56 protein-coding genes (2 of these 56 running past the window's edge) are annotated in these 57,671 nt (G+C 56.4%); 43 read left to right on the top strand and 13 right to left on the bottom strand.

The features are described from left to right. From viaA to OK409_RS14225, 23 genes are all read left to right on the top strand, one after another. Positions 1-198, top strand: the 3' end of a protein-coding gene (gene viaA / locus OK409_RS14335; RefSeq protein WP_033759308.1) for an ATPase RavA stimulator ViaA. It extends 1,263 nt beyond the left edge of the window; 198 of the gene's 1,461 nt are visible here — the last part of the coding sequence; the start codon falls outside the window, past its left edge; its stop codon occupies positions 196-198. A 71-nt stretch (positions 199-269) separates the two neighbouring features. Beyond that, positions 270-2,408, top strand: coding sequence for a 5-histidylcysteine sulfoxide synthase (gene ovoA / locus OK409_RS14330; RefSeq protein ID WP_264367175.1), 2,139 nt, complete (start codon positions 270-272; stop codon positions 2,406-2,408). Positions 2,409-2,511: 103 nt separating this feature from the next. Further along, positions 2,512-2,973, top strand: coding sequence for a transcriptional regulator AsnC (asnC, locus tag OK409_RS14325; RefSeq protein ID WP_003849496.1), 462 nt, complete (start codon positions 2,512-2,514; stop codon positions 2,971-2,973). A 155-nt stretch (positions 2,974-3,128) separates the two neighbouring features. Then, positions 3,129-3,569, top strand: coding sequence for an FMN-binding protein MioC (gene mioC / locus OK409_RS14320; RefSeq protein ID WP_010258855.1), 441 nt, complete (start codon positions 3,129-3,131; stop codon positions 3,567-3,569). Between the two features lie 432 nt (positions 3,570-4,001). Continuing rightward, the gene (mnmG, locus tag OK409_RS14315; RefSeq protein ID WP_010258857.1) at positions 4,002-5,891 is read left to right on the top strand and encodes a tRNA uridine-5-carboxymethylaminomethyl(34) synthesis enzyme MnmG; all 1,890 of its coding nucleotides are present in this window, start codon (positions 4,002-4,004) and stop codon (positions 5,889-5,891) included. A gap of 48 nt (positions 5,892-5,939) precedes the next feature. Continuing rightward, positions 5,940-6,557, top strand: coding sequence for a 16S rRNA (guanine(527)-N(7))-methyltransferase RsmG (rsmG, locus tag OK409_RS14310; protein WP_010258859.1), 618 nt, complete (start codon positions 5,940-5,942; stop codon positions 6,555-6,557). Positions 6,558-7,268: 711 nt separating this feature from the next. Beyond that, on the top strand, positions 7,269-7,649 hold the full coding sequence (gene atpI / locus OK409_RS14305; protein ID WP_010258861.1) for a F0F1 ATP synthase subunit I: 381 nt from the start codon (positions 7,269-7,271) through the stop codon (positions 7,647-7,649). A gap of 8 nt (positions 7,650-7,657) precedes the next feature. Continuing rightward, complete coding sequence (atpB, locus tag OK409_RS14300; RefSeq protein WP_010258863.1) at positions 7,658-8,476, top strand: F0F1 ATP synthase subunit A; 819 nt, start codon at positions 7,658-7,660, stop codon at positions 8,474-8,476. Positions 8,477-8,581: 105 nt separating this feature from the next. Continuing rightward, positions 8,582-8,821 (top strand): F0F1 ATP synthase subunit C, encoded by a 240-nt coding sequence (gene atpE, locus OK409_RS14295; protein WP_003849523.1) that lies wholly within the window; start codon positions 8,582-8,584, stop codon positions 8,819-8,821. 105 nt (positions 8,822-8,926) lie between these two features. Then, on the top strand, positions 8,927-9,397 hold the full coding sequence (atpF, locus tag OK409_RS14290) for a F0F1 ATP synthase subunit B (protein ID WP_003849528.1): 471 nt from the start codon (positions 8,927-8,929) through the stop codon (positions 9,395-9,397). Positions 9,398-9,411: 14 nt separating this feature from the next. Then, positions 9,412-9,945, top strand: coding sequence for a F0F1 ATP synthase subunit delta (gene atpH, locus OK409_RS14285; protein ID WP_264367174.1), 534 nt, complete (start codon positions 9,412-9,414; stop codon positions 9,943-9,945). A 14-nt stretch (positions 9,946-9,959) separates the two neighbouring features. Continuing rightward, entirely contained in the window at positions 9,960-11,501 is a 1,542-nt protein-coding gene (atpA, locus tag OK409_RS14280; protein ID WP_010258868.1) for a F0F1 ATP synthase subunit alpha, read from the top strand. Between the two features lie 52 nt (positions 11,502-11,553). Continuing rightward, positions 11,554-12,420: a F0F1 ATP synthase subunit gamma gene (atpG, locus tag OK409_RS14275; protein ID WP_031590993.1), complete on the top strand. Its 867-nt coding sequence runs from the start codon at positions 11,554-11,556 to the stop codon at positions 12,418-12,420. A 30-nt stretch (positions 12,421-12,450) separates the two neighbouring features. Then, positions 12,451-13,848, top strand: a complete 1,398-nt coding sequence (gene atpD, locus OK409_RS14270) for a F0F1 ATP synthase subunit beta (RefSeq protein ID WP_010258870.1) — start codon at positions 12,451-12,453, stop codon at positions 13,846-13,848. 24 nt (positions 13,849-13,872) lie between these two features. Beyond that, on the top strand, positions 13,873-14,292 hold the full coding sequence (locus OK409_RS14265; protein ID WP_010258871.1) for a F0F1 ATP synthase subunit epsilon: 420 nt from the start codon (positions 13,873-13,875) through the stop codon (positions 14,290-14,292). A gap of 160 nt (positions 14,293-14,452) precedes the next feature. Next, entirely contained in the window at positions 14,453-15,823 is a 1,371-nt protein-coding gene (gene glmU, locus OK409_RS14260; RefSeq protein ID WP_264367173.1) for a bifunctional UDP-N-acetylglucosamine diphosphorylase/glucosamine-1-phosphate N-acetyltransferase GlmU, read from the top strand. Positions 15,824-15,977: 154 nt separating this feature from the next. Further along, a complete protein-coding gene (gene glmS / locus OK409_RS14255; RefSeq protein WP_010672188.1) occupies positions 15,978-17,807 on the top strand; it encodes a glutamine--fructose-6-phosphate transaminase (isomerizing) in 1,830 nt (609 codons plus the stop codon). A 165-nt stretch (positions 17,808-17,972) separates the two neighbouring features. Then, positions 17,973-19,016, top strand: a complete 1,044-nt coding sequence (pstS, locus tag OK409_RS14250) for a phosphate ABC transporter substrate-binding protein PstS (RefSeq protein WP_010258875.1) — start codon at positions 17,973-17,975, stop codon at positions 19,014-19,016. 87 nt (positions 19,017-19,103) lie between these two features. After that, entirely contained in the window at positions 19,104-20,066 is a 963-nt protein-coding gene (pstC, locus tag OK409_RS14245; RefSeq protein WP_010258877.1) for a phosphate ABC transporter permease PstC, read from the top strand. Beyond that, the gene (gene pstA, locus OK409_RS14240) at positions 20,063-20,953 is read left to right on the top strand and encodes a phosphate ABC transporter permease PstA (protein WP_033785872.1); all 891 of its coding nucleotides are present in this window, start codon (positions 20,063-20,065) and stop codon (positions 20,951-20,953) included. The genes pstC and pstA overlap by 4 nt, the downstream gene beginning before the upstream one ends. A 44-nt stretch (positions 20,954-20,997) precedes the next feature. Beyond that, positions 20,998-21,771, top strand: a complete 774-nt coding sequence (gene pstB, locus OK409_RS14235; protein WP_010258879.1) for a phosphate ABC transporter ATP-binding protein PstB — start codon at positions 20,998-21,000, stop codon at positions 21,769-21,771. 17 nt (positions 21,772-21,788) lie between these two features. Further along, positions 21,789-22,523 (top strand): phosphate signaling complex protein PhoU, encoded by a 735-nt coding sequence (gene phoU / locus OK409_RS14230; RefSeq protein ID WP_010258881.1) that lies wholly within the window; start codon positions 21,789-21,791, stop codon positions 22,521-22,523. Positions 22,524-22,630: 107 nt separating this feature from the next. Then, complete coding sequence (locus OK409_RS14225) at positions 22,631-23,869, top strand: MFS transporter (protein ID WP_010258883.1); 1,239 nt, start codon at positions 22,631-22,633, stop codon at positions 23,867-23,869. Between the two features lie 166 nt (positions 23,870-24,035). Here the strand turns inward: OK409_RS14225 and xylB are convergent, their stop codons facing one another. Next, positions 24,036-25,478 (bottom strand): xylulokinase, encoded by a 1,443-nt coding sequence (gene xylB, locus OK409_RS14220; RefSeq protein WP_245115791.1) that lies wholly within the window; start codon positions 25,476-25,478, stop codon positions 24,036-24,038. A 17-nt stretch (positions 25,479-25,495) separates the two neighbouring features. After that, positions 25,496-26,818 (bottom strand): xylose isomerase, encoded by a 1,323-nt coding sequence (gene xylA / locus OK409_RS14215; protein ID WP_003849568.1) that lies wholly within the window; start codon positions 26,816-26,818, stop codon positions 25,496-25,498. A gap of 344 nt (positions 26,819-27,162) precedes the next feature. Here xylA and xylF point away from each other — a divergent pair, with 344 nt between their 5' ends. The 4 genes from xylF (at position 27,163) to xylR (ending at position 32,153) form a co-directional block, all read left to right on the top strand. After that, positions 27,163-28,155 (top strand): D-xylose ABC transporter substrate-binding protein, encoded by a 993-nt coding sequence (gene xylF / locus OK409_RS14210; RefSeq protein ID WP_010258888.1) that lies wholly within the window; start codon positions 27,163-27,165, stop codon positions 28,153-28,155. A gap of 28 nt (positions 28,156-28,183) precedes the next feature. After that, complete coding sequence (locus tag OK409_RS14205; RefSeq protein ID WP_264367172.1) at positions 28,184-29,704, top strand: xylose ABC transporter ATP-binding protein; 1,521 nt, start codon at positions 28,184-28,186, stop codon at positions 29,702-29,704. Continuing rightward, positions 29,697-30,881, top strand: coding sequence for a xylose ABC transporter permease XylH (gene xylH / locus OK409_RS14200; RefSeq protein ID WP_045139483.1), 1,185 nt, complete (start codon positions 29,697-29,699; stop codon positions 30,879-30,881). Before OK409_RS14205 ends, xylH begins: the two co-directional genes overlap by 8 nt. Before the next feature lie 93 nt (positions 30,882-30,974). After that, positions 30,975-32,153: a D-xylose utilization transcriptional activator XylR gene (gene xylR, locus OK409_RS14195; RefSeq protein ID WP_163638502.1), complete on the top strand. Its 1,179-nt coding sequence runs from the start codon at positions 30,975-30,977 to the stop codon at positions 32,151-32,153. Between the two features lie 58 nt (positions 32,154-32,211). On the opposite strand, the gene OK409_RS14190 is transcribed toward xylR, so the two are convergent. From OK409_RS14190 to OK409_RS14170, 5 genes are all read right to left on the bottom strand, one after another. Beyond that, a complete protein-coding gene (locus OK409_RS14190) occupies positions 32,212-33,345 on the bottom strand; it encodes an ROK family transcriptional regulator (RefSeq protein ID WP_022624794.1) in 1,134 nt (377 codons plus the stop codon). Positions 33,346-33,554: 209 nt separating this feature from the next. Next, positions 33,555-34,295, bottom strand: coding sequence for a DNA replication protein DnaC (gene dnaC, locus OK409_RS14185; RefSeq protein ID WP_010258898.1), 741 nt, complete (start codon positions 34,293-34,295; stop codon positions 33,555-33,557). Beyond that, complete coding sequence (gene dnaT, locus OK409_RS14180; protein ID WP_010258900.1) at positions 34,295-34,831, bottom strand: primosomal protein DnaT; 537 nt, start codon at positions 34,829-34,831, stop codon at positions 34,295-34,297. Before dnaT ends, dnaC begins: the two co-directional genes overlap by 1 nt. A 111-nt stretch (positions 34,832-34,942) precedes the next feature. Beyond that, positions 34,943-35,623 (bottom strand): hypothetical protein, encoded by a 681-nt coding sequence (locus OK409_RS14175; protein ID WP_033785865.1) that lies wholly within the window; start codon positions 35,621-35,623, stop codon positions 34,943-34,945. A 75-nt stretch (positions 35,624-35,698) separates the two neighbouring features. Further along, positions 35,699-36,385, bottom strand: a complete 687-nt coding sequence (locus OK409_RS14170; protein WP_010258902.1) for an autotransporter — start codon at positions 36,383-36,385, stop codon at positions 35,699-35,701. A gap of 153 nt (positions 36,386-36,538) precedes the next feature. Here OK409_RS14170 and OK409_RS14165 point away from each other — a divergent pair, with 153 nt between their 5' ends. From OK409_RS14165 to OK409_RS14125, 9 genes are all read left to right on the top strand, one after another. Beyond that, positions 36,539-37,105 carry a DNA-3-methyladenine glycosylase I gene (locus OK409_RS14165; RefSeq protein WP_264367171.1) on the top strand — a complete coding sequence of 189 codons (567 nt, stop codon included), beginning with the start codon at positions 36,539-36,541 and terminating at the stop codon, positions 37,103-37,105. Positions 37,106-37,215: 110 nt separating this feature from the next. Then, entirely contained in the window at positions 37,216-37,878 is a 663-nt protein-coding gene (locus OK409_RS14160) for an OmpA family lipoprotein (protein WP_010258904.1), read from the top strand. 135 nt (positions 37,879-38,013) lie between these two features. Next, positions 38,014-38,994 carry a LacI family DNA-binding transcriptional regulator gene (locus OK409_RS14155; RefSeq protein WP_061703506.1) on the top strand — a complete coding sequence of 327 codons (981 nt, stop codon included), beginning with the start codon at positions 38,014-38,016 and terminating at the stop codon, positions 38,992-38,994. 65 nt (positions 38,995-39,059) lie between these two features. After that, a complete protein-coding gene (locus tag OK409_RS14150; RefSeq protein ID WP_061703507.1) occupies positions 39,060-40,085 on the top strand; it encodes a LacI family DNA-binding transcriptional regulator in 1,026 nt (341 codons plus the stop codon). A gap of 139 nt (positions 40,086-40,224) precedes the next feature. Continuing rightward, a complete protein-coding gene (locus tag OK409_RS14145) occupies positions 40,225-40,974 on the top strand; it encodes a sugar phosphate isomerase/epimerase (protein WP_264367170.1) in 750 nt (249 codons plus the stop codon). 9 nt (positions 40,975-40,983) lie between these two features. Next, positions 40,984-41,949 carry a sugar kinase gene (locus tag OK409_RS14140; protein ID WP_010671602.1) on the top strand — a complete coding sequence of 322 codons (966 nt, stop codon included), beginning with the start codon at positions 40,984-40,986 and terminating at the stop codon, positions 41,947-41,949. Positions 41,950-41,981: 32 nt separating this feature from the next. Continuing rightward, positions 41,982-43,262, top strand: coding sequence for an MFS transporter (locus OK409_RS14135; RefSeq protein ID WP_022624800.1), 1,281 nt, complete (start codon positions 41,982-41,984; stop codon positions 43,260-43,262). A 74-nt stretch (positions 43,263-43,336) separates the two neighbouring features. Further along, positions 43,337-44,311 (top strand): glyoxylate/hydroxypyruvate reductase GhrB, encoded by a 975-nt coding sequence (gene ghrB / locus OK409_RS14130; protein ID WP_010258910.1) that lies wholly within the window; start codon positions 43,337-43,339, stop codon positions 44,309-44,311. A gap of 81 nt (positions 44,312-44,392) precedes the next feature. Continuing rightward, positions 44,393-45,643, top strand: coding sequence for a valine--pyruvate transaminase (locus OK409_RS14125; RefSeq protein ID WP_264367169.1), 1,251 nt, complete (start codon positions 44,393-44,395; stop codon positions 45,641-45,643). On the opposite strand, the gene OK409_RS14120 is transcribed toward OK409_RS14125, so the two are convergent. Beyond that, the gene (locus OK409_RS14120) at positions 45,640-47,091 is read right to left on the bottom strand and encodes a PLP-dependent aminotransferase family protein (RefSeq protein ID WP_010671605.1); all 1,452 of its coding nucleotides are present in this window, start codon (positions 47,089-47,091) and stop codon (positions 45,640-45,642) included. The two genes, OK409_RS14125 and OK409_RS14120, sit on opposite strands and share 4 nt — an antisense overlap. Positions 47,092-47,258: 167 nt before the next feature. Between OK409_RS14120 and OK409_RS14115 the strand changes: the two genes are divergently transcribed. From OK409_RS14115 to OK409_RS14090, 6 genes are read left to right on the top strand one after another with little or no spacing between them, the layout of a single operon-like run. Next, positions 47,259-48,725, top strand: coding sequence for a hypothetical protein (locus OK409_RS14115; RefSeq protein ID WP_033768423.1), 1,467 nt, complete (start codon positions 47,259-47,261; stop codon positions 48,723-48,725). A gap of 17 nt (positions 48,726-48,742) precedes the next feature. Continuing rightward, the gene (locus OK409_RS14110; protein WP_236352023.1) at positions 48,743-50,017 is read left to right on the top strand and encodes an ATP-grasp domain-containing protein; all 1,275 of its coding nucleotides are present in this window, start codon (positions 48,743-48,745) and stop codon (positions 50,015-50,017) included. Further along, on the top strand, positions 50,005-50,712 hold the full coding sequence (locus OK409_RS14105; protein ID WP_167430506.1) for a class II glutamine amidotransferase: 708 nt from the start codon (positions 50,005-50,007) through the stop codon (positions 50,710-50,712). The genes OK409_RS14110 and OK409_RS14105 overlap by 13 nt, the downstream gene beginning before the upstream one ends. 5 nt (positions 50,713-50,717) lie before the next feature. Beyond that, positions 50,718-51,518: a hypothetical protein gene (locus tag OK409_RS14100; RefSeq protein ID WP_022624803.1), complete on the top strand. Its 801-nt coding sequence runs from the start codon at positions 50,718-50,720 to the stop codon at positions 51,516-51,518. 29 nt (positions 51,519-51,547) lie between these two features. Then, complete coding sequence (locus tag OK409_RS14095; protein WP_010258916.1) at positions 51,548-52,048, top strand: YbaK/EbsC family protein; 501 nt, start codon at positions 51,548-51,550, stop codon at positions 52,046-52,048. 21 nt (positions 52,049-52,069) lie between these two features. Next, positions 52,070-52,981: an EamA family transporter gene (locus OK409_RS14090; RefSeq protein WP_033773205.1), complete on the top strand. Its 912-nt coding sequence runs from the start codon at positions 52,070-52,072 to the stop codon at positions 52,979-52,981. 81 nt (positions 52,982-53,062) lie between these two features. On the opposite strand, the gene ibpA is transcribed toward OK409_RS14090, so the two are convergent. Continuing rightward, complete coding sequence (gene ibpA, locus OK409_RS14085) at positions 53,063-53,479, bottom strand: small heat shock chaperone IbpA (protein ID WP_010258920.1); 417 nt, start codon at positions 53,477-53,479, stop codon at positions 53,063-53,065. A 290-nt stretch (positions 53,480-53,769) separates the two neighbouring features. Between ibpA and OK409_RS14080 the strand changes: the two genes are divergently transcribed. After that, complete coding sequence (locus OK409_RS14080; RefSeq protein WP_223564587.1) at positions 53,770-54,138, top strand: YceK/YidQ family lipoprotein; 369 nt, start codon at positions 53,770-53,772, stop codon at positions 54,136-54,138. On the opposite strand, the gene OK409_RS14075 is transcribed toward OK409_RS14080, so the two are convergent. The 4 genes from OK409_RS14075 to gyrB form a co-directional block, all read right to left on the bottom strand. Beyond that, the gene (locus tag OK409_RS14075; RefSeq protein ID WP_264367168.1) at positions 54,113-55,372 is read right to left on the bottom strand and encodes a DUF3748 domain-containing protein; all 1,260 of its coding nucleotides are present in this window, start codon (positions 55,370-55,372) and stop codon (positions 54,113-54,115) included. The genes OK409_RS14080 and OK409_RS14075 overlap by 26 nt on opposite strands. A 115-nt stretch (positions 55,373-55,487) precedes the next feature. Then, a complete protein-coding gene (gene yidA, locus OK409_RS14070; protein ID WP_010258924.1) occupies positions 55,488-56,297 on the bottom strand; it encodes a sugar-phosphatase in 810 nt (269 codons plus the stop codon). 99 nt (positions 56,298-56,396) lie between these two features. Beyond that, entirely contained in the window at positions 56,397-56,876 is a 480-nt protein-coding gene (locus OK409_RS14065; protein WP_010258925.1) for a YhcH/YjgK/YiaL family protein, read from the bottom strand. Positions 56,877-57,068: 192 nt separating this feature from the next. Then, positions 57,069-57,671 carry the final stretch of a DNA topoisomerase (ATP-hydrolyzing) subunit B gene (gene gyrB / locus OK409_RS14060; RefSeq protein ID WP_010258926.1) on the bottom strand. Its footprint extends 1,806 nt past the window's final position, so only the last 603 of its 2,409 coding nucleotides appear in the window; its start codon lies off the right edge, out of view; it ends in the stop codon at positions 57,069-57,071.

Raw genomic sequence — 57,671 nt, 5'->3', positions numbered from 1 at the left:
GTCTCCGATTTTATTGCCCAGCGTCTGCCGGAAGAGGTGATCGGGACCATTAAAACGCGTCAGCGAAATAATCAGCAACGTTTTCACGCCGTGGCTATGTCGGCCCACGGGAAACCAGGCATTCTGCGCATCTTCGACCATATCTGGCGTTTCGATACCGGCATGAAAAGCCGTCTGCTGCGTCACTGGCGGCGTTAAGTCATCGGGCAGAAATGCATATTTGCTATAGTAAATTACCGTTTCACTTACTCAGCAATCTGGAGCTTCCTGTGACGCTTGCTCAACCTCATCGCGATCTGCCTGCGCCGACGCGAACGCTACTGCTCTCCGGCCATAAAATTGAACAAAAACGTGCCGAATTGCTGGCCTATTTCCACCAGACCTGGGAACAGTATGAAAGTCTGTTTACCTGTCTGGCCGATTCCCAGGCCTGGTTTACCAAAGCCATTCCGCTGCGCCATCCTTTAATCTTCTATTTTGGCCACACCGCTACCTTCTACATTAATAAGCTGATGGCCGGACGCCTTATCGACGCGCGTCTGGACGATCGTATCGAAGCGATGATGGCGATTGGTGTGGATGAGATGAGCTGGGACGATCTCAACGACAGCCACTATGACTGGCCCACTGTCGAAGAAGTCCGCGAATACCGCGGGCGCGTTAAAGCGCTGGTCAGCGATCTGATCCAGACCCTGCCGCTGACTCTGCCGATCACCTGGGAGAGTCCGGCCTGGGTGATCCTGATGGGCATTGAGCATGAGCGTATTCATCTGGAAACGTCCAGCGTACTGATACGCCAGTTACCGGTCGGGTGGGTGAAACCCCAGCCCGCGTGGCCGGTCTGCCCGATGGCGCGCCACCAGCGCGAGGCTGTTCCGGCCAATACCCTGCTGCCGATGCCCGGCGGCACCGTCACGCTGGGTAAAACCGACGATACTTATGGCTGGGATGTCGAATATGGCCGCCAGCAGATCGCGCTGCAGCCGTTCAGGGCGAGCAAAATGCTGGTCAGCAACGCGGAATTCCTGGCGTTCGTTGAGGCGGGGGGTTATCAGGACGCTCGCTGGTGGGATGACGAAGGCTGGGGCTGGTGTCAGTTTGCAAAAGCGGAGATGCCCACCTTCTGGGTCGGCACGCCTGCGATGCCCGATCAGCTTAAACTGCGTCTGATGTGTGAAGAAGTCGCAATGCCGTGGGACTGGCCAGCCGAGGTTAACCAGCTGGAAGCGGCGGCCTTCTGCCGCTGGAAAGCGGATCAGACGGGAATGAGTGTTCAGCTCCCCTGTGAAGCGGAGTGGGCTCAGCTGCGCGAACAGGTCGCGGGCGATCAGCCGGATTGGGATCGGGCACCGGGCAACATTAACCTGGCGTACTGGGCTTCCTCTTCACCGGTCGATCTCTTCGCCCAGGGTGACTTCTTCGATATCGTCGGTAACGTCTGGCAGTGGACGACCACGCCGACCAACGGCTTTGAAAGTTTTAAAGTCCACCCGCTTTACGATGATTTCTCTACCCCGACCTTTGATGGTAAACATTCGCTGATCAAAGGCGGTAGCTGGATATCGACCGGCAACGAAGCGCTGAAATCGGCACGCTATGCGTTCCGCCGCCACTTCTTCCAGCATGCCGGTTTCCGCTACGTGGTTTCCAGCCATCAGGAAACCATGGCGCTGAACCCGTATGAATCTGACGCCATGGTGTCGCAATACCTCGACTTCCAGTATGGCCCGCGCTATTTCGGCGTGGATAACTATGCCGAAAGCCTGGTAAACCTGGCGCTGAACTACACCACGGCACGCGGCGAGGTACTGGATATCGGCTGTGCCACCGGACGCGCCAGTTTTGAACTGGCCCGCCACTTTGAACGTGTCACCGGCATGGACTACTCGGCGCGCTTCATCGATGTGGCGCTTCAGCTGGCCAGCGGCGAAGACTTCCGTTATCTCCTGCCACAGGAAGGCGATCTGGTGGAGTATCGCCAGGTTCGCCTGAAAGATTTCGCGCTGGAGAGCGAACTGGCGCAGCGGATTCAGTTTGTTCAGGGCGACGCCTGTAACCTTAAGCCGCAACCCGCCCGTTACGATCTGGTACTTGCATCCAACCTGATCGATCGCCTGCGTCAGCCCGCACGCTTCCTGCGGGATGTCACGCCGATGCTGCGTCAGGGCGGCATTCTGGTGCTCTCATCGCCCTATACCTGGCTGGAGGATTTCACGCCGAAGGAGAACTGGCTGGGCGGCGTGCGTGAAAACGGTGAGGCACTGACGACGCTGCAGGCACTGCAACGTCTGCTGGCGGCCGACTTCGACCTGGTCGATGAACCGCAGGATAAACCGTTTGTGATCCGCGAAACGGCCCGCAAGTTCCAGCACACGCTGGCGCAGGTCACCGTCTGGCGCAAACGCTAAGTGAACCGGCAGCGACGCCCGTCGCTGCCGGGAGTTGCCTGAACCACTATTTTGCTGCACATTCATCCTTGTTTACTTAAGCAGACCAATAACGAGGATGGCCATGGCCGAACATCTGCAGCTCGATAACCTGGATCGCGGCATTCTGAATGCCCTGCTCGACAATGCGCGCACTGCTTACGCCGAGCTGGCAAAACAGTTTAACGTCAGCCCCGGCACCATTCATGTCCGCGTGGAGAAGATGAAGCAGGCGGGCATTATCCTGGGCACCCGGGTTGATATCGATCCGCGCCAGCTGGGGTTTGATGTCTGCTGTTTTATCGGCATCATCCTTAAGAGCGCGCGTGACTATCCGGCGGCGCTGAGCAAACTGGATGCGCTGGATGAAGTGGTTGAAGCCTGGTACACCACCGGCCACTACAGCATCTTTATTAAGGTGATGTGCCGGTCCATTGATGCCCTGCAACAGGTGCTGATCAACAAGATCCAGACCATAGATGAAATTCAGTCGACGGAAACGCTGATCTCGCTGCAAAACCCGATCATGCGCACTATCAAGCCCTGATCCTTCTCCGCCTTGTGCATAATCTTATCCCTGACGAATGTGGCGGCTGCCAACGGCTGCGTTCGCTTCTCTTAATCTATTAACCCTGTTGTCCACAGGTGGATCACCGCTTGATCACAGCGTACAATGCTCGCCTTAATGTCCGGGAGAGCAAGATGGCCGATATTACCTTAATCAGTGGCAGTACTCTGGGTAGCGCAGAGTATGTGGCTGAACATCTGGAAGAAAAATTACAGGAAGCGGGCTTCTCAACGCAGATGCTGCATGGCCCGGAGCTGGATGAAGTGCCACATGAGGGTATCTGGCTGGTGGTCTGTTCAACTCACGGTGCAGGCGATATTCCCGATAACCTGCTGCCGCTGTTCGAAGCCATCACGGAAAGCCAGCCCGATCTCTCGCAGGTCCGGTTTGGTGCCATCGGACTCGGCAATCATGAATATGATCTCTTTTGTGGCGCGATCCGCCAGATTGAAGCCCTGTTAATTGCTCAGGGTGCCCGCCAGATCGGCGATCGTCTGGAGATTGATGTGCTGGAGCATGAGATCCCTGAAGATCCCGCAGAAGCCTGGCTGGAAAGCTGGAAAAAGGCGATCTGAAGGGGGCTTGGGATCGCGAAATAGTGACGATCCCCAGTGGAAGATGCTGATTTTATCCTTTTCCGCTCGTTTATTTTGTGGATAACTACCCTCTTTTACTGCGTATAACCGGTAGTTATCCAAAGAACAACCGTAGAATGAATTTTGAGCTGTGGATAACATGCCATTTTGATCCCAGCTTATACGGATCAGGATCACCGATCACTAACAGGTAGTGATCCTCTTCATCCTGTTGTTTCTGCTGTGCTTCTGGCACATATCCACAGAAAAGCGGGATCCTAATAAGAGATCTAACAGAAAGATCATATACAGATCTAAGATCCTTTCTTTTAAAACCGGACGATCCCGCGGCTTTCACCCCAGACGGAATTTGAGTAGAATCCACGCCCCAGGACGACGATCCTGCAAGTTCATCAACCGAGGTACCACTTCATGTTTTATCAGGATCCTTTTGACGTCATCGTAATTGGTGGTGGTCATGCGGGCACCGAAGCCGCAATGGCGGCAGCCCGAATGGGTCAGCAAACCCTGTTACTCACCCATAACATTGATACGCTTGGACAAATGTCCTGTAACCCGGCGATTGGTGGGATTGGCAAAGGACATTTGGTGAAGGAAGTGGATGCCCTGGGTGGTCTGATGGCCAGTGCGATTGACCAGGCGGGTATCCAGTTTAGGATACTAAACGCCAGCAAAGGTCCGGCAGTGCGGGCAACCCGTGCTCAGGCGGATCGCGTGCTCTATCGCCAGGCAGTGCGTACGGCCCTGGAGAACCAGCCCAATCTAATGATCTTCCAGCAGGCGGTCGACGATCTTATCGTGGAAAACGATCGTGTGGTGGGTGCAGTCACCCAGATGGGACTGAAGTTCCGCGCGAAAACAGTCGTCCTCACCGTCGGCACTTTCCTTGACGGCAAAATTCATATCGGTCTGGATAATTACAGTGGCGGTCGCGCAGGTGATCCCCCGTCCATTCCGCTGGCAAAACGACTGCGTGCGCTGCCGCTGCGGGTAGACCGCCTCAAGACTGGTACGCCACCGCGTATCGATGCGCGCACCATCGATTTTTCAGTGCTCAGCCCGCAGCACGGCGATAACCCGATGCCGGTGTTCTCGTTTATGGGCAATGCGTCTCAGCATCCGCAGCAGGTACCGTGCTGGATCACTCACACCAATGAGAAAACCCATGAGGTGATCCGCAATAATCTGGATCGCAGCCCGATGTATGCCGGGATCATTGAGGGGATCGGTCCACGCTACTGCCCGTCTATCGAAGACAAAGTGATGCGCTTTGCCGATCGTAACTCGCATCAGATCTTCCTGGAGCCGGAAGGGCTGACCAGCAATGAGATCTACCCGAATGGCATCTCAACCAGTCTGCCATTCGATGTGCAGATTCAGATCGTTCGTTCCATGCAGGGCATGGAGAATGCGAAGATCGTGCGTCCGGGCTATGCCATCGAGTATGACTTCTTCGATCCACGCGATCTCAAACTGACGCTGGAGAGCAAATTTATTCACGGCCTGTTCTTTGCCGGCCAGATCAACGGCACAACCGGCTACGAAGAAGCCGCTGCACAGGGGATGCTGGCGGGGCTGAACGCCGCCCGTCAGTCTGCGGACAAAGAGGGCTGGGCACCACGTCGTGACCAGGCTTATCTGGGCGTACTGGTTGATGACCTCTGCACGCTTGGTACCAAAGAGCCGTACCGGATGTTTACCTCCCGTGCTGAATATCGTCTGATGCTGCGCGAAGACAATGCCGATCTGCGTCTGACCGAAACCGGTCGTGAACTGGGTCTGGTGGATGATGCGCGCTGGGCGCGTTTCAATCAGAAGCTGGAAGCGATTGAACAGGAGCGTCAGCGCCTGCGCGATATCTGGGTCCATCCGAAGTCAGAGCACGTGACGGAAGTGAATACGGTACTCAGCGCGCCGCTGACCAAAGAAGCGAGCGGCGAAGATCTGCTGCGCCGTCCTGAGCTGACCTATCTGAAGCTGATGACGCTGGATGCCTTTGGTCCGGCACTGGCTGATGAGCAGGCCGCTGAGCAGGTTGAGATTCAGGTCAAATATGAAGGTTATATCGCGCGTCAGCAGGAAGAGATCGATCGCCAGCTGCGCAACGAGAACACGCTGTTACCGGTGGAGCTCGACTATCGCCAGGTGAACGGCCTCTCAAATGAGGTTATCGCCAAGCTGAACGATCACAAACCGAGTTCGATTGGTCAGGCGACGCGTATCTCCGGTATTACGCCGGCGGCCATCTCAATTCTGCTTATCTATCTGAAAAAACAGGGTCTGCTGCGTAAAAGCGCCTGATCTGAAAACGGGGCGAGGAGACTCGCCCCCGCTGAATGGACTTATGCTGTGATCAACACACTCACGTCGCTGCTACAGGCAGCCGGTATTTCCCTCTCCGATCAACAAAAACAGCAGCTGGTTGCCTATGTCGGCCTGCTGGATAAGTGGAACAAAGCCTACAATCTGACATCAGTGCGCGATCCGCAGCAGATGCTGGTACGCCATATCCTCGACAGCATCGTGGTGGCGCCGCATCTGCAAGGCTCACGTTTCATTGATGTGGGAACCGGACCAGGACTGCCTGGCATTCCGCTGGCTATCGTGATGCCTGATGCGCACTTTACGTTGCTCGACAGCCTGGGCAAGCGGGTGCGTTTCCTGCGTCAGGTTCAGCATGAGTTAGGACTCACTAACATTACTCCGGTGCAGAGCCGGGTTGAGGCGTTCCCGGCTGAGCCGCCCTTTGATGGCGTGATCAGTCGTGCATTTGCCTCGCTGACCGACATGGTGAACTGGTGTCATCATCTGCCGGGAAGAGAAGGGCGCTTCTTCGCGCTGAAAGGCGTGCGTCCGGACGATGAAATTGCGGAGTTACCGGCAGGCTACGTCTCTGATGCTGTGATTAAGTTGCAGGTACCGCAGCTAGAAGGTGATCGCCACCTGGTCATTCTTCGTCACCAATAGGCTTTCGACTGGCAGAGATTTAGCGTTTATCTGCCAGTGATTTTCGTCAGTTCCGGGATGAAAAAAGTGCAGATGATGCGCTATCAATAAAAGATTTTGATTAAGCCCTGGCTGACCGAAGGTTAAAACGCTGACGGAAATTATCCGAAAAGCTCTGTTACATTTAACGTTTAATTCACATTCAGTTATCAGAAATATCACTTGTATAGGCGGGTCGCTGAATAAAAGTAGTCACGGCAGAAAATATATCGCGGTAATAACTTTGCGTGCGTAATATCAATTACACGATTCTTAAGCACAGTTCGATGTCAATAGCGTGTTTTCTGTGAAAATAGTCTTGCAGATGCATTTTTATAATTTCAATGCTTTGATTTTATTGAGTTAATTTGTAATACAGATTGTTCTTAAATAGCGCGAAGATAAAACTCAGTGTAGTGAAAGTGCTTATTATGTGATCTAAAGCACGCTTTAAAAGCAAGTTGCGAGGGAATTTTCAGTCAGATTAGGGTGAATCTCTGCAGGGTAATCTTTGGAAAAATAGCCCTCCGGAAAGAAATTTAAATAATTGTTCACCTTTTCGCTACTTACCGATTGAAATCGCAGGTGCGGCCCGTATAATTTGCACGGCTTTTGCTGCTTGACTCAACTGCGCAAAGGCAGTCTTATACGACACGCGACATACCCCTAACGGGGCAGGAGAGTATCAGCGTCATGTCAGTGTCTCTTTACAGTGTAAAATACGCCCGAACGGTGCTGATGATTCAGCTGGTGACGATAGTCATCATCGGTGCACTCTTTGCTCTTAAAGATGTCATCTGGGGTCTCTCTGCTCTTGCTGGCGGTGCGGCAGCCTGGCTGCCAAACGTATTGTTTTTGTTTTTAGCCTGGCGCCTGCAGGGGCAAACCCCAGCTTCGGGGCGAGTCGCGTGGAGCTTCGCTTTGGGTGAAATAGCCAAAGTGTTTGCGACCATCATTTTGCTCATTGTGGCGTTGGGTCTATTCGGAGCGGTTTTCTGGCCGGTCGGAATAACCTGGTTATCGGTGCTGGTGGTACAAATGCTGGCACCGGCGGTAATTAACAACAAAGGGTAAGAGGCATCATGGCTGCAGGAGAAATCTCTACTCCGCAAGAGTACATTGGTCACCACCTGACTCATCTTCAGTTGGACCTGCGTACCTTCGAGATAGTGAATCCGCACGACGCTCCCGCGACGTTCTGGGTATTAAATATCGATTCCATGTTTTTCTCTATGGTGCTGGGAATCATCTTCCTGGTGTTGTTCCGTAGCGTGGCAAAATCTGCCACCAGCGGTGTGCCAGGGAAAATGCAGGCGGCTATCGAACTGGTTGTCGGTTTCGTCGATAGTAACGTGCGCGACATGTATCACGGTAAGAGCAAACTTATCGCCCCGCTGGCTCTGACAATCTTTGTCTGGGTCTTCCTGATGAACTTCATGGATCTGCTGCCAATCGACTTGCTGCCATATATTGGCGAGCACGTATTGGGGTTACCGGCGCTGCGCGTCGTACCGTCTGCAGACGTGAACATCACGCTATCTATGGCGTTGGGCGTATTTATTTTGATTCTGTTCTACAGCATCAAAATGAAAGGCATTGGCGGCTTCACTAAAGAGCTGACGCTGCAGCCTTTTAACCACCCGATCTTCATCCCGATCAACCTGATTCTGGAAGGTGTGAGCCTGCTGTCTAAGCCTGTATCACTGGGTTTACGACTGTTCGGCAACATGTATGCGGGTGAACTGATCTTTATCCTTATTGCCGGTCTGTTGCCGTGGTGGTCGCAGTGGGTGCTGAATGTGCCGTGGGCCATTTTCCACATCCTGATCATTTCGCTACAGGCTTTCATTTTCATGGTCCTCACGATTGTCTATCTGTCGATGGCATCTGAAGAACATTGATTTTTTTCTCAACACTACTTTCCCTCTTGATTTCGGGTTGCAGCGCACACCGCTGAAGCCCGGAAGATGAAGGGAGCATTTAACTGAAACAAACTGGAGACTGTCATGGAAAACCTGAATATGGATCTGCTGTACATGGCTGCCGCTGTGATGATGGGCCTGGCGGCAATCGGTGCTGCGATCGGTATCGGCATCCTCGGAGGAAAATTCCTGGAAGGCGCTGCTCGTCAGCCTGACCTGATTCCTCTGCTGCGTACGCAGTTCTTTGTTGTAATGGGTCTGGTGGATGCAATCCCGATGATCGCTGTTGGTCTGGGTCTGTACGTGATGTTTGCTGTCGCCTAAAGCCCTGTGTTCACTCAGCGCACAATGTGCAAGGGTGAACGGATTCTGCCGCTTATCGTTGATAACGGCAGAAAAGTTAAATACTCAATCTAGAGGCATTGTGCTGTGAACATTAATGCAACAATCCTCGGCCAGGCTATCGCGTTCATCCTGTTTGTCGCGTTCTGCATGAAGTACGTATGGCCGCCGCTCATGGCTGCTATCGAAAAGCGCCAGAAAGAAATTGCTGAAGGCCTTGCTTCTGCTGAACGTGCAAAGAAAGATTTGGATCTCGCGCAGGCTAATGCGACCGACCAGCTGAAAAAAGCCAAAGAAGACGCTCAGGTCATTATCGAGCAAGCGAACAAGCGTCGCGCGCAGATTCTGGACGAAGCCAAAACCGAAGCTGAAAACGAACGTAATCGCATCGTGACACAAGCGCAGGCTGAAATTGACGCTGAACGCAAACGTGCGCGTGAAGAACTGCGTAAGCAGGTCGCGTTGCTGGCTATGGCTGGCGCCGAGAAGATCATCGAACGCTCCGTGGATGAAGCTGCTAACAGCGACATCGTTGATAAACTGGTCGCTGAACTGTAAGGAGGGAGGGGCTGATGTCTGATCTGATTACTGTAGCTCGCCCCTACGCCAAAGCAGCTTTTGACTTTGCTGTTGAGCATCAAAGTATTGAACGCTGGCAACAGATGCTGGCGTTTGCCGCAGAAGTGGCTCGCAATGAACAGATGGCTGATCTTCTCTCAGGTGCATTAGCACCCGAAGCGCTGGTAGCGTCGTTTAACGCAGTCTGTGGTGATCAACTGGATGAACCCGCTCAGAACCTGATTAAGGTGATGGCGGAAAACGGACGTTTGACAGCGCTTCCGGCTGTACTGGCCCAATACATCGAACTGCGTGACGCTCATGAAGCCACCGCTGAAGTTGATGTTATCTCCGCCAGTACGCTGAGTGACGACCAGCTGAATAAAATCAGCGCCGCGATGGAAAAACGTCTGTCACGCAAAGTTAAGCTGAATTGCAAAATTGATAAGTCTGTGATGGCAGGCGTGATCATCCGTTCGGGTGATCTGGTTATTGATGGCAGCGTACGCGGCCGTCTTGACCGTCTGGCTGACGTCTTGCAGTCTTAAGGGGACTGGAGCATATGCAACTGAATTCCACCGAAATCAGCGAACTGATCAAGCAGCGCATTGCTCAGTTCAATGTCGTGAGTGAAGCTCACAACGAAGGTACGATTGTTTCTGTAAGTGACGGTATCATCCGCGTACACGGCCTGGCCGATGTCATGCAGGGTGAGATGATTGCCCTGCCGGGTAACCGTTACGCTATCGCCCTGAACCTCGAGCGTGACTCGGTTGGTGCAGTGGTGATGGGCCCTTACGCTGACCTCGCCGAAGGCATGAAGGTTAAGTGTACTGGCCGTATTCTTGAAGTACCGGTAGGCCGTGGCCTGCTGGGCCGCGTAGTGAACACCCTGGGTGCTCCTATCGACGGTAAAGGCGCAATCGACAACGACGGTTTCTCACCGGTTGAAGTCATTGCACCTGGCGTTATCGACCGTCAGTCAGTCGACCAGCCGGTTCAGACCGGTTATAAGTCGGTCGATGCGATGATTCCAATCGGCCGTGGCCAGCGTGAGCTGATCATCGGTGACCGTCAGACCGGTAAAACCGCAATGGCGATCGATGCGATCATCAACCAGCGCGACTCAGGCATTAAGTGTGTCTACGTTGCGATTGGTCAGAAAGCCTCAACCATCTCTAACGTGGTTCGTAAGCTGGAAGAGCACGGCGCACTGCAGAACACCATCGTTGTTGTGGCGTCTGCTTCTGAATCTGCTGCACTGCAGTATCTCTCTCCGTACGCAGGCTGTGCGATGGGCGAATACTTCCGTGACCGCGGTGAAGATGCGCTGATCGTATACGATGACCTTTCTAAGCAGGCTGTCGCGTACCGTCAGATTTCTCTGCTGCTGCGCCGTCCACCAGGTCGTGAAGCATTCCCTGGCGACGTGTTCTATCTCCACTCCCGTCTGCTGGAACGTGCATCACGCGTAAGCGCTGATTATGTAGAGCGTTTCACCAATGGCGCAGTGACAGGTAAAACCGGTTCACTGACCGCGCTGCCGATCATCGAAACCCAGGCGGGCGACGTTTCTGCGTTCGTTCCGACCAACGTAATCTCGATTACTGATGGTCAGATCTTCCTGGAATCGAACCTGTTCAACTCCGGTATTCGTCCGGCCGTTAACCCAGGTATTTCGGTATCCCGCGTAGGTGGTGCTGCACAGACCAAGATCATCAAGAAACTGTCCGGTGGTATCCGTACCGCGCTGGCACAGTATCGTGAACTGGCGGCATTCTCGCAGTTCGCCTCTGATCTGGATGATGCAACCCGCAAACAGCTGAGCCACGGTCAGAAAGTGACCGAGCTGCTGAAGCAGAAACAGTATGCGCCGATGTCTGTCGCACAGCAGGGTCTGGTTCTGTTCGCTGCAGAGCGTGGCTATCTGAACGACGTTGAACTGGCAAAAATTGGCAGCTTCGAAGCTGCACTGCTGGCCTTCGCCGATCGCGACCACGCTGAGCTGATGGCTGAAATCAACCAGTCGGGCAACTTTAATAACGATATCGAAGCCAAGCTGAAAGGCCTGGTCGAGACGTTTAAAGCAACCCAGTCCTGGTAATGTCTGGCGGCTTGTCTGAAAAGGCAGGCCGCAAGGCTTTGAGGAGAAGCTAATGGCCGGCGCAAAAGAGATACGAAGCAAGATTGGAAGCGTGAAAAACACGCAGAAGATCACCAAAGCGATGGAAATGGTCGCCGCCTCCAAGATGCGTAAAACGCAGGAACGCATGGCGGCCAGCCGTCCGTATGCAGAAACCATGCGCAAAGTGATTGGTCACCTTGCGTTGGGTAATCTGGAATACAAGCACCCTTACCTGGAAGAGCGCGACGTGAAGCGCGTCGGCTACCTGGTCGTTTCAACTGACCGCGGGCTTTGTGGTGGTTTGAACATTAACCTGTTCAAAAAGTTACTGGCGGATATGAAGTCCTGGTCCGATAAAGGCGTGCAGAGCGATCTGTCGATTATCGGTTCAAAAGGGGCATCATTCTTTAATGCTGTGGGTGGCAACATTGTGGCGCAAGTCAGCGGCATGGGCGATAAACCTGCTCTGTCTGATCTGATTGGCCCGGTAAAAGTGATGTTGCAGGCTTATGATGAAGGCCGCATCGACAAGCTGATGATCGTCAATAACAAATTCAATAACACCATGTCTCAGACTCCGACCATCACCCAACTGCTGCCGTTACCGCCAGCGGAAGGTGAAGAAGAGATGAAGGCGAAGACCTGGGATTACCTGTATGAACCCGATCCGAAAGCGCTGCTGGATACCCTGCTGCGTCGTTATGTCGAATCGCAGGTTTATCAGGGTGTGGTGGAAAATCTGGCCAGTGAGCAGGCCGCACGTATGGTGGCGATGAAAGCCGCAACCGATAACGGCGGAAATCTGATCAAAGAGCTGCAGTTGGTGTACAACAAAGCTCGTCAGGCCAGCATCACCCAGGAACTTACCGAGATTGTCGGTGGAGCCTCCGCGGTTTAACCAGGTTTGGAATTAGGTAGAGGATTCAAGATGGCAACTGGAAAGATTGTCCAGATTATCGGCGCCGTTGTTGACGTCGAATTCCCTCAGGACGCGGTACCGCAAGTGTACAGCGCCCTCGAGGTTATGAATGGTGATGCGCGTCTGGTGCTGGAAGTTCAGCAGCAGCTCGGCGGCGGCGTAGTACGTACCATCGCAATGGGTACGTCTGACGGCCTGAAGCGTGGTCTGAGCGTCAACGACCTGCAGAAACCGATTCAGGTACCCGTCGGTAAAGCGACCCTGGGCCGTATCATGAACGTTCTCGGCGAGCCAATCGATATGAAAGGCGAGCTGAAAGAAGAAGATGGCAGCGCAGTAGAGATCGCCTCTATTCACCGCGCCGCCCCTTCTTATGAAGATCAGTCTAACTCGCAGGAACTGCTGGAAACCGGCATCAAGGTTATCGACCTGATGTGTCCGTTTGCCAAAGGCGGTAAAGTCGGTCTGTTCGGTGGTGCGGGTGTAGGTAAAACCGTCAACATGATGGAACTGATCCGTAACATCGCGGCTGAACACTCAGGTTACTCAGTGTTTGCCGGTGTGGGTGAGCGTACTCGTGAGGGTAACGACTTCTACCACGAAATGACTGACTCTAACGTTATCGATAAAGTTGCGCTGGTCTATGGCCAGATGAACGAGCCGCCGGGTAACCGTCTGCGCGTAGCACTGACCGGTCTGACCATGGCGGAAAAATTCCGTGATGAAGGCCGCGACGTTCTGCTGTTCATTGATAACATCTACCGTTATACCCTGGCCGGTACAGAAGTTTCTGCACTGCTGGGTCGTATGCCATCTGCGGTAGGTTACCAGCCAACGCTGGCAGAAGAGATGGGTGTGTTGCAGGAGCGTATTACCTCCACCAAGACCGGTTCAATCACCTCCGTACAGGCCGTTTACGTCCCTGCGGATGACCTGACTGACCCATCACCAGCAACTACCTTTGCGCACTTAGACTCAACGGTAACGCTGAGCCGTCAGATCGCCTCTCTGGGTATCTACCCGGCCGTTGACCCGCTGGACTCTACCAGCCGTCAGCTGGATCCGCTGGTTGTCGGTCAGGAGCACTATGATGTTGCACGTGGCGTTCAGTCACTGCTGCAGCGTTATCAGGAACTGAAAGACATCATCGCCATCCTCGGTATGGATGAGCTGTCTGAAGAAGACAAACTGCTGGTGGCACGTGCGCGTAAGATTCAGCGCTTCCTGTCTCAGCCGTTCTTCGTTGCAGAAGTATTCACCGGTTCACCGGGCAAATACGTGACGCTGAAAGACACTATCCGTGGCTTTAAAGGCATCATGGAAGGTGAGTTTGACCACCTGCCAGAGCAGGCCTTCTACATGGTTGGCGCCATCGAAGAAGCCGTGGAAAAAGCGAAGAAACTGTAATAACGGTTTCCCGGGAGGAAGATTATGGCTATGACTTATCACCTGGATGTGGTCAGCGCAGAGGAGCAGTTGTTCTCTGGTCTGGTACAGAAAATTCAGGTGTCAGGTAGCGAAGGTGAACTGGGGATTTTCCCTGGCCATGCGCCGCTGCTGACTGCCATTAAGCCTGGAATGATCCGTATCGTGAAACAGCACGGCGAAGAGGAGTTTATCTACCTCTCTGGCGGCGTGCTGGAAGTGCAACCGGGCAGCAGCACCGTTCTGGCCGATACCGCTATCCGCGGTACCGATCTGGATGAAGCGCGCGCTCTGGAAGCAAAACGCAAAGCAGAAGACCATATGAACAGCAGCCACGGCGACGTGGACTATGCTCAGGCCTCTGCCGAGCTGGCGAAAGCCATTGCTAAACTGCGCGTGATCGAACTGACCAAAAAAGCGATGTAATCCAGCTTTATGCGTCATGAAATGCCAGCCCTCGGGCTGGCATTTTTTTTGTCTGCTGCGCCTGATCTGCCTGTCCGCCTAATTTCGGCCTGAGAAAAATGTAGTAATCTCAATCCCAAACCGTTTTACTTTCACCCGTAAAAATTCACTCAGGATAGTTATGTCTAACAGTGCGATGAGTGTGGTGATCCTTGCTGCTGGCAAGGGCACCCGTATGTATTCCGATCTGCCTAAAGTTCTGCATACGCTGGCAGGCAAACCCATGGTTCAGCATGTGATTGACGCGGCTAAAGGGCTGGGCGCACAGCAGGTCCATCTGGTTTATGGTCACGGCGGCGATCGCCTGAAGGCGACCCTCACTGACAGCTCGCTCAACTGGGTGCTGCAGGCCGAGCAGCTCGGCACTGGCCATGCGATGCAGCAGGCAGCGCCTGCATTCGCGGATGATGAAGATATCATGATGCTTTACGGTGATGTGCCGCTCATCTCTCAGGCGACACTACAGCGGCTGCGCGAAGCAAAACCGCAGGGCGGCATTGGCTTACTTACCGTGGTACTGGACGACCCAACCGGTTATGGCCGCATTGTGCGTGATAACGACACCATCACCGGCATTATCGAACAGAAAGATGCTAGCCCGGCGCAGCTCACCATTAAAGAGATCAACACCGGCATTCTGATCGCCAACGGCGGCGATTTAAAACGCTGGCTGGCGCAGCTCACCAACAATAATGCGCAGGGTGAGTATTACATCACCGATATTATCGCGCTGGCGCATCAGGAAGGTCGGGTGATCAATGCGGTTCATCCGGCACGCATCAGTGAAACCGATGGCGTCAATAACCGGCTGCAGCTGGCGACATTAGAGCGCACTTACCAGGCTGAACAGGCGGAAAAACTGCTGCTGGCTGGCGTGATGCTGCGCGATCCGGCCCGTTTTGACCTGCGCGGGACGCTGACGCACGGACGGGATGTTGAAATTGACACCAACGTCATTATTGAAGGCCAGGTCACGCTGGGCGCACGCGTCAGAATCGGCGCGGGCTGCATTATCAAAAACAGTGTGATTGGCGATGACTGTGAAATCAGCCCCTATTCGGTGATCGAGGATGCGAATCTCGCCACTGCCTGCACCGTCGGACCTTTTGCCCGTCTGCGTCCTGGCAGCGAACTGGCCGATGCTGCCCACGTGGGCAACTTCGTCGAAATGAAGAAAGCGCGTCTGGGCAGAGGATCGAAAGCGGGGCACCTCTCCTATCTCGGTGATGCGGAGATTGGCGACAACGTAAATATCGGTGCAGGCACCATTACCTGCAACTACGACGGTGCGAACAAATTCAAAACCGTAATTGGCGATGACGTATTTGTGGGCTCAGATACCCAGCTGGTGGCGCCGGTCAGCATCGCGGCAGGGACCACCATTGCGGCGGGCACGACCATCATGAAAGATGTGACCCAGGCCGGTCTGGTCTATAACCGTAAAGAGCAGAATCACAAAGCGGACTGGCAGCGTCCGGTGAAGAAAAAATAAATTTTTAACGGCCCGCTTTAATGCGGGCCGATGCAGTGCAGTGCCAAAACTATAATCCCCACTCTCTACAAGGCTCGGGGAACCGGCAAAGCCGGATATCAGGTCGCATGACAACAGAAGTGGCGAAAAGCCATGTAGTCAGGAAAACATCATTATGTGTGGAATTGTTGGTGCAGTAGCGCAACGTGATATCGCAGAGATTCTGCTGGAAGGTCTGCGTCGTCTTGAATATCGCGGATATGATTCGGCCGGTCTGGCCGTGGTCGATCGTCAGGGGCACGTCACGCGCCTGCGGCGTTTAGGAAAAGTGCAGAAACTGGCGGAAGCCGCTGAGCAGCAACCGCTGATTGGTGGCACCGGCATCGCGCACACGCGCTGGGCAACCCATGGCGAGCCGTCGGAAGCGAACGCGCATCCGCACGTCTCAGAGCACATCATCATCGTGCACAACGGCATCATTGAAAATCATGAGCCATTGCGTGCTGAACTGATCGCGCGCGGTTACGTCTTTGCCTCTGAAACGGACACCGAAGTGGTGGCGCATCTGGTTCACTGGGAGCAGAAGCAGGGCGGTTCGCTGCGTGAAGTCGTACTGCGTGTGATTCCGCAGCTGCGCGGTGCCTATGGCATGGTGATCATGGACAGCCGCGATCCGTCACTGCTGGTGGCGGCCCGTTCCGGCAGCCCGCTGGTGATTGGTCGTGGCATGGGCGAAAACTTTATCGCCTCGGATCAGCTGGCTCTGTTGCCGGTGACCCGTCGGTTCATCTATCTGGAAGAGGGTGATATCGCCGAAATCAGCCGTCGCGATGTCACGGTGATCGACCGTGAAGGCAACACCGTGACCCGTGCCGAGATCGAGTCGAACCTGCAATATGATGCCGGTGACAAAGGCATTTACCGTCACTACATGCAGAAAGAGATCTACGAACAGCCCATGGCGCTGAAAAGCACCCTGAGCGGTCGGTTCAGCCAGGGTCAGGTTGATCTCAGCGAACTGGGCGCGGGCGCAGAAGCGCTGCTGAGCCAGGTTGAGCATATCCAGATTATCGCCTGTGGCACCTCCTACAACTCCGGCATGGTGTCACGCTACTGGTTTGAGTCGCTGGCAAACCTGCCCTGTGATGTCGAGATTGCCTCGGAGTTCCGCTACCGCAAATCAGCTGTTCGCAAAAACAGCCTGCTGATCACCCTGTCGCAGTCGGGTGAAACGGCAGATACCCTGGCGGCGCTGCGTCTCTCTAAAGAGCTGGGCTACCTGGGCTCGCTGGCGGTCTGCAACGTGGCCGGTTCGTCACTGGTGCGGGAATCTGACCTGGCACTGATGACCAAAGCGGGCACCGAAATTGGCGTCGCCTCTACCAAAGCGTTCACCACCCAGTTAGCGGTGCTGCTGATGCTGGTGGCGAAACTGGGCCGTCTGAAAGGGATGTCAGCCGAGACTGAACATGAGATCGTTCATGCACTGCAGGCGTTGCCGAACCGGATTGAGCAGATGCTGGCGCAGGATAAGCTGATTGAGAATCTGGCGGAAGGCTTCTCTGACAAGCATCACGCGCTGTTCCTGGGTCGTGGCGATCAATATCCGATTGCCATGGAAGGGGCGCTGAAGCTCAAGGAGATCTCCTACATTCATGCGGAAGCCTACGCCGCAGGCGAGCTGAAACATGGCCCGCTGGCGCTGATTGATGCGGACATGCCGGTGATCGTGGTGGCACCTAACAACGAACTGCTGGAGAAGCTCAAATCCAACATCGAGGAGGTACGCGCACGCGGCGGACTGCTCTATGTCTTTGCCGATCAGGATGCGGGCTTCAGCGACAGTGACGGCATGAAGATTATCCCGTTGCCGCATGTCGAAGAGGTCATTGCGCCCATCTTCTACACGGTGCCGCTACAGTTACTCTCCTATCACGTCGCCCTGATCAAAGGGACCGACGTCGATCAGCCACGTAACCTGGCAAAATCGGTTACTGTGGAATAACCGGGTGGGCCCCGTCGCGGGCCCACTTTGCTCTGGCCCTCTGTCATATAACTGTCATATTTCGTACATTTCACTGTCATCAAACTGTCCTATTTTCCCTCCTGCAGCAATCACAGATTCTTACTAAAACGGCCCCAAGCCTGACTTTTCTCCCCTGGAGGGAATATGACACTGATGCGTAGCACCGTAGCCCGAATCCTCGCCACCACCTTCGCCGTAAGCGCGGTATCTGCTTTTGCGGCAACCGATCTCACTGGCGCAGGCGGGACGTTCCCGGCGCCGGTTTATGCCAAGTGGGCAGCAGAATATCAAAAAGCCACCGGTAGCAAAGTTAACTACCAGGGTATCGGTTCATCTGGCGGCGTGAAACAGATCATCGCTAAAACCGTCGATTTCGGTGCGTCCGATGCGCCAATGAAAGATGAAGATCTGCAGAAAAATGGCCTGTTCCAGTTCCCTACCGTGATCGGTGGTGTAGTACTGGCGGTTAACCTGCCGGGTATCAAGTCAGGTCAGCTGACGCTGGATGGCAAAACCGTCGGTGATATCTACCTCGGCACCATCAAAAAGTGGAACGACCCGGCGATTGCCAAACTTAACCCAGGCGTGAAACTGCCAGAGACCAACATCAACGTGGTACGTCGCGCTGACGGTTCAGGCACCTCGTTCGTCTTCACCAGCTATCTGGCGAAAGTGAACCCGGACTGGAACAGCAAAATTGGTAAAGGTAACACCGTCAACTGGCCGGTCGGTCTGGGCGGCAAAGGCAACGACGGCGTCGCCGCGTTTGTTCAGCGTCTGCCGGGTTCAATCGGCTACGTGGAGTACGCCTACGCCAAACAGAATAACCTGACCTACACCAAACTGATCGATGCCGATGGCAAAGCGGTCGCCCCAAGCGAAACCAGCTTCAGTAATGCCGCGAAAGGCGCTGACTGGAGCAAATCGTTCGCGCAGGATCTGACCTTCCAGAAGGGCGCTGATGCCTGGCCAATCTCGTCAACCACCTTTATTCTGATCTACAAAGATCAGGCTAATGCGGCCAAAGGCGCTGAAGTACTGAAATTCTTCGACTGGGCTTACAAGAGCGGCAGCAAAACCGCCACAGCGCTGGATTATGCTGCGCTGCCAGAGAGCGTGACTGAACAGATTCGCGCCGCCTGGAAAGCCAACATCAAAGACAGTTCTGGTAAAGCGCTTTATCAGTAATTGACCGACCCTGACCGGACAGCAGTCCGGTCAGACTCAACGGGCGGCGTCATGCCGTCCTGATAACTTCTGAAGACTGAGACTTCTATGGCTGCAACGAAGCCGGCATTCAAAGCCCCAGGTAAACAAGGTGACAGAATTTTTGGCGCGCTGGTCAGGCTGGCTGCGCTGATTGTCCTGTTACTGATGGGCGGCATTATTGTCTCCCTGATCATCTCCTCGTGGCCCAGCATCCAGAAGTTTGGTTTCGCCTTTTTGTGGACCAAAACCTGGGATGCGCCCAACGAACAATTTGGTGCACTGGTACCGATCTACGGCACCCTTGTGACCTCCATTATTGCCCTGATTATCGCAGTACCGGTGAGTTTTGGTATCGCGCTGTTCCTGACCGAACTCGCGCCAGGCTGGCTGCGTCGCCCGCTGGGCACCGCCATTGAGTTGCTGGCGGCCATTCCCAGTATTGTTTATGGCATGTGGGGTCTGTTTGTTTTCGCGCCGCTGTTTGCCGAATACTTCCAGACACCGGTCAATGACGTGATATCGGGCATTCCGATTGTCGGCGAGCTTTTCTCCGGCCCCGCTTTCGGTATCGGCATCCTCGCGGCGGGTGTGATTCTGGCGATCATGATCATCCCTTATATCGCCTCGGTCATGCGCGACGTCTTTGAGCAGACCCCGGTGATGATGAAAGAGTCAGCCTACGGCATCGGCTGCACCACCTGGGAAGTGATCTGGCGCATCGTACTGCCTTTTACCAAAAATGGCGTGATTGGCGGTGTGATGCTCGGACTGGGTCGTGCGCTGGGTGAAACCATGGCGGTGACTTTTATTATCGGCAACACCTACCAGCTCGACAGCCCGTCGCTGTTTATGCCGGGTAACAGCATCACCTCGGCGCTGGCCAACGAGTTCGCTGAAGCGGAGTCGGGCGTGCACGTCGCCGCGCTGATGGAGCTGGGACTGATCCTGTTTGTGATTACCTTTATCGTGCTGGCGATTTCAAAGCTGATGATTATGCGGCTGGCGAAAAGTGAAGGAGCGCGCTCATGACCACAATTGAAATTCAGGCGCGCGCCGAACTGGACGCATCACGCCGTAAAATGCAGTCCTGGCGCAGCACTAAAAATAAAATTGCGCTGACGCTGTCGCTGCTGACCATGGCTTTTGGCCTGTTCTGGCTGGTGTGGATCCTGTTCACCACCGTATCGCGCGGCGTGGATGGGCTCTCCTGGTCCCTGTTCACCGAATCAACGCCACCACCCAATACCGCGGGCGGCGGGCTGGCTAACGCCCTGGCGGGTAGCGGATTACTGATTTTCTGGTCTACCTTCTTCGGCACACCGCTGGGCATCATGGCGGGTATCTATCTGGCGGAATATGGGCGCAAGTCGCCACTGGCAGAAGTGATCCGCTTTATTAACGACATTCTGCTTTCGGCACCCTCGATTGTGGTCGGCCTGTTCGTCTACACCCTTGTGGTGTCGCAGATGCAGCACTTCTCCGGCTGGGCCGGAGTGATTGCGCTGGCGCTGCTGCAGGTGCCGATTGTGATTCGTACCACCGAAAACATGATGCGACTGGTGCCAGACAGCATGCGTGAAGCGGCTTACGCGCTGGGTACGCCCAAGTGGAAGATGATCTCGTCTATCACCCTGAAAGCGTCGGTCTCCGGCATCATCACGGGTGTGCTGCTGGCGATTGCGCGCATTGCAGGTGAAACGGCACCGCTGCTGTTCACTGCGCTGTCGAACCAGTTCTGGAGCACCGACATGATGCAGCCGCTGGCGAACCTGCCGGTCACCATCTTTAAGTTCGCCATGAGCCCGTTCGCAGAATGGCAGAGCCTGGCCTGGGCGGGCGTGCTGATTATCACCCTGTGCGTGCTGGTGCTGAACATCGTGGCGCGGGTGATTTTCGCCAAAGGTAAACACGGTTAATTTCCGGCGCGGCCCTGTGCGGCGCCGTATAAGAGAGATGAATTATGAGTATCGCGACAGCATCAGCCGATAAAATTCAGGTCCGTAATCTGAACTTCTATTACGGCAAATATCATGCGCTGAAGAACATCAATCTGGATATCGCTAAGAATCAGGTGACTGCGTTTATCGGGCCATCGGGCTGTGGTAAGTCGACCCTGCTGCGGACCTTCAACAAAATGTACTCGCTCTATCCGGATCAGCGGGCTGAAGGGGACATTCTGCTGGATGGCGAAAACATTCTGGCGACTCAGCAGGATATCGCGCTGCTGCGCGCCCGGGTCGGCATGGTGTTTCAGAAGCCTACGCCGTTCCCGATGTCGATCTATGACAACATCGCCTTTGGCGTTCGCCTGTTTGAAAAGCTGTCGCGTGCCGATATGGATGCGCGCGTACAGTGGGCGCTGACCAAAGCCGCGCTGTGGAATGAAACCAAAGACAAGCTGCATCAGAGCGGTTACAGTCTCTCCGGCGGCCAGCAGCAGCGTCTGTGCATTGCCCGCGGTATCGCGATTCGCCCGGAAGTCTTACTGCTGGATGAGCCCTGCTCCGCGCTTGATCCTATCTCTACTGGCCGTATTGAGGAGCTGATCACCGAGCTGAAACAGGATTACACCGTGGTGATCGTGACGCACAACATGCAACAGGCTGCACGCTGCTCTGACCATACGGCTTTCATGTATCTGGGCGAACTGATTGAGTTCAGCGATACCGACACGCTGTTCACTAAACCCGCCCAGAAGCAAACCGAAGATTATATAACTGGCCGCTACGGCTGATCTGACAGGAGATCGACATGGATAATCTTAATCTGAATAAGCACATCTCCGGTCAGTTCAATGCCGAGCTGGAGCATATCCGTACCCAGGTGATGATCATGGGCGGTATGGTCGAGCAGCAGCTGACCGATGCAATTACCGCTATGCATAATCTGGATGGCGAACTGGCGCAGCGGGTGATCGACGGTGACCAGAAGGTCAATATGATGGAAGTGGAGATTGATGAAGCCTGCGTGCGCATCATCGCCAAACGTCAGCCAACCGCGATCGATTTGCGACTGGTGATGGCGATCATCAAAGCCATTTCTGAGCTGGAACGGATTGGCGACGTGGCGGAGAAGATCAGCCGCACGGCGCTGGAGAAGTTTGGTCAGCAGCATTTGCCGCTGCTGGTCAGCCTTGAGTCGCTGGGTCGTCACACCGTACAGATGCTGCATGATGTGCTGGACGCTTTTGCACGCATGGATCTCAACGAAGCGATCACTATCTACCGTGAAGATAAAAAGGTGGATAAAGAGTACGAAGGCATTGTGCGTCAGCTGATGACCTACATGATGGAAGATCCGCGCACCATTCCCAGCGTGCTGACGGCGCTGTTCTGTGCCCGCGCCATTGAGCGTATCGGCGATCGTTGCCAGAACATCTGCGAAATCATCTTCTATTTCGTCAAAGGTCAGGATTTCCGTCACGTTGGCGGTGACCGGCTCGATGAATTACTGTCGGGCGATGACGGCAGCAACAGACCTTCCTGATAAATCTTCTTCCTGCGCCTGATCGGCGCAGGGATAAGCCTTTTCAATTGGTCACATCCTGAACTCTCTCTATAATTGCGGCACTTTTCTTTATGAGGTGCGCAACGATGTCCCCTTCTCCCCAATCTAAGCCCGGCGTAACGCCAGGCAAAGCGATGCTGGCTGCGGTCAGCGGTTATGCCATGGATGGATTTGACCTGCTGATACTCGGCTTTATGCTGCCGGCTATCAGTGTTTCGCTGGCGCTCAACCCATCACAGGCGGGATCGCTGGTGACCTGGACGCTGATTGGCGCGGTTATCGGTGGCATCGTATTTGGTCATCTCAGCGACCGCTATGGTCGCATCCGCATGCTCACCGTCACGATTCTGGTCTTTTCGGTCTTTACCGGGCTGTGCGCGGTGGCGCAGGGCTACTGGGATCTGCTCGCCTGGCGAACGCTGGCGGGTGTCGGTCTGGGTGGCGAATTTGGTATCGGCATGGCGCTGATTGCCGAAGCCTGGCCGGCGGAGAAGCGCAATCGCGCATCAGCGTGGGTTGGCATCGGCTGGCAACTCGGGGTGCTGATGGCGGCCTTTATCACACCGCCGCTGCTGACTATCATCGGCTGGCGCGGCATGTTTCTGGTCGGCTTGTTGCCTGCGCTGGTCTCGTTTGCCATTCGTCGCGGCATGGGTGAACCGGAGGCGTATCAACGGCAGGTTAAACATGTGCCGTCACTCTCTTTTCCGGCGCGCCTGAAACTGCTGGTGCGCGATCGCGCCACCGCCAAAGCCAGCCTGGGCATTTTTATCCTCTGTTCAGTACAGAACTTTGGTTACTACGGGCTGATGATCTGGATGCCGAGTTACCTCTCCTCCAGCTTTGGCTTCAGCCTGACGAAGTCGGGTCTCTGGACCGCGGTGACCGTGGTCGGGATGACCTTTGGCATCTGGCTGTTTGGCGTACTGGCCGACCGCTTCGCTCGCTGGAAAATCTTCCTGCTCTATCAGTTTGGCGCAGTAGTGATGGTGGTGGTGTATGCTCAGCTGCGCGACCCGAACATCATGCTATTTACCGGCGCGATCATGGGGATGTTTGTTAACGGCATGATTGGCGGTTATGGCGCGCTGATTTCCGATACCTTTCCGCCGCAGGTGCGTGCCACCGCGCAAAACGTCCTGTTCAACCTTGGTCGTGGTGTGGGCGGCTTCGGCCCGGTGGTGATTGGTCTGCTGGCGAGCCAGTTCTCGTTTACGGCGGCGATTACCCTGCTGGCGCTGATTTATCTGCTGGATATTGCGGCGACGCTGTTCCTGCTGCCGAAGAAACAGGGTCAGGAAGATACGCTGGGCGCGATCGGCTGATGCTGCCGTGATGGTATGGCTGGAGTAAGTATCATTCCGGCCATTCCGGGTCAGTAATATGGCTCACGATCACCTGTTCTGCCTTCATTACCCCCTGGCATTACATGGCAGGGGGATCCGTTAACAGGCGATTTAAATCCATAACAGGCAGAGCGTTCTCGCAGGTTTACTTCATCAGCGGCAGGAGCTGTTGATACAGCGTCGCAAAGGTCTCACGACGTGGCTGGTAGTGCGCTACCCGGGCCGGATCCGGCTGGTGTCGCTGCACCAGAACCGGGGTCGGCACAGTGACCTCTGCATCCAGCGCCTGCTGTGCCAGCCTGGCGGCCCCCAGCGCCGGGCCAACCTCCCCGCCATGGCAGTAATCCAGCGTCTGGCCGCTGATGTCTGCCAGCATCTGACGCCACAGTGCACTGCGTGCGCCGCCGCCGATCAACATAATGCTCTTTGGCTGAACGCCACAGTCGTGTAGCGCGTCCATGCCCTCCGCCAGCGCAAACCCTACGCCTTCCAGCACCGCTCTCGCCAGCTCGGGACGGCTATGCTGATGGGTAAAGCCAAAGAAAGCACCGCAGGCATTCGGGTTATTGTGCGGCGTGCGCTCACCGGAAAGATAGGGCAGAAACCACAGGCCGGGCACGTCATCGCGTGCGCGTTCAGCTTCAGCCAGCAGCTCAGGAACATCTCTGCAACCGGTCAGTGTCGCTGCCCAGTCCAGACAGGAGGCTGCGCTGAGCATCACCGACATCAGATGCCAGCGCTGGGGTAACGCATGACAGAAGCTGTGTACCGCGCGCTGCGGATTGCTGAGATAGCCGTCGCTCACCACGAAGTAGACGCCCGACGTACCCAGCGACAGCATGCCCTGACCTGGTTCGGTCATGCCGACACCAATCGCACCCGCAGCATTGTCGCCACCGCCTGCCGCCAGCGGCACGTCGTTCATCCTCCAGCGTGTGGCCAGTTCGGCATGTAAGCGGCCGGTCAGGGCATTGCCCTCATAGAGTTGCGGCATCTGATCGCGGCTGAGGTCGCAGGCGCGCAGCATCACATCGCTCCAGTCACGCCGTGCCACATCCAGCCACATTGTGCCTGCTGCATCTGACATATCAGTGGCGAAGTCGCCACTCAATCGCCAGCGCAGGTAATCTTTGGGCAACAGCACGTGAGCGATCTGATTGAATATTGCCGGTTCATGTTGCTGAACCCACAGCAGCTTAGGAGCCGTGAAGCCGGGCATCATCAGGTTGCCGGTGATCGCCCGCGAATCCGGCACCTTTTGTTCCAGCTCACGGCACTGCGCCTCGCTGCGCCCATCATTCCAGAGCATGGCCGGTCGTAATACCTGGTTTGCACTGTCGAGCAGCGTTGCACCATGCATCTGTCCGCTCAGCCCGATGGCCTGCACCGCGCGCAGATCCTGCTGCGCGCTCAGCGCCTGCATGGCCAAATCCAGCGCCTGCCACCAGCTTTCGGGATCCTGCTCGCTCCACAATGGCTGCGGACGCGAAACCTGCAGCGGCGCTGTTTCCGTCGCCACCACGTTGCCTTGTGCATCCATCAGCACCACTTTGACGCCAGAGGTGCCTAAATCGATCCCGATAAACATGCTCTGCTCCTGAAGGGTTAGAAATCAAACAGGTAGTGATTCACCAGATTTTCCAGTTGCTCCTGACGTCCGCTCTGATGCTGCGGATTGAGCTGCTGCTGCTGAGCATGCGCCGCCAGCGCCTCCAGTGAAAACTCACCTTTCAAAATTTGCTGGCCGAACTCACCATTCCAGCCGCTGTAGCGCTGTGCCACACGCTTATCGAGTTCACCGTCGCTGATCATGCGAGCGGCGACTTTCAGCGCCAGCGCCATGGTATCCATCGCGCCAATATGACCGTAGAAGAGATCATATTTATCAGTGCTCTGACGACGCACTTTGGCATCAAAGTTTAAGCCGCCAGTGGTAAAGCCGCCCGCCTTGAGAATTTCGTACATCACCAGCGCATTCTCTTCCACGCTGACCGGGAACTGATCGGTATCCCAGCCGCACTGCGGATCGCCGCGGTTGGCATCCACTGAACCAAAAATGCCCAGCGCAATGGCCGTCGCAATTTCATGATGGAAAGAGTGACCCGCCAGCGTGGCGTGGTTCGCCTCAACGTTAACCTTGATCTCTTTCTCCAGTCCGAACTGTTTCAGGAAGCCATAAACCGTCGCGACATCATAGTCATACTGATGTTTGGTCGGCTCCTGCGGTTTCGGTTCGATCAGCAGCGTTCCCTGAAAGCCAATTTTGTGTTTGTGCTCGACCACCATCTGCATAAAGCGGCCAATCTGCTCGCGCTCCTGGCGCAGATCGGTATTCAGCAGAGTTTCGTACCCTTCGCGTCCGCCCCACAACACATAGTTTTCGCCGCCCAGGGTTTTGGTCGCCTGCATGGCGCTGCAGACCTGCGTCGCTGCCCAGGCAAAAACTTCAGGATCGGGATTGGTGGCAGCCCCGGCTCCGTAGCGCGGATGGGTAAAGCAGTTGGCCGTGCCCCACAGCAGTTTCACGCCGGTCTCCTGCTGTTTCTCCAGCAGTTTATCGGTCATGGCGGCAAAATTCTCTTTGTAGCTGTGCAGCGAATCGCCTTCTGGTGACACATCAACGTCATGGAAGCAGTACCACGGCACATTCAGCTTGTGGAAAAACTCAAAGGCCACATCCGCTTTCAGTTTTGCCTGCTGCAGCGCATCTCCGCTTTTCTGCCACGGACGATCAAAAGCGCCGACACCAAACATATCCGCGCCATTCCAGCAGAAGGTGTGCCAGTAACAGGCGGCAAAGCGCAGATGCTCCGCCATGGTCTTGCCGAGGATCACCTCATCGGGATTGTAGTGGCGGAAAGCGAGAGGATGAGTCGACTGGGTGCCTTCATAACGAACCCGATCGATCTGATCGAAATAAGCGTGCATGGTTTGCTCCTTAGCATCAGTACCCGAATGGCCTGCGTTGAAGCAATATTTGATATTGGCTGCTGTCTCAGCTCAATTACGATATTTCACTACGGGTGTCAGATAATTATTATTTGTGCGCTGGCTCGCAAAATAATGTTATTTACGGGGTGGTTTATCATTATCGCTCTCTTGTCCGAAAAAGATGAAACCTCGATCGCGCTCATAAAAAATGAAATAAACCAAAAAACGTAATAGCCGGATAAAAATCAGTAATTGCTGTAACAGGAAAATAAGGGCAACAATTCATCCGCCTGGTTTATAGGCCTGAAACGACAATAGCCTCAACCTACAGGATGATCACAATGAAGATGAAACATGCACTGCTCGCCGCCTGTGCGGCGCTGGCGCTGTTCAGCCAGACCAGCGTGGCAAAAGAAGTGAAGATCGGCATGGCGATTGACGATTTGCGACTCGAACGCTGGCAGAAAGACCGCGACATTTTCGTAAAACAGGCTGAGACGCTGGGCGCGAAGGTGTTTGTTCAGTCAGCCAACGGCAACGAAGAGACACAGATGTCGCAGATTGAAAATATGATCAATCGCGGTGTCGATGTGCTGGTGATTATTCCCTACAACGGTCAGGTATTGAGTAATGTTGTCGCTGAAGCGAAACGGGAAGGCATTAAAGTGCTGGCGTATGACCGAATGATAAATAATGCCGATATCGACTTTTATATCTCTTTCGATAATGAAAAAGTGGGCGAGCTTCAGGCCGAGAGCATTGTGAAACAGGTGCCTAAGGGCAACTATTTTTTAATGGGCGGATCGCCTGTGGATAATAACGCACGCCTGTTTCGTGCCGGACAGATGAAGGTGTTAAAACCCTATATTGATAACGGCAGCATTAAAATTGTTGGCGACCAGTGGGTCGATGCCTGGCTGCCGGAAAATGCCCTGAAAATTATGGAAAATGCCCTGACCGCCAACGGCAACCATATCGATGCGGTGGTGGCCTCTAACGATGCCACCGCAGGCGGCGCGATTCAGGCGCTGAGCGCGCAGGGGCTGGCAGGAAAAGTGGCGATCTCCGGTCAGGATGCCGATCTGGCAGCCATTAAGCGTATCAAAGCGGGCACCCAGACCATGACGGTTTACAAACCGATCACTGAGCTCGCCACCGAAGCGGCGAAAATTGCCGTCGAACTGGGCGAGGGCAAAACACCTGCCAGCAACAGCACGCTTAACAATGGTCTGAAAGAGGTTCCGTCACGGCTGCTGAAGCCGATTCCGGTCAACAAAGACAATATTGAAAGCACCGTGGTGAAAGACGGTTTCCACAAACAGAGCGAACTCTGACTGCGCATAGCGTGAGGGAGAACAGTCGATGCTGCTGGAAATGAAAAATATCACCAAGCGTTTCGGTGCCATGAAGGCGCTGAATGATGTCAGCCTGCAACTTGAGGCGGGCGAAGTGATGTCGCTGTGTGGTGAGAATGGATCGGGCAAATCGACGCTGATGAAAATCCTGTGCGGACTCTATCCGCACGGCGATTTTGAAGGGCAGATTCACTTCTCTGGCGACGACATTCAGGCGCAGACCATTCGCGATACCGAGCGTAAAGGCATTGTGATTATTCATCAGGAGCTGGCGCTGGTGCGGCAACTGACGGTGATGGAGAACATTTTCCTCGGTGCCGAACTGAGCCGTTTCGGCATGGTGGATGATGAAACCATGACCCTGCGCTGCCAGCAACTGCTGGCGCGGGTCGGGCTGAATGTCTCTCCCGCCACCCGGGTCGGTGAGTTAGGCCTTGGGCAGCAGCAACTGGTGGAGATTGCCCGCGCCCTTAACAAACAGGTCCGGCTGCTGATTCTGGATGAGCCGACCTCTTCCCTGACGGAGCAGGAAACGGACGTGCTGCTCGGCATCATCCGCAATCTGCGTGAACACGGCATTGCCTGCATCTACATCTCGCACAAGCTGAATGAGGTTAAGGCGATCTCCGATACCATCTGCGTGATTCGTGACGGCCAGCATATTGCTACCCGTCCGGCAGCGGGCCTGAGCGAAGATGACATCATCACCATGATGGTGGGACGCGAGCTGACCGCGCTCTATCCCCACGCGCCGCATCAGATTGGCGACGTGATACTGAAAGTTGAAAACCTCACCGCCTGGCATCCGGTTAACCGCCACATCCGCCGCGTTAACAATGTTTCGTTCTCTCTCAGACGCGGTGAAATCCTCGGCATTGCCGGGCTGGTAGGCGCGGGCAGGACTGAGACAGTCCAATGTCTGTTTGGCGTCTGGCCGGGACGCTGGCAGGGCGATATCTGGATTAATGGCAAACAGGTCAACATCACCGATTGCCGCGCCGCCATTGCGCACGGCATCGCGATGGTGCCGGAAGATCGTAAAAAAGATGGCATCGTGCCGCTGATGGCGGTGGGCAAAAATATTACCCTGGCGGCGCTGGACCAGTTCAGCCACCGGCTCTCAACGCTGGATGAAGCGCAGGAGCAGCAGGCGATCAACGACGCGATCGGTCGGCTGCGGGTGAAAACCTCCTCATCAGAACTGCCGATTGGTCGTTTAAGCGGCGGCAACCAGCAGAAAGCGATTCTGGCGAAATGTCTGCTGCTCAATCCAAAAATCCTGATCCTTGATGAACCGACGCGCGGCATTGATGTGGGCGCACGTCAGGAGATCTACCTGCTGATCAATGCGCTGGTTCAGCAGGGTATCGCGGTGATTGTGATTTCCTCTGAGCTGCCGGAAGTGCTGGGCCTGAGCGATCGGGTGCTGGTGATGCATGAAGGGCAGATCAAAGCCGATTTGATTAACGATAACCTGACTCAGGAGCAGGTGATGGAAGCTGCCCTGCGGAGTGAACATTATGCTTAAAAGTGAAAGTACCCAAAGCCGCCTCTCCGGCACGCCGGGCAAACCGTCACCGGGCAGGTTCACACTGCCTAATTTGCAGGTTCTGGTGATGCTGGGCGCAATTGTGCTGATTGCCCTGTTCTTTACCTGGACCACAGACGGCTCGTGGCTCAGTGCGCGTAACGTCTCCAACCTGCTGCGTCAGACCGCCATCACCGGCATTCTGGCCGTGGGTATGGTGTTCGTGATTATCTCGGCGGAGATCGACCTGTCAGTAGGTTCCATGATGGGCCTGCTGGGTGGCGCGGCGGCGATATTCGACGTCTGGCTCGGCTGGCCGTTGCCGCTGACCATCGTGGTGACGCTGGTGATGGGATTGCTGCTTGGCACGTGGAATGGCTGGTGGGTGGCCTACCGTAAAGTGCCTTCGTTTATCGTGACGCTGGCGGGAATGCTGGCTTTCCGCGGTGTTCTGGTCGGAATTACCGATGGCACTACGGTTGCGCCGATCACGCCAGGCATGTCGCAGATTGGTCAGAGTTATCTGCCGGGCGGCGTCGGTTTCGGCTTTGGCTTTGCCGGTCTGGCGTTGTTTATGTTGTGGCAGTGGCGGCTGCGGCTGCGTCGTCAGCAGCTCGGACTGGCGCAGGGCGCAGCCAGCGGCACCGTCGGGCGTCAGGCGATCACCGCCATCTTAGTGCTGGGTGCCATCTGGTTGCTCAACGACTATCGCGGCGTGCCGACCCCGGTGTTACTGCTGGCCGTGCTGTTGCTGGCGGGCATGTTTATGGCAACCCGCACCGCGTTTGGCCGTCGTATCTACGCCATCGGCGGCAACATTGATGCTGCGCGCCTGTCTGGCATTAACGTGGCGCGCACCAAGCTGGCGGTGTTTGCCATCAACGGTGTGATGGTGGCGATTGCCGGGCTGATCCTCAGTTCACGACTGGGCGCAGGCTCGCCGTCGGCGGGTAATATTGCGGAACTCGACGCTATCGCCGCCTGTGTGATCGGCGGCACCAGCCTGGCGGGTGGTGTGGGTTCGGTTGCGGGCGCGGTAATGGGGGCGTTTATTATGGCCTCGCTGGATAACGGCATGAGCATGATGGATGTGCCGACTTTCTGGCAGTACATCGTTAAAGGCGCGATTCTGCTGCTGGCGGTGTGGATGGATACGGCAACGCGGCGTCGGGTGTAATCGCGCGGGCGATCACATTGTGGCGCAAACAATTTTTTTGCCCCTTCCAGCCGTGTTATGCAATGCGCTGAGGATTTAAGGGAACGCGCCATCATGCATGATAAACGCTATCGCATTACCCTGCTGTTTAATGCCAACAAAGTGTATGACCGTCAGGTTGTGGAGGGCGTCGGTGAGTATCTGCAGGCGTCGCAGACTGACTGGGATATCTTCATCGAAGAAGATTTCCGCTGCCGCATCGACAACATCCGGGAGTGGCTGGGCGATGGGGTGATCGCCGATTACGACGATCGCTCCATCGAAACCCTGCTGTCGAATGTCTCCGTGCCGATTGTCGGCGTTGGCGGCTCTTACCACCGGCAGGAGGATTATCCGCCGGTGCACTACATCGCGACTGACAACGCCGCGCTGGTGGAGAAAGCCTTTCTGCATCTGAAAGAGAAGGGCATTAATCGCTTTGCCTTTTATGGTTTACCGGCCTCCAGCGGCAAGCGCTGGGCACAGGAGCGTGAACAGGCGTTTCGCCAGTTGGTGGGACGTGAACGCTATCAGGGCGTGGTCTATCAGGGCATGGAAACCGCGCCGGAAAACTGGCAGCACGCCCAGAACCGTCTCGCCGACTGGCTGCAGACACTGCCGCCGCAAACCGGCATTATCGCCGTCACGGATTCACGGGCGCGACACCTGCTGCAGGCGTGCGAACACCTGAAAATACCGGTGCCGGAGAAGCTTACGGTGATCGGGATTGATAATGAGGAGCTGACCCGCTATCTGTCACGCGTGGCGCTCTCGTCCGTGGCGCAGGGCTCACGGCAGATGGGCTATCAGGCGGCCAAACTGCTGCATCGGCTACTGGATAAGCAACCCTTACCGCTTCAGCGCATCCTGGTGCCGCCGGTGAAAGTCATCGCCCGGCGCTCTACCGACTTCCGCTCGCTGCGCGATCCGGCGGTGATTCAGGCGATGCACTACATCCGCTTCAACGCCTGTAAGGGGATCAAAGTGGAGCAGGTGCTGGATGCAGTCGGGCTATCGCGCTCTAATCTGGAAAAACGCTTTCGGGATGAGACCGGCGACACCCTCCATGCGATGATCCACCGTGAAAAACTGGAAAAAGCGCGCGAACTGCTGGCCTCTTCATCGCTCAACATCAACGAGATCTCGCAGATGTGCGGCTATCCTTCGCTGCAATACTTCTATTCGGTCTTCCGCAAAAGCTACGACACCACGCCGAAAGAGTATCGCCAGCATTTTGGGGAGAATGTGTTGTAGCAGGAAGCGTTCAGTCTGAGGTGGATGGATACCGGATGAATCAGGGCGGCTTGAGCCACTAGATCATCCGCTGCTCACTCTGCTCCAGCACCGCCAGCGCCAGCCCGTTGGCCGGATCGATCCGCTGCTCAGGAAAGTGCAGCAGGGTATGTGCGGCGGTAAAGGCCAGCGCGTTGCCGTGTGCGGTAGTGCGCACCGCCTTGCAGAAGACTTCACTGGCGTTCCACGGACAATCAATGATGATGGTGGCGGGATTGAGCAGCAGCATAATCTGACTCAGCGCCGCACCCAGATAGCCACCCGCCTGCGCCATCACCTCATCCACCACCCGTGGCGCGCTGTCGCGGTTCTGCCAGCTCAGGCCAGGCTGACGCTGCGCCAGCTGCTGTTTAACCGCAGGCTGGCTGACCAGCGCTTCCAGGCAACCGCGGCGGCCACAGCTGCAACGCGGGCCGTCGGGCTGGACAACCAGATGTCCCGCCTCGCCCGCCGTCCAGCTGTGCCCGGTAAATACTTCGCCATGCTGTACCAGTGCACCGCCAATTCCCTCGGAAATACGCAGATAAAAGTGACCGCTCTCCACTGATAATCCACGCAGCTGTACCGCCAGCAGCGCAGCGGCTTTGACATTATTCATAATGCGGATGGGGAGACTGACGTGCTTACTCAGCGCGCCCAGCAGGTCAACATCCTGCCATTCGAGGGGCAATGAAATATGCATCCAGCCGCGCCGGGGATCGACGATACCGGGAAAACCCAGGCCAATGCCGAGCAAATCAGGATAGCTTTTCATCAGTTCCCGGCACAGCATCGCCAGCTCAGCCAGCAGTCGGGTCGGGTTACTGGTATCGGTGCGCAGCGTCTTTTCAGCCAGCACCTGTGAAAAATAGTCGCAGACCCGCCAGTGGATAACGTTGCGTTCCACCATGATGCCTGCGCTCTTGAGTTTTTCCGGCCGCAGGGTAATCCCGATTTTAGGCCGTCCGGCGGAAGCGACGCTGACCGGCCCCAGCTCCTCTATCAGGCCCTGCTCCAGCAGGTCATCAATGATTAAGGAGACGGTGTTTTTGCTGAGTGTCAGCGCCTCCGCCAGATCCTGACGCGACGTCACGCGCAGCTTACGCAGCTGAGTCATCACCCGTTTCTGGTTATTCAGTCGCAGTAGTGCCGGGCCTTTGCCGTTCGTTTTCATTACGGGTTCACTCAACAGAGGAGTAAGAATTGAGTGTATCAGCCCATACGTATTCCACATCCCACACTTTTGCGGGCGGTTTCACACAACCCGATCGCCTGTGGCTAAGATCGTGACCGCGATCAGATCGTGGGATTAATGCCGGGTTTTCTGCTGCACCAGTGGCCGAACGTCGGAATGATCCTGACTCAGCGCTGCCGGGTCACTGTTTAATATTCGTCGCCGCGTACCCGACTGCGATAGCTTTCCCAGTCGAAGCGCACCCACAGGCTGTTGCCGAGGCGCATACGGTCCATGACACGTTCGCCCAGCAGCGTATTCATGCCCGCATGGTCGAGGTTGGATAACATGCCGGTCGGGCGTTTCGAGGAGGATCGGCGATCGACAATCTGGTTGATAATCACTTTTTCGTAGCGCGATTCGCTCTGCATACCGATCTCATCAATCACCAGCAGATCAACACTGCTGAGATCCTGAATCAGCCGCTCTTCGGTAATGCCGCTGCTGCCGCTGAAGGTGCCCTTCATGCTCGACATCAAATCAGCAACCGTCACGATCAGCACGCTTTTACCGCGCAGGATCAGGTCGTTGCCAATCGCGGCGGCCAGATGGTTTTTACCGGTGCCGGGACGGCCTGAAAAGACAAAACTGGCGATGCTGCCATCAAATTCAGCGGCATACTGACGCGCCAGTTCCAGCGCCTTGCGCTGTCCCTCATTCTCTACCCGGTAATTATCAAATGAGCAGTTCATATGCAGCTCGCGAATGCCGGAACGGCCCATTACGCGCTGCATTTTCATTGCGCGATTCTCACGCACAATCGCCTCTGATCGCAGGCGACCCTGCTCCTGATTCCACGCCAGTAGCTCTTCGCCATTAGCAAATTTAGGACGGGTGCCTGCGGGCATCATTTTTTTCAGACGGTTAAAGAGATCGTTTGGCGTTTTCATCATTCACCTCGGAAACCATCGGGAATGGTACGGTCAGGATCGGGCAACTGCGTGATATCACGCTTCGGTTGCCCGCCGTTTGCGGCACGGTTCATCTGAATGCTGCGTGCCAGTTTCTGTTGCCACTGTACATGATGGAACATCCGGCCTTCCGCCTGCCAGTAAGCCACAAAGGCTGCCAGCTCGCTGGGGGTCACTGGTTCGCCCAGCGACACACCCCAGATCGCGGCCTGGCGCGTAAAGTCGGCATCCGGCTGCCAGCCCTGATACATGGCGAACTTACCAGCCGGCGTATGGATCGCGGCGGGAGAATCGTCATACAGGCTGTCATCCAGCGCCACATCATTCGGCTGCCGGGCGGCGGCTTCCAGCGCCAGCAGCTCAGCCAGACGCTTAGGTGTGATGGCGTACATCACCGGCGCATAATTATCTAACACCGCCAGCGTGCCCTTTTCCGCCTGCTGCAGGGCAGTCAGCGGATCCTGTCGGAAGGCATCCAGGCCAATGAGCGTTGAAGTTAAGATTTTAGCTGACATGAAAAGACCTGAGGTTAACGAACACCTTGCGCCGGGAACCCGTCGCCGACGCAGAAGTGTTTATTGTACCTTTTTTAATGATGCGGATCGCTTAAAAAGCAAGAGTGCGGATCAGTGCGAGGTGACCGGAGAAGTGGCGTGACGGGCCGGTGCAGATTCGGTGGCGTGCACGCTGACAGCCGCGGCGGCCGGACGGGTCTGCCATAGATAGCGAACCGAGGCCAGCCAGCACAGGCCGTAACCCAGCAGTTCGGTGCCCTCTTCGGCCATGTTTTTCACCACGCGGTTGTAATCCCCCAGCATCAGGTGCTGCCACAACGCATGAATACCAAACAGTCGTGAAAAGACCAGCACCACTAAAAAGCCGGAGGCCATCACCGGCCAGCTGCGGTGTTGCAGCAGCCTGGCCAGCGCGTGCAGGGTTTTTTTCGGCGTTCGCAGCGCGACGGCCAGACAACCGGCCGTCACCGCCAGGGCGAACCAGATCCAGCTGCCATGCTGGATGGTATCAAACACAAAGTCGAGCTCACGGATCAGCATACAGCTATAGAAGCCCGCCACTAAGGTCAGCGCGCCGCGCTGAGCCGGACGGCGCTGGGCCGCAATAAAGAACAGGGCGGCAATCACCGCCAGCATGATTTCCTGGGTGGTTTCAGTAAAAGAAGTTTCGTGCAGCGCATCATTCATCCAGGCCACATCAATATAGATGGGCAATATCATCAGAGCGAGAAAGAGTGCTGCCAGTATGAAGACCGTCATTTCACGGCCAATAATTGTCAAATCGTTGCGCATAGTGTTACCAGTATAATGATTAGCGGACTCATTATATTTTAAACGCCCGATTCCCTTTCTCTTTTCATGCCCCGGTCAGAAGCTGGCGCTGAAGCCAAAGGTATAAAGTTGCTGCTCCTGGTTATTCAGCGCTTCGCTTTGTGAAAACGCGGCGAAAGCCGCCAGATTATCGTTCAGAGGCACTTGTGCACCGATGCTCAGATCGATGCCTTCGGACTGATCGGTGCCGTTCGTCGCCTCACGCCGGGGATTCTGCGGCGTGTCTGCCAGCAGATAGTGATAACTCAGCTGCGCCCAGGGCGATATCCATCCCTGCTGTGAATCGATGCGCCAGCCGACGCTGGCGCTCTGCTCACGACTCTGTTGATCGCTGTAGTCACATTGCAGACAGTTCATCTGCTGCGGATCAACGGCATACTGCGCCACCGGCCCGGTGGTAAATGACGGGGCAATGGGCAGGTCAACCCCAGCCCGATAGCGTTTTCCCAGCGGGGTGGTGCCTACGCTGCCGGTTTCACTGTGGACGGCGATGGGTGACGCGGTGGGAGAGTTGATGGCGGCTTCAAACAGGGCGCGGCTCTCATCGCTGAAGGCGAGTGGCGTCAGGGCGATCTTCTCCGCCAGAATCGTATCGTAGTCGGGCAGAAAGTCGGGATGTTGAGGCGCAGAGATGCCGCCGCGCGCAAAAGTCGGTTGCGTTAAGATTAACAGCCATACAGCACAGCAGATCCGCAGACCTTTCCAACCGCTTCTCGGCAACATCGCTTCTCCAGGCAAGGCTGAAGTTATTATCCGGCGTTTAAATTAAATTTCGGCCCGTCTCTGTTATTTAACCGGTGATCGTTTAACTATCAACCGATTAATTCTAAGATCAAGCGGACCGCTAAAATATTCTTGTTATAAAGGAACAAAGCGATGCAACGATGTGGTTGGGTAACGCAGGATCCCCTCTATCTGGCTTATCACGACAGGGAGTGGGGTGTGGCACAGAGAGACAAGCGTGCGCTGTTTGAGATGCTCTGTCTGGAAGGACAGCAGGCGGGGTTATCCTGGATTACCGTGCTGAAAAAGCGCGAAAACTATCGGGTGGCGTTTCACCAGTTTGATCCGCAGGCGATTGCACAGATAGATGCGGCAGAGATCAACACGCTGATGCTCAACAGCGGCATTATCCGCCACGCCGGTAAAATCGCGGCGATTATCGCCAACGCTCGTGCTTATCTCCAGATGGAAGCGCAAGGCGAGGATTTCAGCCACTTCGTCTGGCAATTTGTCGATAACGCGCAAATCGTCCACCATTATCCTGACTATAGTCAGGCTCCCACCACCTCAGAGCAGGCTATTGCGCTCTCGAAGGCGCTAAAGCAGCGTGGTTTCAAATTCATCGGCCCCACAATCTGCTACTCCTTTATGCAGGCCTGCGGGCTGATAAACGATCATCAGAGCAACTGTTTTTGCCATCCTGACAACCAAAAGGCGTAATTCCCGCTAAATCAGGATTTTTCCTCACTACATTCCCGGCCACCAGGCGGCATAATCGTGCCACTTATGGGAAAGGTTTTCCCCTGTGTGTCGAATGTAAGGGAACAAAAATGCAGAAGAAATTAATCGCCATCACCTTGTTATTAAGCGGCAGTCTGGCCCTGCCAGGTTGTACCACCAATCCTTACACCGGCGAATCTCAGGCGGGTAAGTCAGGTGTGGGCGCAGGCCTGGGTGCGTTAGTGGGTGCCGGTGTCGGTGTACTCTCCTCGTCGAAGAAAGATCGCCGTAAAGGTGCGCTGATTGGTGCTGCTGGCGGAGCCGCACTGGGCGGTGGCGTGGGTTACTACATGGATGTGCAGGAAGCGAAACTGCGCGACAAGATGCGCGGAACGGGCGTCAGCGTGACCCGTAATGGCGATAACATCGTCCTGAATATGCCAAACAATGTCACCTTCGACTCCAGCAGCAGCAATCTGAAACCTGCCGGCGCGAACACCCTGACAGGTGTTTCAATGGTGCTGAAAGAGTATCCGAAAACCGCGGTAAACGTAGTGGGTTATACCGACAGCACCGGCACCCGCGCGCTGAACATGCGTCTGTCACAGCAGCGTGCTGAAAGCGTCGCCAGCGCGTTGATCGTGCAGGGTGTTGCCAGCGATCGCCTGCGCACCCAAGGTGCAGGCCCGGATAACCCGGTTGCCAGCAACAGCACCGAAGCAGGCAAAGCGCAAAATCGTCGTGTTGAGATCACGCTCAGCCCGCTGGGATAAACGCGGTCGCCCCCGCCCGGGGGCGCCTTTTTTCTGTAAAGCATCGCGTTAAAAGTATCAGTAATGTTTCTGCGAATAGAGCCAGCAGAGGCTTTATGGTAGTCTGATCAAAAATTGATCAATGGACGCCTTCCCATGTCTCTTAAAGCCATCGCTGCGGTTTTAGGTCTTTCCGTAACGACCGTCAGCCGCGCCCTCAATGGTTATCAGGATGTCGCTCAGGAGACGCGTAAACGCATCGAAGAGGAAGCGCAGCGGCGTGGCTACCGGCCTAATGCGGCGGCCCGGCGTCTGAAAACCGGCCGTGCTAACGCGGTGGGGTTCGTCTACCCGATCGGTGCCTCTCCCCTGAATGGCAGCGACTTCAGCGACATGCTGCTGGCGCTGGAGCATCACCTTGCCCGTTATGACATTAACCTGCTGTTGCTGGCGGATAAGCAGCAAAGTCAGGCGACGCTGACACGCCTGCTGCGCAGTGGCGCCGTTGATGCCCTGATCGTCGGCCACACCACGCCAGAAGACAGTCGGCTTCATGCTCTGCTCCAGACCAATTTTCGTTTTCTGGCGCTGGGCCGCAGCGATCTGCCATCGACCTATGCGTGGTTTGATGTTGATCACCTTGCCGGTTCACAGCTGGCGGTGGGCTGGTCGCTGGCGCAGGGACGGCAGCGGATAGCCTGGCTTGGCAGCAATGAAAACAGTACGCGGGTGCGTGACCGGCGTCAGGGTTATCTGACGGCGCTGGGGGAAGTTACGCCTTACGCGATGGCGGCGGTGGCACCGTCGCGTCGCGCCGGCTATCAGCAAACCCGGGAGTGGCTGGCAGAGGGGCCAGTACCGGAAGTGATCATCACCGACTGCGCTGCGCTGGCTGAAGGCGCGGCTCTGGCGCTGCAACTGGCGGGGCGTGCAGCGGGCGAGGGTGCCATTCTGCTGGCGGGCTGGGAAGGATTGCCGCGAGATGCGATTCTCGATCATCCCATTGTCGCCATTCGCCAGGCGACGCCGCATCAGGCCGGTGAACAGGTGGCTGAAATGGTCATCCGGCTGATTGATGGCGCACCGCCGGAAACGTTACAGACCCTGTGGCAACCCTGGCTGCAATTACCGGCGTAGCGCTTTTTGCGCCGGGCTTTGCTTGTGCTAGTCTCTGCCGGGTTTCTTATTACGCAGGATATCTCATGAAAATCAGGCCGCCTCGCGCCACCATCAGCGATGTTGCTCACGCGGCACGAACCGGTAAAACCAGCGTTTCACGCTATCTCAATGGTGAACTGCATCTGCTCTCTGCCGGTCTGAAAGCGCGGATCGAACAGGCTATTGCTGATCTCAGCTATCGCCCGAGTCAGATGGCGCGCGGCCTGAAGCGCGGACGTACCCGCCTGATCGGGCTGATTATCGCCGATATCACCAATCCCTATTCTGTTGATGTCATGAGCGGTATTGAAGCTGCCTGCCGCGAGCAGGGCTTCACGCTGCTGATGTGTAACACCAATAACGAAGTGGATCTGGAGCAGCACTATCTGCAATTGCTGAGCAGCTATCAGGTTGAGGGCATTGTGGTAAACGCAGTCGGGATGCGCGAAGAGGTGCTGAACCATCTGCAACAATCCCTGCTGCCGATGGTGCTGATTGACCGTAAAATCCCCGATTTTCCCTGCGATGTGGTGGGCCTGAATAACGCCGAGGCAGCTGAAACGGCAACGCGGCATCTGGTCGACAATGGCTATGATGCGCTGCTGTTTCTTAGCGAGCCGCTGGGCAGCGTCAACACGCGCCGTGAGCGCCTGCAGGCCTTCCGCCAGCTACTGGCAGAGCATCCGCAGGTTGAGCATGAGAATACGGAAGTGGCGCTGCATCAGCCCGCCGCGCTGGATCAGGCGCTGCTGGCCTTTCATCAGCGTCACACCGGCAAACGTTGCGCAGTGATGGTCGCCAACGGGGCGCTGACCCTGCAGGTAGCGCGATCGCTACAGCGACTCAATCTGCACTGGGGCCGCGATATCGGCCTGCTCGGTTTTGACGAACTGGAGTGGGCGGCGCTGGCCGGTGTCGGTATCACCACGCTGAAACAGCCCACCTGGCAGATTGGCTACAGTGCGCTGGAACGGCTGATTGCGCGCATCGAAGGCAGCGGATTGCCGGTTGCCGAGCAGGTCTTTTCTGGCGAACTTATCGTTCGCGGCTCCAGCCAGCCTCTTAACTGAATTTCAGATTTAACCTTCCGTTTACGTGCTCGCTTCGTGAGCACGATCATAATTTCACAGTTTGCTGCTTTGCTTTGGAACCGGTTCCATTTAGGGTTTTTGTATTCGTTATGGGCAGAACCCTGCCATGGAGTAGAACATGAAACCTGACATCATCGTGGTGACCGCCGCATATGGCCACGCACAGATCGCCGCTCTCGGCGGTCAGCGTGCGCTGCTGCCGATTATCCAGCAGGCGGGCGCAGACGGGGTCGAAATCCGCCGCGAACTGCTTGATGACGCGGCACTGGCCGATCTGCCGGCACTGGCCCGGGCGGTGGCGCAGCATCAGCTGCACAGCAGCTATTCGGTGCCCGATACGCTGTTTTGTGACGGCGGCGAAATCAATCCCCGTATAACCCACTACGTTGAAGAAGCACGCCAGTTAAACGCTCAGCGGCTGAAAGTGGCGCTGGGAGAGTTCACCGGTCCGCTGCCTCGCGAAGCGTTGCAGGCGCTGCTGGCGGATCTGCCGTTTCAGCTGACGGTAGAAAACGACCAGACTGAGCATGGCCGACTGGCTCCGTCAGTCGCCTTTTTCACGGCGGTCAGGGAAGCGGATCTGCCGATCAGCATGACCTTTGATATGGGTAACTGGTGCTGGACCGGTGAGGATGCCGATCAGGCGGCGCAGCAGCTGGCTGCGCAGGTGGGCTATGTGCATGTCAAAGCCGCCGTGGCGCACCAGGATAGCTACCGCGCGATTGCGCTGGATGAGGCTGATGACCACTGGCGCACACTGCTGCAACAGTTGCCCGCACAGGCACCGCGCGGTATTGAATTTCCGCTGGAAGGCGACGATCTGACTGCGGTGACACGCCACTACGTGTCGCTGCTGCGTAACGTGTAAGGAGTGAAGATGACCACGCATCACACTATGCATCACAACGGTCCGCTTGATGTTGTCACTATCGGTGAAGCGATGGCGATGTTCATCGCCCGTGAAACCGGCGACCTGGCCGCAGCAGAGACCTTTGTTAAACGCGCGGCGGGCGCTGAACTCAATGTGGCGACCGGCCTGGCTCGTCTTGGCCTGAAAGTGGGCTGGGTCAGTCGTATTGGCGATGACGCTTTTGGCCGGTTTATCTGCCAGCAGCTGGAAAAAGAGGGTATCGACCACGCCCGGGTGACGGTCGATAAGCGCTATCCCACCGGTTTTCAGCTCAAGTCCAAAGTCGATGACGGCTCTGATCCACTGGTGGAATATTTTCGTAAAGGCTCGGCGGCCAGCCATCTGTCGGTCGACGATTTTGACGCGGACTATTTTGGTTCGGCGCGACATCTGCACCTGAGCGGTGTGGCAGCGGCGCTGTCAGAGAGTTCGCTGGAGCTGCTGAAGCACACCGCCAAAGAGATGCGTGCGCGCGGTAAAACTATCTCGTTTGATCCTAACCTGCGGCCGGTGCTGTGGCGCAGCGAAGAGGAGATGCGTAAGCAGCTCAATCTGCTGGCGGAGTATGCCGACTGGGTACTGCCGGGCGAAAAAGAGGGGCTGATTCTGACCGGCTATCGTCAGCCAGAAGCGATCGCGGATTTCTATCTCGATAAGGGCGTGAAAGCGGTCGTGATTAAAACCGGTTGTGACGGTGCCTGGTATAAAACGGCGCAGGGCGAGCAGGGCCAGGTTGAGGCGATAAAAGTCGACAACGTGGTGGATACCGTAGGCGCCGGAGACGGCTTTGCCGTTGGCGTCATCAGCGCCCTGCTGGAAGGTCAGTCGCTGCCGCAGGCGATTCGTCGCGGCAACAAAATTGGTTCGATGGCGATTCAGGTCATTGGTGACAGCGAAGGTCTGCCGACGCGTCAGCAACTGGGCGACGTGTAGTTCGCGCCCCTCTACAGTCACAGGAGTTCCCGATGAAAAAGCAGACAATCGCGCCAAAACGCTGGTGGTTCATCATGCCCATCGTGTTTATCACCTACAGCCTGGCGTATCTCGATCGTGCAAATTTTAGCTTCGCTTCTGCTGCCGGGATTAATGACGATCTCGGCATCACTAAAGGCATGTCCTCGCTGCTGGGTGCGCTGTTCTTCCTGGGTTACTTCTTTTTCCAGATCCCGGGTGCAATTTACGCCGAACGCCGCAGCGTCAAGAAACTGATCTTCTGGTGCCTGATCCTGTGGGGCGGCTGTGCCTCACTGACCGGCGTGGTCAGCAACATTCCGATGCTGGCGGCCATTCGCTTTATTCTGGGCGTGGTGGAAGCCGCGGTGATGCCCGCGATGCTGATCTACATCAGCAACTGGTTTACCAGGTCGGAACGTTCGCGCGCCAACACCTTCCTGATCCTGGGTAATCCGGTCACGGTGTTGTGGATGTCGGTCGTGTCAGGCTATCTGATCGAATCGTTTGGCTGGCGTGAGATGTTTATCTTCGAAGGGATTCCGGCGGTGGTCTGGGCGATCGCATGGTGGTTCCTGGTGCAGGATAAGCCGGCGCAGGCTCGCTGGATGAGCGATGCCGAGAAAGCGGCATTGCAGGCTGAACTGCAGAAAGAGCAGGAAAATATTAAAGCGGTGCGCAACTACAGCGAAGCGTTCCGCAACCGCAACGTGATCATTCTCTGCCTGCAATATTTTGCCTGGAGCATCGGCGTCTATGGCTTTGTGCTGTGGCTGCCGTCGATTCTGCGTAACGGCACGCAGATGGGTATGGTAGAGGCGGGCTGGCTCTCTGCGGTGCCTTATCTGGCGGCGACCATTGCGATGGTGGTGGTCTCCTGGGCGTCGGATAAAACCCAGAACCGTAAGCTGTTCGTCTGGCCGCTGCTGCTGGTGGGCGCGCTGGCGTTCCTGGGCTCTTATCTGGTGGGATCGAACAATTTCTGGATGTCCTACACCCTGTTAGTGATTGCCGGTGCCGCGATGTATGCGCCTTACGGGCCGTTCTTCGCCATTATTCCTGAGATGCTGCCACGCAATGTCGCCGGTGGCGCAATGGCGCTGATTAACAGTATGGGTGCGCTGGGGTCGTTTATCGGTTCATGGATTGTCGGCTATCTTAATGGAGCCACCGGCAGCCCGTCCGCGTCCTACATCTTTATGGGATCGGCCCTGCTGGTTTCGGTGTGGCTGACGCTGATTGTGAAACCGGCGCAGAACAAAGCGCCGCCGCTGCAGGGTGCAAAACCCGCCTGAAAGCGTAAACGTTAGCCTCTATTTCTCCGGGCGGCCTGCAAGCCGCCCGCTACTTATTGACCGGGAGCCACCGAATGAAACCCGCTGTAATTCTCTATAAAAAACTGCCCGACGATCTTTATGCTCGCCTGGCTGAACAGTGTGACGTGACGGAAATCAGCGATCTCTCGCCGGAAAGCCAGCAGGAACATGCTGCGGCGTTTCAGCAGGCAGAAGGTCTGCTGGGATCGGGCGGTAAAGTGAATGGCGAGCTGCTGGCGAAGATGCCCAATCTGCGCGTCTGCTCCAGCGTCTCTGTAGGCTATGACAATTTTGATGTGGATGCGCTGAATCAGCGTCACGTGGTGCTGATGCACACGCCGACCGTGCTGACCGAAACCGTGGCGGACACCATGATGGCGCTGGTACTGAGCACCGCGCGTCGGGTGCCGGAACTGGATGCCTGGGTCAAAGCGGGCAACTGGCAGAAGAGCATCGGTCCGGCACAGTTCGGCATCGACGTGCACCATAAAACGCTGGGTATTCTCGGCATGGGACGTATCGGGATGGCGCTGGCGCAGCGCGCCCACTTTGGCTTCGGTATGAAAATCCTCTACAACGCCCGCCGCGAGCATGAAGAGGCGCAGTCGCGCTTTGGCGCACAGCGCTGTGAGCTGGAGGCGCTGCTGAAGCAGAGTGATTTCGTCTGCATCAGTTTGCCGCTGACCGAAGAGACGCACCATCTGATCGGTGCCGCCGAGCTTGAACTGATGAAGCCGGATGCGGTGCTGATCAACGCCGGTCGCGGGCCGGTGGTGGATGAGAATGCGCTGATCGCCGCGTTGCAGGCGGGCAAACTGCATGCCGCCGGGCTGGATGTGTTTGAGCAGGAGCCGGTCTCTGCCGACTCTCCGCTGCTGTCGCTGCCCAATGTGGTGACGCTGCCGCATATCGGTTCTGCCACCCACGAAACCCGCTACGGCATGATGCAGGATGCGGTAGAAAATCTCCTCGCTGCACTCGGCGGAAGCGTCGAGAAAAACTGCGTGAACCCGCAGGCGCTGAAGTAATCCCCTCGCCTTTCCATTGCGCCCGCCCATGGCGGGCGTTATGGTGGACCCCCGATTCGCTATCACAAATATTTAACCGCTATGTCTTTTTCTCAGTTCGGCGACAAATTTACCCAACATTCCGGCATCTCACGTCTGATGGAAGATATGGGCGCGGGCCTGCGAACGCCCGGCACCATCATGCTGGGCGGCGGTAATCCGGCGCAGATCCCGGCCATGAACGACTACTTTCAGCAACTGCTGCAGCAGATGCATGAGGAAGGCAAACTCAGCGAGGCGCTGTGCAATTACGATGGCCCGCGCGGTAAAGCGACGCTGCTGGCGTCGCTGGCCGGGCTGCTGAGCGATCAGCTTGGCTGGCCCATCACCGCACAGAACATTGCGCTGACTAACGGCAGCCAGAGCGCCTTCTTCTATCTGTTCAATCTGTTCGCCGGTCGTCGGGCCGATGGCAGCAAAAAGCGGGTGCTGTTCCCGCTGGCGCCTGAGTATCTGGGCTATGCGGATGCCGGCCTGGAAGAGGGGCTGTTTGTGTCGGCGAAGCCGAACATTGAGCTGCTGCCGGAAGGCCAGTTTAAATATCATGTCGATTTTGAGCATCTGCCGATGAATGAAGAGGTCGGGCTGATCTGCGTATCGCGCCCGACCAACCCCACCGGCAACGTGATCACCGATGATGAACTGATGCAGCTCGATGCGCTGGCACAGCAGCATGACGTGCCGCTGCTGATCGACAATGCCTATGGCGTGCCGTTCCCCGGCATCATCTTCAGCGAGGTGCGCCCGCTGTGGAACCCCAACATCATTCTCTGCATGAGTCTGTCGAAGCTCGGCCTGCCGGGTGCGCGTTGCGGCATCATTATCGCTGACGAGAAGACCATCACCGCGCTGAGCAATATGAACGGCATCATCAGTCTGGCGCCCGGCAGTATCGGTCCGGCCATTGCCAATGAGATGATCCGTCGCGGCGATCTGTTGCGGCTCTCCGAAAAGGTGATTAAGCCGTTCTATCAGCAGAAGGTGCAGCAGACCATTGCGATCCTGCGGCGCTATCTGCCGGAAGACCGCTGCCTGATCCACAAGCCGGAAGGGGCGATTTTCCTCTGGCTCTGGTTCCGCGATCTGCCGATCACCACCGAATTGCTTTATCAGCGGCTGAAAGCGCGCGGCGTGCTAATGGTGCCGGGCCACTTCTTCTTCCCGGGACTGGAACAGTCGTGGCCGCACACCCATCAATGTATGCGGATGAATTACGTGCCGGATGCAGAGAATATTGAGCGGGCGGTGCAGATTCTGGCGGAAGAGGTTGAGAACGCCTGGCGCGACAGCTAATCCTGCGAATCGGTTAACGACAGCTGGCACCACTGTGCCAGCTGCTGAATCGCCTGTTCCACCTCTGCATTCCAGCCAAAACCGGCATTCAGCCGGAAACAGTGATCGTAGCGCTGGTCGGTGGCAAAAATGTGGCCCGGCGCAATGCCGATGCCCGCGTTGCGCGCTTTCAGAAACAGCTCGCGCACGTTCAGCGCCTGTCGGGGCATCTCAACCCACAGCACATAGCCTCCTTCCGGATCGGACACCCGGGTCCCCGCCGGAAATTCCCGCAGCACTGACTGACGCATTTCACGGATTTGTCGTGCCAGCTCACGCCGCAGCTTACGCAGGTGAGCATCATAGCCGCCGCTGCGCAGCAGCTCCGCCACCGCCGCCTGCGACAGCACCGAGGTGCCCATGGTTGAGGTATATTTCAGTGAGGCGATTTTGCGCATGTAGTTGACGCTGTGAACCCAGCCGATACGAATGCCTGGCGCCACGGTTTTAGAGAAGCCGCTGCAGAGAATGGCGTTGGGGCTGAAGGCGCGCATCGGGAAAGGGCGGCGTTCACCAAAGGCAGTATCGCCAAAAATATCATCCTCAATAATCACCACGTCGTTTTCATCCGCCTGCCGCGCAATATAGGCCTTATGCTCGTTGGGAATGCTTTTTCCCAGCGGATTGTTGACGTTGCACAGGGTGAGAAAGACCCGCACCGCCTTGCGCTGAAACAGCCCGGTGAGCTTCGCGACATCGACATACCCTTCCGGCCCGGCTTCCACTTCAATCACCCGTAAATTGAGGTTATGCAGCATCTGCAGCAGCACGAAATAGCAGGGTGATTCCACGGCGACCACATCGCCCGGCTGGGTCGTGGCGCGCAGCGACAGCGAGATCGCCTCAATGCAGCCGTTGGTGATCAGAATATCGTCAGCGCTGATATTGCAGCCGTAACCCACTGCCCGGCGGGCAATCTCTGTTTTCAGCGGCGCATAGCCGGTGCCCTTCACCGTATTCCCGAGCAGGGCCGGTTTGCTGTAGCCCATCTGACGCATCAGCAGGCCGATGCGCTTGACCGGATAGAGTGCGCTGTCACCGTTGGCCAGATCGAGACGCACCCGGCAGTCTGAGCCAAGCATCGCCAGATGGAGTTCTGTCTGCTCATCAAGCGGCGCAATGGCGCGCGGCTGTTCACTGACGGCGGGCAGCTGACGGGAAGAGGGCCGCTGCGGGGCAACAAAAAAGCCCGATTTGGGGCGGGCAACGGCGTAGCGCTCATCTTCCAGCGTGCGCAGTGTCTTCAGGGCGGTGGTAAGGCTGACATTGTACTGCGTCGCCAGCGTGCGCACCGACGGCAGACGGCTGTCAGGTGCCAGCGAACCGGCATGAATGGCCTGCTTGATCTGTTCTGCGATCTGGCGGTAACGACTGCTCTGACTCTCCTGTTCCCCGATAATATCGGCCATCTGTTCCACCCCATATCGCGCTGATCTGTGCATATTCAACAGAGTACATTCAAAGTACTTTAGGCTGCATCTCTTAATTATTCATAACGCTAAACGGCCCGGCAACCCCGTCAGCCCCGGGCTTCAGACCATAAAGTGATTCTGTTCACCTGAGGAAAACGTGAGAAATGAATAATCTGCCCGCCATGATGAAGGAGATGGAAGCGTATCTGTCACCCGCCATCATTGAGTCTGCTCAGCGCTGCTCTCTTCGCCTGCTGGCAGCGTTGCCGGATCAGCAGCTGCTGGAGAATAACCGTGTGCTGCTCGCCTATGGCGGGGGAAAAGATAGCAGCTACATGGTGGCTTACGTGCGTTACATTCAGGGACTGATCTGGCAGCAGCAGGGCAGCACCTTTCATCTGCGGATCAGCACCAATCGCCATGCGGCGATGAATCAGAGCGTAATGGAGAATATCCACCGCGTTTATCAGTCGCTGGCGATGCATGACGATGAGCGGGTGGAGTGTCTGGTGGTGGATGGCCTGCTGATCCGGCCGTTTGACCGCGACCTGCCGATGCCGGAGAGCGTGCGGCAGCAGAACCGCAATGACGTGCTGATGAATGGCCACCGGTTTCGCGCCGACGCGCGCTCGACCTTCTGCAACGCCTGTAATCTCAGCATGGTGAACTCCTTTGGCCTGGCGGCAGACTACAACGGTGGCGTGGATCTGATTGTTACCGGCGACTCGCCACAGGAGCAGGCCGCCTATGTCGCCTGGGCGCGGCACCTCTCACGGCTATTTGATGCGCCAGTGGCGGACAAAACCCGGGGCTTCAGCGGGTTTCTGCAGACGCTGGATGGTGTGGCAGAGCGCTACTTCAGCGATGTTTATGGCGCCGATCAGCTGACGCCTGCGCACCGCATCACCCACCAGCTGGCGCGCAATCCACTGTTCTTCAACATCTATCAGGACACCGCCTATGAAGCGGGCGCGCACTGGGCACTGCTCAGCGAATTTATGCGCTTCCGTTTTGATGCGCTGATGTTCAGCTTCTCCGAATCCGACTGCGGTAATCCGACGCTGATGGCACACCTGCGCGGATTGCGGGCAGAAACGCTGCTGCAGCGCCACTATGCCGAAGGGATCCGCGAATATGTGCGCTTTGCGCTGGGACTGATGGTGAAGAAAGATTTTCCGCCCGCGCTAATCGATGAGATGGCGGCACGCTATCAGGATGACGCCGCGATCCAGCGGCAGCGGCAGCGCGCGGCAGACTTCGCCATACAGGCGTTTGACCTCAGCGAAGATCAGCTGATCTGCATGATCTACTCCCCGTTCCTGGCGCAGGGAGAGCAGCTCGGACACTGGCTGATGCAGCAGCAGATTACGCTGGATGAGGCGGCCATCCGCGATCTGCTTGAGCAACGCAGTGAAGATCGCGCGCTGGCACAGCAGTTAACCCGGCTCTCCGGCATGACGCTGACGCAGATGCGGCACTGCTGGCAGAGCAAGCCGGTCAGTTCGCTGCTGGAGGGCAAAAGCGCCGATCCGCTATCGCGCGTGCTGCGTTTTGATCCCCACAAAGCGGTGATTCAGGTCAATAACGGTGTACTGAATGACATCGTGACAGAAATCATTTCCGGGCGTTAACCCGGTAAGGCGAGGCGATGAAAAAGATTTTTCTGCAAATTGGCGCCACCCGCGACGGGCAAAATCCTTACTGCGCGGTGGCGAAGCGCGACGGCTATTTTACCGTGCTGGCTGAAATGGGTGATTTCGTCGATTACCAGTCGTTAAGCCTGGCTCTGCCGTTTGATCTGATCATTCGCCTCGATCGCCCCGAGAATCCCTGGGAGGTGATGCAGGCCTATCTGCACGCCGGTTTACTGGCGCATCCGCTGGTGGTGCTGGCGGGCTTTGAAGCCTACAACGCCAGCGCCGGACGACTGCGCGAGATGCTGGCCGGGCCGGATGCGCCCGCTGCCTTTATTCCGCTGGATAAATATGCGCAGCGTATGGCGCTGAAAAAAGCCTGGCCGCGCTTCCCGCAGCCGGAGTTCCGCTTTTTCGCCTCGCCGCTCAGCATTCTGGATGCCGGACAGGCGCTGATCTATCCCTGCGTCGTAAAACCGGTGGATGGCGGCGGCGGCCTGGGTATCTGGCTGATTGAGCATGCCGATCAGCTGCATAGCGTAGTGAAACAGCTGGTGCAGACCATGAACTACGGCGGACGCGGCTTCAGCGGCTTTATTGTGGAAAGCGCGCTGATCGGCGATGAGTTTTCATTGCAGGGCGTGGTGCATCAGGGACATCCCCAGGCGCTGACCTGCTGCCAGAAGGTGATTGAGCAGCACCGGGATGCTGAGGGGTGCGTCAGCTTTTATGAGTCGGGGCATGTGGCGATGGCGGCAGCGGCCCTGCCGGTCTCGTTCAGCAGCCTGATGACCTTCTGTTGCGAAACCTTTGGCTACCGTCAGGGTGCATTTCATATCGATTTTATTGTGGTCAACGGCGTGCCGCATTTCCTGGAGATGGGGTTCCGGCTCTCCGGCATGGGTGTGGCGACGCTGGTGCAGGAGGCGACCGGCATCAACTGGGCGGAAGTCACCTTCCGGCTGGAGGCGGGTGGCGCATTGCCCGCGTTTGCCTTAACCACACCCGGTGCGGTCGGCCAGCTGCGGTTGCGGCAACCGGCGCAGCTGCAGGCTGCCGAACGCTGGATCGATCAGCATCAGCAGGGCGCGTTGTTACCGCCACTCAGATTGCCTGCGTTACAGGTTTCGTCACGCTCATCGCTCTATGCCGACCTGACGCGTCACGCGGGCATTCTGGCCACTTTCAGCCTGACGGCCACAGCGCGTGAGCCGATTATGACCACTTTCCAGCAGGTGATTGCCGCGCAGCCGGTGGCGGCCAGGAGAGATAAAGTATGTGCAGGATGATTCTGGCGCATGGCCGGTTCGACAGCGCAGAAATTCTGGAGGCGGCGCGCGCCATGAGCTGCGGTGAAAGCGCCGAACACGATGGCCCGATCAAATCACACCCTAACGGCTGGGGCTGTCTGTGGCTCGAAGAGGGCGAGATTCGTACCCTGCACGGCACCGGCGAGTTCGCAGAAGCGCTGCCGGGTATCGATGTGGATCGCCTGCGCAGCCGGTTTCTGGCGGTGCATGTGCGGCACGCCACGCTGAGTAAAAATCAGGGACTGGCGTTTTCTCATCCGCTGTGGCGCAACAGCGCCGGACATCAGTGGTACATGATGCATAACGGCTTTCTGCCGACGATTTACCGTCAGCTCGGTCTGGCCGAATCGCGCTTCGATTCAGAAGAGTATCTGCGTTATCTGGTAGATCAGACCACGCCTGCCGATTTCACCCGCGACTATCTGCGCGCAAAGATGGCGCAGGTAGAGCCGGGCGGCAGCGCAGGGAATGCCATTTTCGTCACCCGTGACAAAGCCTGGGCGTGGCAGTGGTATCCGCACGACACGCCCTGGCCCGACTATTTTACGATGCATTTTCAGCAACAGGATGGTTGCACGCTGATCGCCTCTGAACCCGTGGCAATACCAGGCAGCGCTGGCAACTGGCGGCGAATGAACAATCATGAACTCTATGAAATACCGTTTAGGGAGTGATAAACATGGCAATTTTCAATCAGTTCCGCGTGATTAATCCCAACATGTTTGTGGAATCGACCTGGCTGGATGACATCGTTACCGCACGGGTGCCGCTGCTGGTGCTGCGTAATTTCCTGACGCCAGAGGTGCGGGAAGCGGTGGTGACTGACCTGCAGAGCTGCCGGGAAAAGATCCGTGTCTCCCACTATCCCAATGGCGCGCTGACCACGCTCGGCCCCTATCTGGCGCGTCATACTGCGGCTCCCGATAACTACTTTACCGAGCTGCGCGATATCCAGCCGGCGTTGCCGCCCTCGCTGAATACGCTGCGCGAACAGATTTACCGCTGGGTTCAGCATGCGCTGCGGCTGGAAAGTTTACGCATCGCCCACGAACCGGGTTGTGGAGACTATGCCGGTTCTATCGTGCGCTTTCATGCCAATGGCGTCGCGAACCCGCTGCATAACGACAATATCGTGCGCGACGCCGCAGAGACCTCGCTGGTGGTGACGCAAATCCTGCATCAGCTCAGCTGCGTAGTCTGCCTGCAGGAGTGCAACGCGGGCGGAGCACTGCGTATCTACAACAAAAAGTGGTCGCCGGAGGATGAGCAGTTCAAAACCGTCGGGGAGCTGGGTTATCGCAGTGGGGTGATCGAAAACAGCGAGATCTGCGAATTTTCACCACGCAGTGGCGATATCTATCTGTTTAATCCTGCGTTTTATCATGAGATCGATCGGGTCGAAGGCGATACCCGTATCACCATGGGTTTCTTTTTCGGGCTGACCGATAAAAAAATGAAGCACGCTATCGCCTGGAGTTAAGCCGGGTCGTGCCAGAACAGGAGAAGGGAATGACGACGTTTGAAAAAATCACTGCGCTGCTGGATCAGCAGCAGGCCAGCTATCGCGTGGTGGAACATGAGGCGATAGGGCAGACCGAACAGATCAGCCAGATACGCGGTAACCTGCTGGGTCAGGCGGCCAAAGCGATGGTGCTGGAGGTCAGCATGCCGGACGGTGCGCCATCGCGTCAGCTGCTGGCGATAGTGCCGGGCGACTGCCGGATCAATTTCAAAAGTGCGGCGCGCGCCATCGGCGGCAAAAAATCCTCTTTCGCCGCTCCGGAGCTGGCGCAGGCGCTGACGGGCTGTGTGATGGGCGCGGTACCGCCGTTTAGTTTTGATGACCGGCTGGCGCTGCGGGTGGATACCCGGCTGCAACAGGTCGGAACGTTATGGTTTAACGCGGGCGAACTGGATAAGTCGATCGCGCTGGCTGTAGATGATTATTTTCGCATCGTGGGTGAAGGCTGCTGTGCCGATATCGCGACCCCCATTGCGGTCACCGCCTGACGGCAGGACAAGGAGTTTCTGATGTCGGTAAAAGATATGCTGTTAGCGCTGTGCGTGGTGGTGGCGTGGGGCGTCAATTTTGTGGTGATCAAGCTGGGGCTGCAGGGTATGCCGCCTTTTTTGCTCGCCGGGCTGCGTTTTACCCTGGTCGCCTTTCCCGCCATTTTCTTTGTCCGTCGCCCGCCGATTCCGCTGCGCTGGCTGGTGGTTTATGGCATGACCATCAGTTTTGGTCAGTTCGCCTTTCTGTTCCTGGCGATCAAGCTCGGCATGCCTGCCGGTCTGGCCTCGCTGGTGCTGCAGGCGCAGGCATTCTTTACCCTGTTGCTGGGCGCGTTGTTGCTGGCGGAGAAGCTGCGCTGGAATCATATCGTCGGGATTATCATCGCTACGCTGGGGATGTTTTTGCTGGCAACGGCAGGCATGGAAGGGCAGACCAGCGCCGGTATTACGCTGACCACCATGATGCTGACGCTGTCGGCGGCGCTCTCATGGGGGCTGGGTAATATCACCAATAAGATTATTATGCGGAACCGCAGCGTGCCGATCATGTCACTGGTGGTCTGGAGTGCGCTGGTGCCGATCGTTCCTTTCTTTGCCTGTTCGCTGCTGTTTGATGGTCAGGCCGCCATCGTTTACAGCCTGCTGCATATCGGCCTGCAGACCGTGCTGGCGCTGTTCTATCTGGCATTTGTCGCCACCATTGTGGGTTACGCCATCTGGGGGAATCTGCTGAGTCGCTACGAAACCTGGCGCGTCGCGCCGCTGTCGCTGCTGGTGCCGGTGGTGGGGATTATTACCGCCGCGCTGGTGCTGGATGAGCATCTCTCCGGGCAGCAGATGCTGGGTGCGGTGGTGATTATACTGGGGCTGCTGGTCAACGTGTTTGGTGGCGTGCTGGGTCAGCGCTTAGCGATGCGAACGCAGCCGTAAGGGTAAATCTGCCTTCAGATATAAGGGCAAAAAAAACGCCGCTAACGCGGCGTTTTTAATGACTGTTTCAGAACCTCAATATTACTTCAGAATCTCAATACGGCGTGGTTTCGCCTCTTCCGGCACCAGACGTTCAAGATCGATGCTCAGCAGACCATTCTCGAGACGGGCATCGCGCACCACAATGTGGTCGGCGAGCTGGAATTTACGCTCGAAGTTACGCTCGGCGATACCCTGATACAGGTATTTACGCTCGGTCTGCTCTTCAGGATGGGCACCCCGCACGATCAGCACGTTATCGTGCGCCGTGATATCCAGTTCGCTCTGAGCAAAACCGGCCACCGCAATAGTAATGCGGTAGTGATTTTCATCGACCAGTTCAACGTTATAGGGAGGATAGCCGCCATTGCTCTGATTCTGATTAGATTCGAGCAGGTTAAACAGGCGATCAAAACCGATAGCAGAGCGATAAAGTGGGGTGAGATCAAAATTACGCATATTAAGACTCCTGAATTTCAGCAAGTTTTGGCAACCTTCCACTACTGGACAGGCTGGATACGGCACCCCACTGTCCCTTGCGGCAACGGTGAGTGCGTCCGTAAACTAAAAATGGGTGCCACAAGACCATTTTCAAGAGGGTGAAATGCAATTTTTTTCGCCAAATTGTGGAAATGGCATACACTCAGGACTACTTTTGCCAGACCCAGACGGACTTCGCCCCAGAGTGTTGACGTTGTCTGGCAAGCAAACTCAGCCAGGCTTATGCCATGACTGAAGGGATGATGATGATGAAATTGATGAAGACCTTACCTCTGGCTGGAGTGGTGTGCTGCGCAATGGCAACAACCGGCTGTTCCAGCGTGATGTCTCACACAGGTGCGAGTCAGGGCTACTATCCAGGCACCCGTGCCAGCGCTGATATGCTGTCCGATGGTGATACCAGCTGGGCGCTGAAGCCGCTGGCGTTAATCGATCTTCCTTTCTCTGCCGTGCTGGATACGCTGCTGCTGCCGTGGGACTACTACCGCAGCGACAAAGATAAATCTCTCGACTCTCCACGTGAACGCATCCTGCAGAGCGAAAGGCTGGCGCATACGCAGGAAAGCCTGGCGCAGGCGCAGCCTATGCCTCCTATGCGGTCACTGCCGCAACCGTAAAGAGTTGCCGCCAGCCATTCACCTCACGCATATAAGCAATCTGTGTACCATCAGGTGACCAGACCACCGCGTCACCTGATGGCGCCTCTTCCGTTCTGCGGGTCAGACGCTGACACGCGCCGCTCTCAACGTCACATCGCATCACGCTGTTATCGCAGACAAAAGCGATCGCCTGGCCGTCAGGATGCCAGCTAAAGGCGGACTGAATGCTGTGGCTGAGTCGGGTGATCTGACGCGGTTCGCCGCCGTTGGGGGAGACCGTCCAGAGCTGGATCACCTCTGCGGCATCCGCCATCAGAAACGCTATCTGGCTGCCATCCGGTGCGGCGCGCAGCCAGTGGCGTGGTTGCAGAGCCACGCCACGGCTGTGCGTCAGGCGACGCTGCTGCACGCCAGCCGGTGGCGCAGGTAACTGCTGGCTGCTGCCCTCCATCGGCATCTCTCCGGCGCGAGCGTAATCCTCCAGCGCATCAGGCAGATCAACAATAAAAACTTCAGGCCGTTTTTCGCCCTGCGCCGTCAGCGTGTCGCCAATAAAGGCGATCGCCCAGCGCTGCCAGCTGCCGTCCGGCTTCTGGTAGCCACGCTCACCGACCCAGCACTCCTCACAGGCACGATTAATCTGGTCACTGCCTGGCAGCGGTTCCGCATGCGTCTGGCTTACCAGCAGGCAAAAAAAGGTGCCGTCATATTCGCGCGGATGCTGCTTTTCGGGCGTTACCGCGCAAAGGGGCACCGCGATGCCGACGTTGCGCAGATCGAGCCGGCTATCCAGTTCGTGCATCACGTGGTCATTGTAGGTAAAGCTCAGGCGAGAACCATCGGGACTGAAGACATGTACATGCGAGCCGCCACGCAGCGCGCCAGGGGTAAACGGCGGCGTGATATCGCAGGCATCCAGATTCACCGCTGCACAGTTCTGAACGATCACCCCGCGCCGGTGGTGGAAGTCATACTGCCAGTTGGCATCGGGATGTTCCGGGCCATGAATGCAGACGTAGCGCGGTGGCAGATCGGGACTGACCGTGACGACGCCGACGTGAGCACCATGCCGGGCCTGATAGAGCACCTCCACCTCACCGGTCATCACATTGACCCGCTCAATGGTCTGACTGGTAAACGACGCGCCCGATGGACGAACGTCAAACGCCAGCCACTGGCTGTCGGCAGTCCAGACATTAATATTGGTGAGCTGATGCTGACGGGCAGCAAAGGTGATCTGTTTTTCTGACATGATGAAACCCACGGAGAAAGAGTTGCCCGACAAATTACGCGATTCTGTTTTGCGGTGCAGCATTTTTGCCGGGTTAGGGGATCCGGGCCGAAGCGGCCCGGCAGAGAACAGGCCGTTACAGCACTAACTCTTCGATGGCATGCGCGACGCCATCTTCCATATTGGTTTTGGTGATGAACTGAGCAATTTTCTTAACAGAGTCAATGGCATTCCCCATTGCGACACCCGTTCCTGCGTATTCAATCATCGCCAGGTCATTCTCCTGATCGCCAATCGCCATCACTTCTTCCTGCTTCAGGCCGAGCTTCTCAGCCAGCATTTTGACGCCCTGGCCTTTATTCACCCGACGATCGAGGATTTCCAGGTAATAAGGCGCGCTCTTCAGGATGGTGTAAGTCTGCTGAGCATGCCCGGGCAGGCGGGCAATCGCTGCGTCGAGCAGAGCGGGCCGGTCGATCATCATCAGTTTCGGGAAGCGCATGGCACGATCCATCTCCTCCACCGCGCGGTAGCGCACCGGAATGCCGGTCAGGCTCGCTTCATGGATGGTGTATTCGCTGATGTCTTTGTTAGGGGTATAGAGATGGGTTTTGTCGAATGCCTGGAAATGTACGCCAAGCTCACGCGCCAGGTTCTCGATGTAGAGGTAGTCGTCAAAGGTCAGCGTCACTTCCGCCACGCACTCACCATCTTCGGCCTGATGAACCAGCGCACCGTTGTTGCTGATCGCGTACTGGCCGGGCGTCTGCATATCCAGTTCCATGAGATAGCGCTGGATACCCACAAACGGCCGGCCGGTGGTCAGAACAATCGACACCCCTTGCTGACGGGCGCGATCCAGGGCGGATTTCACCGCCGGTGTGATCTCATGTTGCGGGTTGAGCAGGGTGCCATCCATGTCGATAGCGATCAATTTAATAGCCATAGAGTCCTCGTAGCGTCTGGGTTTTGTTCAATGCTAGCGCGATTCAGCGCACATTGACCAGTTTCATGGCAGGCGAGAACGGCCAGCTGACCGCCAGCTTCAGGCGGTAAAGAGATCGCGGTGGATTTTAATCACGGCTTTTCGGATTGTTGCGGGTTCGCCAGGGGCGCAGCAGGGACGATGGATATCGTGCGGGAAAAAGAGCGCGAACATGCCGGGCATCAGCGTAATCACAGACTCATTCAATATCTTCTGATAAAAAACGACGTCTCGCTGCTGGGCAAAATCTTCGGTGATGTGCTGGTCGGGATGGGCACGGGCCACGCCAATATTTTCGGTGCCTGCCAGCAGATACTGAATATCGATGTAGTTGAAGTGGGACTCCGCTTTGCGTGCGCTGGCCGGTTCGGTCATCATCTCCTGCACCAGACAGAACATTTTGTTGTCGGGCAGGATCTCATATTTGCCGGTTTCCAGCTGGCTGAAATCTGTGCTGGCAATCCAGCTTATCGCCTGATCGACTACCGGATGAAAGGCGTGACGTTCTCTGTCCCAGTCGTGACGATCGCAAACAATCATGGTGTTACTCCCTGTGTGGAATAGTGCGCGGTAAATGCGCAAAGAGGGGCAAGAGTAAGGGAGCTGACCGGGTTAAAACGTGATCGGGATCGCAGCATGCGGGCAGGAAGGCACGCCCTGGCGGGTTTTCCGCCCGGACGGCACAAAAAAAAGGCCATCACCTGGGTGATGGCCTTTCATCTCTGATGCCGGTTAAATATCGATATTGGCGGCTTTCAGCGCATTTTCTTCGATGAAGGCGCGGCGCGGTTCGACCGCATCGCCCATCAGGGTAGTGAACAGCTGATCAGCGCCAATCGCATCTTTAATGGTGACGCGCAGCATGCGACGGCTGTCTGGATCCATGGTGGTTTCCCACAGCTGCTCCGGGTTCATCTCGCCCAGACCTTTGTAGCGCTGGACCGAGAGGCCGCGACGCGACTCTTTAATCAGCCACTCAATCGCCTGTTCGAAGCTTGCCACTGGCTGACGACGCTCGCCACGCTCGATGTAAGCATCCTCTTCCAGCAGACCACGCAGTTTGCTGCCCAGGGCGCAGATTTTGCGATACTCAGGACCCTGAATGAAATCAGCATCCAGCGGATAGTCAGTATCTACACCGTGGGTACGGACGCGCAGTACCGGCTCGAACAGGTTTGATTCGCGGTTTTCACGCACCTGTGCCAGATAGGTGCTGCCGTGCGCTTCGCGTTCAGTCAGATAGCTCACCAGACCATTCAGCCAGGTTGTAACCTCTGCTTCGCTGGTCAGGTCGCTCAGCGTGTCGTGATAAATCATCGCACGCAGCATGGCCAT

This window comes from Pantoea sp. RG18 (assembly GCF_025910075.1).
Classification (GTDB): domain Bacteria; phylum Pseudomonadota; class Gammaproteobacteria; order Enterobacterales; family Enterobacteriaceae; genus Pantoea; species Pantoea agglomerans.
This window is presented reverse-complemented; position numbering and strand designations above follow the sequence as displayed.

Excerpts from the sequence above, each read along its gene's own strand:
- asnC (WP_003849496.1), top strand. The coding sequence starts at position 2,512 with ATGGCCGAACATCTGCAGCTCGATAACCTGGATCGCGGCATTCTGAAT.
- mioC (WP_010258855.1), top strand. The coding sequence starts at position 3,129 with ATGGCCGATATTACCTTAATCAGTGGCAGTACTCTGGGTAGCGCAGAG.
- mnmG (WP_010258857.1), top strand. The coding sequence starts at position 4,002 with ATGTTTTATCAGGATCCTTTTGACGTCATCGTAATTGGTGGTGGTCAT.
- atpI (WP_010258861.1), top strand. The coding sequence starts at position 7,269 with ATGTCAGTGTCTCTTTACAGTGTAAAATACGCCCGAACGGTGCTGATG.
- atpB (WP_010258863.1), top strand. The coding sequence starts at position 7,658 with ATGGCTGCAGGAGAAATCTCTACTCCGCAAGAGTACATTGGTCACCAC.
- atpE (WP_003849523.1), top strand. The coding sequence starts at position 8,582 with ATGGAAAACCTGAATATGGATCTGCTGTACATGGCTGCCGCTGTGATG.
- atpH (WP_264367174.1), top strand. The coding sequence starts at position 9,412 with ATGTCTGATCTGATTACTGTAGCTCGCCCCTACGCCAAAGCAGCTTTT.
- atpA (WP_010258868.1), top strand. The coding sequence starts at position 9,960 with ATGCAACTGAATTCCACCGAAATCAGCGAACTGATCAAGCAGCGCATT.
- atpG (WP_031590993.1), top strand. The coding sequence starts at position 11,554 with ATGGCCGGCGCAAAAGAGATACGAAGCAAGATTGGAAGCGTGAAAAAC.
- atpD (WP_010258870.1), top strand. The coding sequence starts at position 12,451 with ATGGCAACTGGAAAGATTGTCCAGATTATCGGCGCCGTTGTTGACGTC.
- OK409_RS14265 (WP_010258871.1), top strand. The coding sequence starts at position 13,873 with ATGGCTATGACTTATCACCTGGATGTGGTCAGCGCAGAGGAGCAGTTG.
- glmU (WP_264367173.1), top strand. The coding sequence starts at position 14,453 with ATGTCTAACAGTGCGATGAGTGTGGTGATCCTTGCTGCTGGCAAGGGC.
- glmS (WP_010672188.1), top strand. The coding sequence starts at position 15,978 with ATGTGTGGAATTGTTGGTGCAGTAGCGCAACGTGATATCGCAGAGATT.
- pstS (WP_010258875.1), top strand. The coding sequence starts at position 17,973 with ATGACACTGATGCGTAGCACCGTAGCCCGAATCCTCGCCACCACCTTC.
- pstC (WP_010258877.1), top strand. The coding sequence starts at position 19,104 with ATGGCTGCAACGAAGCCGGCATTCAAAGCCCCAGGTAAACAAGGTGAC.
- pstA (WP_033785872.1), top strand. The coding sequence starts at position 20,063 with ATGACCACAATTGAAATTCAGGCGCGCGCCGAACTGGACGCATCACGC.
- pstB (WP_010258879.1), top strand. The coding sequence starts at position 20,998 with ATGAGTATCGCGACAGCATCAGCCGATAAAATTCAGGTCCGTAATCTG.
- phoU (WP_010258881.1), top strand. The coding sequence starts at position 21,789 with ATGGATAATCTTAATCTGAATAAGCACATCTCCGGTCAGTTCAATGCC.
- OK409_RS14225 (WP_010258883.1), top strand. The coding sequence starts at position 22,631 with ATGTCCCCTTCTCCCCAATCTAAGCCCGGCGTAACGCCAGGCAAAGCG.
- xylB (WP_245115791.1), bottom strand. The coding sequence starts at position 25,478 with ATGTTTATCGGGATCGATTTAGGCACCTCTGGCGTCAAAGTGGTGCTG.
- xylA (WP_003849568.1), bottom strand. The coding sequence starts at position 26,818 with ATGCACGCTTATTTCGATCAGATCGATCGGGTTCGTTATGAAGGCACC.
- xylF (WP_010258888.1), top strand. The coding sequence starts at position 27,163 with ATGAAGATGAAACATGCACTGCTCGCCGCCTGTGCGGCGCTGGCGCTG.
- OK409_RS14205 (WP_264367172.1), top strand. The coding sequence starts at position 28,184 with ATGCTGCTGGAAATGAAAAATATCACCAAGCGTTTCGGTGCCATGAAG.
- xylH (WP_045139483.1), top strand. The coding sequence starts at position 29,697 with ATGCTTAAAAGTGAAAGTACCCAAAGCCGCCTCTCCGGCACGCCGGGC.
- xylR (WP_163638502.1), top strand. The coding sequence starts at position 30,975 with ATGCATGATAAACGCTATCGCATTACCCTGCTGTTTAATGCCAACAAA.
- OK409_RS14190 (WP_022624794.1), bottom strand. The coding sequence starts at position 33,345 with ATGAAAACGAACGGCAAAGGCCCGGCACTACTGCGACTGAATAACCAG.
- dnaC (WP_010258898.1), bottom strand. The coding sequence starts at position 34,295 with ATGAAAACGCCAAACGATCTCTTTAACCGTCTGAAAAAAATGATGCCC.
- dnaT (WP_010258900.1), bottom strand. The coding sequence starts at position 34,831 with ATGTCAGCTAAAATCTTAACTTCAACGCTCATTGGCCTGGATGCCTTC.
- OK409_RS14175 (WP_033785865.1), bottom strand. The coding sequence starts at position 35,623 with ATGCGCAACGATTTGACAATTATTGGCCGTGAAATGACGGTCTTCATA.
- OK409_RS14170 (WP_010258902.1), bottom strand. The coding sequence starts at position 36,385 with ATGTTGCCGAGAAGCGGTTGGAAAGGTCTGCGGATCTGCTGTGCTGTA.
- OK409_RS14165 (WP_264367171.1), top strand. The coding sequence starts at position 36,539 with ATGCAACGATGTGGTTGGGTAACGCAGGATCCCCTCTATCTGGCTTAT.
- OK409_RS14160 (WP_010258904.1), top strand. The coding sequence starts at position 37,216 with ATGCAGAAGAAATTAATCGCCATCACCTTGTTATTAAGCGGCAGTCTG.
- OK409_RS14155 (WP_061703506.1), top strand. The coding sequence starts at position 38,014 with ATGTCTCTTAAAGCCATCGCTGCGGTTTTAGGTCTTTCCGTAACGACC.
- OK409_RS14150 (WP_061703507.1), top strand. The coding sequence starts at position 39,060 with ATGAAAATCAGGCCGCCTCGCGCCACCATCAGCGATGTTGCTCACGCG.
- OK409_RS14145 (WP_264367170.1), top strand. The coding sequence starts at position 40,225 with ATGAAACCTGACATCATCGTGGTGACCGCCGCATATGGCCACGCACAG.
- OK409_RS14140 (WP_010671602.1), top strand. The coding sequence starts at position 40,984 with ATGACCACGCATCACACTATGCATCACAACGGTCCGCTTGATGTTGTC.
- OK409_RS14135 (WP_022624800.1), top strand. The coding sequence starts at position 41,982 with ATGAAAAAGCAGACAATCGCGCCAAAACGCTGGTGGTTCATCATGCCC.
- ghrB (WP_010258910.1), top strand. The coding sequence starts at position 43,337 with ATGAAACCCGCTGTAATTCTCTATAAAAAACTGCCCGACGATCTTTAT.
- OK409_RS14125 (WP_264367169.1), top strand. The coding sequence starts at position 44,393 with ATGTCTTTTTCTCAGTTCGGCGACAAATTTACCCAACATTCCGGCATC.
- OK409_RS14120 (WP_010671605.1), bottom strand. The coding sequence starts at position 47,091 with ATGGCCGATATTATCGGGGAACAGGAGAGTCAGAGCAGTCGTTACCGC.
- OK409_RS14115 (WP_033768423.1), top strand. The coding sequence starts at position 47,259 with ATGAATAATCTGCCCGCCATGATGAAGGAGATGGAAGCGTATCTGTCA.
- OK409_RS14110 (WP_236352023.1), top strand. The coding sequence starts at position 48,743 with ATGAAAAAGATTTTTCTGCAAATTGGCGCCACCCGCGACGGGCAAAAT.
- OK409_RS14105 (WP_167430506.1), top strand. The coding sequence starts at position 50,005 with ATGTGCAGGATGATTCTGGCGCATGGCCGGTTCGACAGCGCAGAAATT.
- OK409_RS14100 (WP_022624803.1), top strand. The coding sequence starts at position 50,718 with ATGGCAATTTTCAATCAGTTCCGCGTGATTAATCCCAACATGTTTGTG.
- OK409_RS14095 (WP_010258916.1), top strand. The coding sequence starts at position 51,548 with ATGACGACGTTTGAAAAAATCACTGCGCTGCTGGATCAGCAGCAGGCC.
- OK409_RS14090 (WP_033773205.1), top strand. The coding sequence starts at position 52,070 with ATGTCGGTAAAAGATATGCTGTTAGCGCTGTGCGTGGTGGTGGCGTGG.
- ibpA (WP_010258920.1), bottom strand. The coding sequence starts at position 53,479 with ATGCGTAATTTTGATCTCACCCCACTTTATCGCTCTGCTATCGGTTTT.
- OK409_RS14080 (WP_223564587.1), top strand. The coding sequence starts at position 53,770 with ATGAAATTGATGAAGACCTTACCTCTGGCTGGAGTGGTGTGCTGCGCA.
- OK409_RS14075 (WP_264367168.1), bottom strand. The coding sequence starts at position 55,372 with ATGTCAGAAAAACAGATCACCTTTGCTGCCCGTCAGCATCAGCTCACC.
- yidA (WP_010258924.1), bottom strand. The coding sequence starts at position 56,297 with ATGGCTATTAAATTGATCGCTATCGACATGGATGGCACCCTGCTCAAC.
- OK409_RS14065 (WP_010258925.1), bottom strand. The coding sequence starts at position 56,876 with ATGATTGTTTGCGATCGTCACGACTGGGACAGAGAACGTCACGCCTTT.